Annotated in this window: 54 protein-coding genes (2 of these 54 cut by a window edge); 23 read left to right on the top strand and 31 right to left on the bottom strand. The window is 60.9% G+C overall.

All coding sequences use genetic code 11. The features are described from left to right. Positions 1–3,082, top strand: partial view of a transporter substrate-binding domain-containing protein gene (locus JMN22_RS08035; RefSeq protein ID WP_198797272.1) — the 3' portion only. The gene continues 533 nt to the left of window position 1, outside the view; the window shows 3,082 of its 3,615 coding nt (coding positions 534–3,615); the start codon falls outside the window, past its left edge; the stop codon is at positions 3,080–3,082. Positions 3,083–3,156: 74 nt separating this feature from the next. Then, positions 3,157–6,102: an HD domain-containing phosphohydrolase gene (locus tag JMN22_RS08030; RefSeq protein WP_198797273.1), complete on the top strand. Its 2,946-nt coding sequence runs from the start codon at positions 3,157–3,159 to the stop codon at positions 6,100–6,102. Here JMN22_RS08030 and JMN22_RS08025 read toward each other — a convergent pair whose 3' ends face one another. Continuing rightward, positions 6,103–6,585, bottom strand: coding sequence for a GAF domain-containing protein (locus JMN22_RS08025; protein WP_030141893.1), 483 nt, complete (start codon positions 6,583–6,585; stop codon positions 6,103–6,105). Continuing rightward, positions 6,582–7,472: an ATP-binding protein gene (locus JMN22_RS08020; protein ID WP_198797274.1), complete on the bottom strand. Its 891-nt coding sequence runs from the start codon at positions 7,470–7,472 to the stop codon at positions 6,582–6,584. The genes JMN22_RS08025 and JMN22_RS08020 overlap by 4 nt, the downstream gene beginning before the upstream one ends. A 166-nt stretch (positions 7,473–7,638) precedes the next feature. On the opposite strand from JMN22_RS08020, the gene JMN22_RS08015 reads away from it, so the two are divergent. Then, positions 7,639–9,960, top strand: coding sequence for a hybrid sensor histidine kinase/response regulator (locus JMN22_RS08015; protein ID WP_198797275.1), 2,322 nt, complete (start codon positions 7,639–7,641; stop codon positions 9,958–9,960). On the opposite strand, the gene JMN22_RS08010 is transcribed toward JMN22_RS08015, so the two are convergent. From JMN22_RS08010 to msrB, 3 genes are all read right to left on the bottom strand, one after another. Then, a complete protein-coding gene (locus tag JMN22_RS08010; protein WP_198797276.1) occupies positions 9,944–10,405 on the bottom strand; it encodes a MarR family winged helix-turn-helix transcriptional regulator in 462 nt (153 codons plus the stop codon). The two genes, JMN22_RS08015 and JMN22_RS08010, sit on opposite strands and share 17 nt — an antisense overlap. After that, a complete protein-coding gene (locus tag JMN22_RS08005) occupies positions 10,402–10,887 on the bottom strand; it encodes a glutathione peroxidase (RefSeq protein ID WP_030141888.1) in 486 nt (161 codons plus the stop codon). The genes JMN22_RS08010 and JMN22_RS08005 overlap by 4 nt, the downstream gene beginning before the upstream one ends. Positions 10,888–11,139: 252 nt before the next feature. Next, complete coding sequence (gene msrB, locus JMN22_RS08000; protein ID WP_198797277.1) at positions 11,140–11,535, bottom strand: peptide-methionine (R)-S-oxide reductase MsrB; 396 nt, start codon at positions 11,533–11,535, stop codon at positions 11,140–11,142. A 220-nt stretch (positions 11,536–11,755) separates the two neighbouring features. Here msrB and JMN22_RS07995 point away from each other — a divergent pair, with 220 nt between their 5' ends. Both JMN22_RS07995 and htpX read left to right on the top strand, forming a co-directional pair. Further along, a complete protein-coding gene (locus tag JMN22_RS07995; RefSeq protein ID WP_018603142.1) occupies positions 11,756–12,967 on the top strand; it encodes a pyridoxal phosphate-dependent aminotransferase in 1,212 nt (403 codons plus the stop codon). Between the two features lie 300 nt (positions 12,968–13,267). Beyond that, positions 13,268–14,155, top strand: a complete 888-nt coding sequence (gene htpX / locus JMN22_RS07990) for a protease HtpX (protein WP_003199411.1) — start codon at positions 13,268–13,270, stop codon at positions 14,153–14,155. A gap of 93 nt (positions 14,156–14,248) precedes the next feature. Here htpX and JMN22_RS07985 read toward each other — a convergent pair whose 3' ends face one another. Then, on the bottom strand, positions 14,249–14,902 hold the full coding sequence (locus JMN22_RS07985) for a thiopurine S-methyltransferase (protein WP_198797278.1): 654 nt from the start codon (positions 14,900–14,902) through the stop codon (positions 14,249–14,251). Between the two features lie 104 nt (positions 14,903–15,006). Here JMN22_RS07985 and JMN22_RS07980 point away from each other — a divergent pair, with 104 nt between their 5' ends. Beyond that, on the top strand, positions 15,007–15,774 hold the full coding sequence (locus tag JMN22_RS07980) for a DODA-type extradiol aromatic ring-opening family dioxygenase (RefSeq protein WP_198797279.1): 768 nt from the start codon (positions 15,007–15,009) through the stop codon (positions 15,772–15,774). A 200-nt stretch (positions 15,775–15,974) separates the two neighbouring features. Here the strand turns inward: JMN22_RS07980 and JMN22_RS07975 are convergent, their stop codons facing one another. After that, a complete protein-coding gene (locus JMN22_RS07975) occupies positions 15,975–17,648 on the bottom strand; it encodes a DEAD/DEAH box helicase (protein ID WP_030141884.1) in 1,674 nt (557 codons plus the stop codon). Positions 17,649–18,140: 492 nt separating this feature from the next. Then, positions 18,141–18,896 (bottom strand): spermidine synthase, encoded by a 756-nt coding sequence (locus JMN22_RS07970; RefSeq protein WP_030141883.1) that lies wholly within the window; start codon positions 18,894–18,896, stop codon positions 18,141–18,143. A 141-nt stretch (positions 18,897–19,037) separates the two neighbouring features. Here JMN22_RS07970 and JMN22_RS07965 point away from each other — a divergent pair, with 141 nt between their 5' ends. Then, positions 19,038–20,384 carry a class II 3-deoxy-7-phosphoheptulonate synthase gene (locus JMN22_RS07965; protein WP_030141882.1) on the top strand — a complete coding sequence of 449 codons (1,347 nt, stop codon included), beginning with the start codon at positions 19,038–19,040 and terminating at the stop codon, positions 20,382–20,384. Between the two features lie 132 nt (positions 20,385–20,516). Here JMN22_RS07965 and JMN22_RS07960 read toward each other — a convergent pair whose 3' ends face one another. Together JMN22_RS07960 and JMN22_RS07955 are read right to left on the bottom strand one after the other, a co-directional pair. Continuing rightward, positions 20,517–21,746: a winged helix-turn-helix domain-containing protein gene (locus JMN22_RS07960; protein ID WP_198797280.1), complete on the bottom strand. Its 1,230-nt coding sequence runs from the start codon at positions 21,744–21,746 to the stop codon at positions 20,517–20,519. A gap of 64 nt (positions 21,747–21,810) precedes the next feature. Further along, positions 21,811–22,029: a DUF1127 domain-containing protein gene (locus tag JMN22_RS07955; RefSeq protein ID WP_030141880.1), complete on the bottom strand. Its 219-nt coding sequence runs from the start codon at positions 22,027–22,029 to the stop codon at positions 21,811–21,813. A 97-nt stretch (positions 22,030–22,126) separates the two neighbouring features. On the opposite strand from JMN22_RS07955, the gene JMN22_RS07950 reads away from it, so the two are divergent. After that, positions 22,127–22,981, top strand: a complete 855-nt coding sequence (locus JMN22_RS07950; protein WP_030141879.1) for a LysR substrate-binding domain-containing protein — start codon at positions 22,127–22,129, stop codon at positions 22,979–22,981. On the opposite strand, the gene JMN22_RS07945 is transcribed toward JMN22_RS07950, so the two are convergent. Beyond that, positions 22,971–23,720, bottom strand: a complete 750-nt coding sequence (locus JMN22_RS07945; RefSeq protein WP_030141878.1) for a sulfite exporter TauE/SafE family protein — start codon at positions 23,718–23,720, stop codon at positions 22,971–22,973. The two genes, JMN22_RS07950 and JMN22_RS07945, sit on opposite strands and share 11 nt — an antisense overlap. Positions 23,721–23,866: 146 nt before the next feature. Here JMN22_RS07945 and JMN22_RS07940 point away from each other — a divergent pair, with 146 nt between their 5' ends. The 3 genes from JMN22_RS07940 to JMN22_RS07930 all read left to right on the top strand — a co-directional run bounded on the left by JMN22_RS07940 (position 23,867) and on the right by JMN22_RS07930 (position 26,330). Further along, positions 23,867–24,328, top strand: coding sequence for a MarR family winged helix-turn-helix transcriptional regulator (locus JMN22_RS07940; RefSeq protein ID WP_181288889.1), 462 nt, complete (start codon positions 23,867–23,869; stop codon positions 24,326–24,328). 537 nt (positions 24,329–24,865) lie between these two features. Beyond that, positions 24,866–25,285, top strand: coding sequence for an organic hydroperoxide resistance protein (locus tag JMN22_RS07935; protein WP_198797281.1), 420 nt, complete (start codon positions 24,866–24,868; stop codon positions 25,283–25,285). 34 nt (positions 25,286–25,319) lie between these two features. Beyond that, on the top strand, positions 25,320–26,330 hold the full coding sequence (locus JMN22_RS07930; RefSeq protein ID WP_030141875.1) for an alpha/beta hydrolase: 1,011 nt from the start codon (positions 25,320–25,322) through the stop codon (positions 26,328–26,330). Positions 26,331–26,449: 119 nt separating this feature from the next. On the opposite strand, the gene JMN22_RS07925 is transcribed toward JMN22_RS07930, so the two are convergent. Beyond that, positions 26,450–27,019, bottom strand: a complete 570-nt coding sequence (locus tag JMN22_RS07925) for an elongation factor P (protein WP_003226785.1) — start codon at positions 27,017–27,019, stop codon at positions 26,450–26,452. 48 nt (positions 27,020–27,067) lie between these two features. Next, complete coding sequence (earP, locus tag JMN22_RS07920; protein WP_198797282.1) at positions 27,068–28,201, bottom strand: elongation factor P maturation arginine rhamnosyltransferase EarP; 1,134 nt, start codon at positions 28,199–28,201, stop codon at positions 27,068–27,070. Between the two features lie 121 nt (positions 28,202–28,322). Between earP and JMN22_RS07915 the strand changes: the two genes are divergently transcribed. Together JMN22_RS07915 and JMN22_RS07910 are read left to right on the top strand one after the other, a co-directional pair. Beyond that, positions 28,323–28,709, top strand: coding sequence for a hypothetical protein (locus tag JMN22_RS07915; protein WP_198797283.1), 387 nt, complete (start codon positions 28,323–28,325; stop codon positions 28,707–28,709). Positions 28,710–28,711: 2 nt separating this feature from the next. Then, a complete protein-coding gene (locus JMN22_RS07910; RefSeq protein ID WP_030141872.1) occupies positions 28,712–29,194 on the top strand; it encodes a GreA/GreB family elongation factor in 483 nt (160 codons plus the stop codon). Between the two features lie 7 nt (positions 29,195–29,201). Here JMN22_RS07910 and cysB read toward each other — a convergent pair whose 3' ends face one another. The 4 genes from cysB to JMN22_RS07890 all read right to left on the bottom strand — a co-directional run bounded on the left by cysB (position 29,202) and on the right by JMN22_RS07890 (position 32,762). After that, positions 29,202–30,176 (bottom strand): HTH-type transcriptional regulator CysB, encoded by a 975-nt coding sequence (cysB, locus tag JMN22_RS07905; RefSeq protein ID WP_003199376.1) that lies wholly within the window; start codon positions 30,174–30,176, stop codon positions 29,202–29,204. 111 nt (positions 30,177–30,287) lie between these two features. Next, on the bottom strand, positions 30,288–30,788 hold the full coding sequence (locus JMN22_RS07900) for a universal stress protein (RefSeq protein ID WP_030141871.1): 501 nt from the start codon (positions 30,786–30,788) through the stop codon (positions 30,288–30,290). Between the two features lie 96 nt (positions 30,789–30,884). Then, entirely contained in the window at positions 30,885–31,790 is a 906-nt protein-coding gene (locus tag JMN22_RS07895) for a 5'-nucleotidase (RefSeq protein WP_198797284.1), read from the bottom strand. 18 nt (positions 31,791–31,808) lie between these two features. After that, entirely contained in the window at positions 31,809–32,762 is a 954-nt protein-coding gene (locus tag JMN22_RS07890) for a putative 2-dehydropantoate 2-reductase (RefSeq protein WP_030141869.1), read from the bottom strand. A 443-nt stretch (positions 32,763–33,205) separates the two neighbouring features. Between JMN22_RS07890 and JMN22_RS07885 the strand changes: the two genes are divergently transcribed. After that, positions 33,206–34,282, top strand: a complete 1,077-nt coding sequence (locus tag JMN22_RS07885) for a 3-deoxy-7-phosphoheptulonate synthase (protein WP_030141868.1) — start codon at positions 33,206–33,208, stop codon at positions 34,280–34,282. 164 nt (positions 34,283–34,446) lie between these two features. Here JMN22_RS07885 and JMN22_RS07880 read toward each other — a convergent pair whose 3' ends face one another. Beyond that, positions 34,447–34,728 (bottom strand): GNAT family N-acetyltransferase, encoded by a 282-nt coding sequence (locus JMN22_RS07880; protein WP_030141867.1) that lies wholly within the window; start codon positions 34,726–34,728, stop codon positions 34,447–34,449. A 636-nt stretch (positions 34,729–35,364) separates the two neighbouring features. Here JMN22_RS07880 and oprI point away from each other — a divergent pair. Next, a complete protein-coding gene (oprI, locus tag JMN22_RS07875) occupies positions 35,365–35,616 on the top strand; it encodes an outer membrane lipoprotei OprI (RefSeq protein ID WP_011335311.1) in 252 nt (83 codons plus the stop codon). Between the two features lie 124 nt (positions 35,617–35,740). On the opposite strand, the gene JMN22_RS07870 is transcribed toward oprI, so the two are convergent. The 3 genes from JMN22_RS07870 to JMN22_RS07860 form a co-directional block, all read right to left on the bottom strand. Then, the gene (locus JMN22_RS07870; protein WP_030141866.1) at positions 35,741–36,712 is read right to left on the bottom strand and encodes a L,D-transpeptidase family protein; all 972 of its coding nucleotides are present in this window, start codon (positions 36,710–36,712) and stop codon (positions 35,741–35,743) included. Positions 36,713–36,956: 244 nt separating this feature from the next. Next, entirely contained in the window at positions 36,957–37,250 is a 294-nt protein-coding gene (locus JMN22_RS07865; protein ID WP_003199347.1) for a hypothetical protein, read from the bottom strand. Between the two features lie 56 nt (positions 37,251–37,306). Continuing rightward, on the bottom strand, positions 37,307–37,912 hold the full coding sequence (locus JMN22_RS07860) for an arylesterase (RefSeq protein WP_030141864.1): 606 nt from the start codon (positions 37,910–37,912) through the stop codon (positions 37,307–37,309). Positions 37,913–37,922: 10 nt separating this feature from the next. Here JMN22_RS07860 and JMN22_RS07855 point away from each other — a divergent pair, with 10 nt between their 5' ends. The 4 genes from JMN22_RS07855 to JMN22_RS07840 all read left to right on the top strand — a co-directional run bounded on the left by JMN22_RS07855 (position 37,923) and on the right by JMN22_RS07840 (position 42,641). Continuing rightward, positions 37,923–38,606, top strand: coding sequence for an ABC transporter ATP-binding protein (locus JMN22_RS07855; RefSeq protein ID WP_198797285.1), 684 nt, complete (start codon positions 37,923–37,925; stop codon positions 38,604–38,606). After that, entirely contained in the window at positions 38,606–41,110 is a 2,505-nt protein-coding gene (locus JMN22_RS07850) for an ABC transporter permease (RefSeq protein ID WP_030141862.1), read from the top strand. Before JMN22_RS07855 ends, JMN22_RS07850 begins: the two co-directional genes overlap by 1 nt. 34 nt (positions 41,111–41,144) lie before the next feature. Next, on the top strand, positions 41,145–41,642 hold the full coding sequence (greB, locus tag JMN22_RS07845; RefSeq protein WP_030141861.1) for a transcription elongation factor GreB: 498 nt from the start codon (positions 41,145–41,147) through the stop codon (positions 41,640–41,642). Positions 41,643–41,792: 150 nt separating this feature from the next. Continuing rightward, complete coding sequence (locus JMN22_RS07840; protein ID WP_198797286.1) at positions 41,793–42,641, top strand: hypothetical protein; 849 nt, start codon at positions 41,793–41,795, stop codon at positions 42,639–42,641. Between the two features lie 5 nt (positions 42,642–42,646). Here the strand turns inward: JMN22_RS07840 and JMN22_RS07835 are convergent, their stop codons facing one another. From JMN22_RS07835 to JMN22_RS07825, 3 genes are all read right to left on the bottom strand, one after another. After that, positions 42,647–42,955 carry a hypothetical protein gene (locus JMN22_RS07835; RefSeq protein WP_030141859.1) on the bottom strand — a complete coding sequence of 103 codons (309 nt, stop codon included), beginning with the start codon at positions 42,953–42,955 and terminating at the stop codon, positions 42,647–42,649. A gap of 250 nt (positions 42,956–43,205) precedes the next feature. Further along, positions 43,206–43,640: a DoxX family protein gene (locus JMN22_RS07830; RefSeq protein ID WP_198797287.1), complete on the bottom strand. Its 435-nt coding sequence runs from the start codon at positions 43,638–43,640 to the stop codon at positions 43,206–43,208. A 100-nt stretch (positions 43,641–43,740) separates the two neighbouring features. Next, positions 43,741–45,162, bottom strand: a complete 1,422-nt coding sequence (locus JMN22_RS07825; protein WP_198797288.1) for a transglycosylase SLT domain-containing protein — start codon at positions 45,160–45,162, stop codon at positions 43,741–43,743. 237 nt (positions 45,163–45,399) lie between these two features. Here JMN22_RS07825 and JMN22_RS07820 point away from each other — a divergent pair, with 237 nt between their 5' ends. The 3 genes from JMN22_RS07820 (at position 45,400) to JMN22_RS07810 (ending at position 48,267) form a co-directional block, all read left to right on the top strand. Next, positions 45,400–46,209, top strand: coding sequence for a TatD family hydrolase (locus JMN22_RS07820; RefSeq protein ID WP_198797289.1), 810 nt, complete (start codon positions 45,400–45,402; stop codon positions 46,207–46,209). Positions 46,210–46,414: 205 nt separating this feature from the next. Then, positions 46,415–47,632, top strand: coding sequence for a methyl-accepting chemotaxis protein (locus JMN22_RS07815; RefSeq protein WP_202334963.1), 1,218 nt, complete (start codon positions 46,415–46,417; stop codon positions 47,630–47,632). A gap of 272 nt (positions 47,633–47,904) precedes the next feature. Next, positions 47,905–48,267, top strand: coding sequence for an Mpo1-like protein (locus JMN22_RS07810; protein WP_030141854.1), 363 nt, complete (start codon positions 47,905–47,907; stop codon positions 48,265–48,267). 12 nt (positions 48,268–48,279) lie between these two features. Here the strand turns inward: JMN22_RS07810 and JMN22_RS07805 are convergent, their stop codons facing one another. The 3 genes from JMN22_RS07805 to JMN22_RS07795 form a co-directional block, all read right to left on the bottom strand. After that, the gene (locus tag JMN22_RS07805; RefSeq protein ID WP_198797857.1) at positions 48,280–49,077 is read right to left on the bottom strand and encodes an acyl-CoA thioesterase; all 798 of its coding nucleotides are present in this window, start codon (positions 49,075–49,077) and stop codon (positions 48,280–48,282) included. A 231-nt stretch (positions 49,078–49,308) separates the two neighbouring features. Next, positions 49,309–50,070, bottom strand: coding sequence for a CHAD domain-containing protein (locus JMN22_RS07800; protein ID WP_030141852.1), 762 nt, complete (start codon positions 50,068–50,070; stop codon positions 49,309–49,311). Between the two features lie 104 nt (positions 50,071–50,174). Further along, a complete protein-coding gene (locus JMN22_RS07795; RefSeq protein ID WP_030141851.1) occupies positions 50,175–50,465 on the bottom strand; it encodes a hypothetical protein in 291 nt (96 codons plus the stop codon). A 208-nt stretch (positions 50,466–50,673) separates the two neighbouring features. On the opposite strand from JMN22_RS07795, the gene JMN22_RS07790 reads away from it, so the two are divergent. Then, positions 50,674–51,711, top strand: a complete 1,038-nt coding sequence (locus JMN22_RS07790; protein ID WP_198797858.1) for a patatin-like phospholipase family protein — start codon at positions 50,674–50,676, stop codon at positions 51,709–51,711. Positions 51,712–51,898: 187 nt separating this feature from the next. On the opposite strand, the gene JMN22_RS07785 is transcribed toward JMN22_RS07790, so the two are convergent. The 4 genes from JMN22_RS07785 to kdpB all read right to left on the bottom strand — a co-directional run. Beyond that, a complete protein-coding gene (locus tag JMN22_RS07785) occupies positions 51,899–52,594 on the bottom strand; it encodes a response regulator (RefSeq protein WP_181288862.1) in 696 nt (231 codons plus the stop codon). Between the two features lie 48 nt (positions 52,595–52,642). Then, complete coding sequence (locus JMN22_RS07780; RefSeq protein WP_198797859.1) at positions 52,643–55,294, bottom strand: sensor histidine kinase; 2,652 nt, start codon at positions 55,292–55,294, stop codon at positions 52,643–52,645. Positions 55,295–55,425: 131 nt separating this feature from the next. Next, complete coding sequence (gene kdpC / locus JMN22_RS07775) at positions 55,426–55,971, bottom strand: potassium-transporting ATPase subunit KdpC (RefSeq protein WP_198797579.1); 546 nt, start codon at positions 55,969–55,971, stop codon at positions 55,426–55,428. A 196-nt stretch (positions 55,972–56,167) separates the two neighbouring features. Beyond that, positions 56,168–56,282, bottom strand: partial view of a potassium-transporting ATPase subunit KdpB gene (gene kdpB, locus JMN22_RS07770; protein WP_198797578.1) — the final stretch only. Its footprint extends 1,940 nt past the window's final position; the window shows 115 of its 2,055 coding nt (coding positions 1,941–2,055); its start codon lies off the right edge, out of view — the gene reads right to left on this strand; the stop codon is at positions 56,168–56,170.

Here is a 56,282-nt window from a genome sequence, read left to right as displayed (position 1 = left end):
CGAAATCGAAAAGCTGTACCCCAAAGCGTCTGTCATCGCCTACCCCTCCTACCAGAACGCCATCAACGCAGTCGCCTTCGGGCAGGCCGATGTATTTCTCGGCGACACCATTTCCACCCATTACATGATCAACAAGGGGTACTTGGGCAACATCCGCATGGCCAGCTTCGCCAAACATGAGTCGTCCGGATTCGCCTTCGCGCTGCGACACGACGACACCCGATTGCTGGACATCATCAACGCCACGCTCAACCAGACCCCCATCGCTGAACAAGCGGCAATTTCCAAGCGCTGGAGTGCCGGCAGCGATCTGTACCTCACGGATCACAAGATACAACTGACCGACCGCGAACAGCGCTGGCTGGCCCAGCACCCCACAGTCCGAGTGGCCGTGAACGAAACGTTCGCCCCGTTTACCTTTTTCGATCCGGACGGCGATTTTCGCGGCATCAGCGCCGACTTGCTGGAACGGGTCAGGCTGCGTACCGGCCTGCGCCTGGACATCCAGCGCCACGGGACAGACGACGGCATGATCGCCGCAGTCCTGAACGGCCAGGCGGACGTCATTGCCGCGCTCTCGCCCAGCCGCGAACGGCAACGACTGCTGAGATTCAGCCGTCCCTACATGGACAGTTCCTTCGTCCTGTTGACGCGCAAGCAGTCCGATACCCCGGCGACACTGGACCAGTTCGCGGGCAAGCGCCTGGCGATCGCCAAAGGCAACCCCGTCATCGATTGGCTACGCAGCCAGTACCCGGGCCTGCAAATAATCGAAACCATCGACTCGCTGCACGCCGTCCAGTTAGTCGCCCAAGGGCAAGCCGATGGCAGCGTGAACTCCCTGGTCATGGCCAATTACTTCATGTCCTCCCATACCTTGCGGGACACCTTGCAAATCAGCAGCACCGTGGGCACCCAGCAGGCAATGTTTTCCCTGGCCGTTGGAAAAAATGCCACGGAGCTCAATTCCATCCTCGACAAAGCCTTGACCAGCATCGACCCGGACGAGTTGGGCGTCATCAACAACCGTTGGCGTGGCTACGTCCCGGCGTCGGAAGTGGCCTGGCGCACCTATAACCGCGTGTTCCTGCAGGTCGCCGCAGGCGCTGGCCTGTTACTCCTGCTCTCCCTGGCCTGGAATGCCTACATGCAGCGCCAGATCAGGCAACGTCAGCAGGCAGAGCTGGCGCTCAATGACCAGCTGGAATTCATGCACGCCCTGCTCAACGGCACGCCCCACCCGATCTATGTGCGGGACCGCAACGGTTTCCTGCAAAGCTGCAACGACAGCTACCTTGAAACATTCAATGCAAGACGCGAGGACGTCATCGGCAAGAACGTCATGCCCGGCGCCATGAGCAACGCCTTCGAGGCGCAGGAATACCAGGCGGACTATCAACGGGTGATGACCGAAGGCATTCCCCTGATCGTTGATCGGCCGCTGCACATCGGTGACAGGAAGCTCACGATCTACCACTGGATCCTCCCCTACCGAAATTCGGCCGCTCAAGTACAAGGCATCATCGGCGGCTGGATCGATATCAGCGAACGGCGAGAGTTGTTCGACGAATTGCGTGCCGCCAAGGAGCAGGCCGAGAATGCCAACCGGGCCAAAAGTACCTTCCTGGCGACCATGAGCCATGAGATCCGCACGCCGATGAACGCCGTGATCGGCATACTCGAGCTCGCCCTCAAGCACGCCGACAAAGGCCAGGTGGACCGCTCGGCAATAGAGGTCGCGTACGAGTCGGCCTCCGGCATGCTGGAGCTGATCGGCGATATCCTCGACATCGCCCGTATCGAATCAGGCCATCTGAGCCTGGCGCCCGAACGTGTCGACCTGAGAGCCCTCTTGCAGTCGGTCATTCGCGTGTTCGCGGGATTGGCCCGGCAGAAAAACCTGGCGTTGTCATTGCACTTCGAGCCTGCCGAAGGCAATCCGAACGTGCACATCGACCCATTGCGATTCAAGCAGGTCATCTCGAACCTGATCAGCAACGCCCTGAAATTCACCGAGCAAGGAGAGGTCAAGGTGAGCGTGAAGCTGTCGCCAACCGTCCACGAAGAAACGCTGCACATGCAACTGGAGGTCAGCGACAGCGGCATCGGTATCAGCCCGGCGGACCTGGGGCGGCTGTTCGAGCCGTTTGCCCAGGCCGATAACAGCAGCCGGATGGCGCGCAAGGGCGCAGGCCTGGGCCTGGTGATCAGCCGTCACCTCTGTCGGATGATGGGGGGCGATCTGCGGATGGACAGCCAGCCAGGCGTTGGCACCCAGGTCCGGGTCTCCTTGCAATTGACCGCCTTGCCCGGTGCTCCGGCGCACCCTGAGGCCGAACCCATGGTCGAAACCGCCGCCTGTGCATTGAGCGTCCTGGTCGTGGACGATCATCCGGCGAATCGCCTGCTGATGTCCCAGCAATTGGAATACCTCGGCCATCACCACCACCTCAGCCACGACGGCGAGCAAGGGCTCAAGGCCTGGCTGGACGGGGATTTCGACCTGGTGATCGCTGATTGCAACATGCCCATCATGAGCGGCTACGAACTCGCCAGGGCGATCCGTCTGCGCGAGACGGAACATCAGCTACCGCCCTGCACCATCCTGGGATTCACGGCCAACGCACAACCCGAGGAAAGACAGCGTTGCAAGGATGCCGGCATGAACGATTGCCTGTTCAAGCCGATCAGTCTGAGCGCGCTGAATCAATGGATGAACCAGATCAAACCCGCCAAGCGTCCCCACGCATTCAACGCGCAATGCCTGCACGCCCTGACCGGAGGCAACCCCGTGTCGACGCGACGCTTGCTGGCGGAACTGCTCAGCAGCAACCGTTCGGACCGGCAGGAGTTGCTTGACGCCGCTGAAAACGGAGACAGGCGAGCATTGGCCGAGACAGCCCATAAAATCAAAGGCGTCGCCCGCATCGTACAGGCGACTTCGTTGGTTCAACTCTGCGAGGCATTGGAGCTGGCCTGTCATCAGGCACCAGAACGAATCGAAGGGCATGCCCAGGCCCTCGAACAGGCAATGACAGAACTGGAGCAGGCCCTGCAAACGGAGATCATCAAGGCAGAATAACCCAGTGTTTACTATGCTGTTCGCTCAGCAGTGCGTAGCGGGGGCGATCCCCCCGAACACTTGGAGTGACGGAAATGCCCAGCGCACCGCGTCCGGAAAAACGCCGGTTTCCCCTGCACGTCCATATCAGCCTGATGTTCACGCTGCTCTTGCTCCTGACGGGCGTGGTGCTGGGTATATTCAATTACCAGCAAACCACCCAGATCATCCTGTCCAGCAGCGAAAAACTGTTCAATCGCGTCGAACAGGATGTGCGCGTGGACCTGTACGACACCTACGAACCGATCCGTCATCTGTTGGGCCTGCTGGCTGATTACCCGGCCACCCGCGAGCCCCGGATGGCGGAACGATTGGCCCTGCTCGCGCCTTTCAGCCGGGCACTGAGGGACAACCCGAACCTGGCGTCGTTGTACCTGGGCGATCGCAATGGCGACTTTCTGATGGTTCGGCCATTACGCACCGGGACCTTGAGAACCGCCCTCAAGGCCCCGGCCGACGCGACGTATCAGGTCTGGACCGTGGAACGTACGAGCGATGGCCAGGTTCACTCCCGATCGCTGTTCTATGACCAGGCCCTGACGCTCGTCGGCCAGCAAGACAATCCCGACGAAACCTTTGATCCACGCAGCCGGGGCTGGTTTCGCAGCGCAATGGAAACGGCGGAGCAGATTACAACCGAGCCCTATGTGTTCTTTTCCACCCGGAACATCGGCACGACCCTCGCCCGCCGCAGCGGCGAGCGTGCGGTCATCGGTGCCGACCTGACCCTGGCCGCCCTGTCCCAGACGCTGGCCAAGCACAAGGTCACCCCTGGCACCGAGATCGTCCTGCTCGACCCTCAAGGCAACGCGGTGGGCTATCCAGACAGCGGCCGACTGATCGTTGATACGGAATCATCAAGGCTGATCAAGGCCCGCGACCTGAACCCGGCGATTGCCGCCGCGCTCGATGAAAACAGCGACACGCCGCGCCTGGAGGCGGCGGGTCGCCAATGGATCGTTTCCCGCAGCCACATGCAGGAGGGCGGGCCACAAGGCCTGGAACTGGCGTTGCTGGTGCCGGAAGACGAGTTATTGGCCGATGCCTATCGCATGCGCTGGCAAGGCGCCCTGATTACCCTCGCCACCTTGCTGCTGTGCTTGCCCTTGGGCTGGCTGACCTCAAGGATCCTGGTCAAGCCGTTACGGTCCTTGGTGCAGGAGGCCGATGCGATTCGCAGCTTCGACTTCGATTACCCGGCGTCCCGTCGCTCCCCGGTGCTGGAAGTCGATCAGTTGGGCGTTTCCATGGCCCGCATGAAAGAGACCCTGGCGAGCTTTTTCGAGATCACCGCCAGCCTGCGTGCCGAAACCCGCTTCGCCCCGCTTTTGGAACGGGTGCTGTTCGAGACCGTGAAAATCGGCCAGGCCCAGGCTGGGCTGATCTATCTGCGCGAAAACGATGGCGAGCAAGTCAAGCCGTATGGACTGGTCATCGACGGAACCCCTCGGGACCTGCAAACGCTCGAACTGCAAAGCTATACGCTGAATGCTCCGAGCGGCCCCCATTGGTTTCAACGATTGACTGTCGCGGAAACACTGGTGTGCTCCCTTGGCTTCGAACAGGCCGGCGATCTGCGCGGTGTGCTGCTGGCGATGGACGCACCACGCGTCCACCTGATCGGCATTCATCTGCGCAACCGTCACCAGGAAACCGTCGGCGTGCTGGTGCTGTTGATCAGCGACAGCGGCACCGACGCCGACCTGGAAAAACTCCAGCCAGACCGCATCGCGTTCCTGCAGGCCGTCTCCGGCGCCGCGACGGTGAGCATCGAAAGCCAGCGCTTGCAAGCCAGGCAGAAGCAACTGCTGGACTCGTTCATTCAACTGCTCGCCGGCGCGATCGATGCAAAGAGCCCTTACACCGGCGGCCATTGCCAGCGAGTGCCCGCGCTGACGCTGATGCTCGCCCAAGCGGCAGCCGCCAGCCAGGCGCCTGCGTTCGAAGGGTATCGACCGACGGAAGACGAATGGGAGGCGCTGCACATAGCGGCCTGGCTGCACGACTGTGGCAAGGTCACTACGCCTGAGTACGTGGTGGACAAAGCCACCAAGCTGGAAACCTTGAACGACCGCATCCATGAGGTCCGTACCCGCTTCGAAGTCCTCAAGCGCGATGCCTGGATCGATTACTGGCAGGCGCTGGCAAGCGGTGGCGAAGCGTCATCCCTGGACCGGCACCGCGATGCGGCATTGGCGGCCCTGGATGATGACTTCGCCTTCGTCGCACGTTGCAACCTGGGCTCCGAAGCCATGGCCGACGATGACCTGCAACGCCTGCAACACATCGCCCAGCGCACCTGGACCCGCACCCTGGATGATCGCCTGGGTGTTTCCTGGGAGGAAAACCGCCGCCAGGCACGCGTCCCCAAACCGACGCTGCCCGTCACCGAATCATTGTTGGCGGACAAACCCGAACACCTGTTCGAGCGGCATGAGGCCGAGCTGATTCCGGCGGACAATCCGTGGGGCTTCCAGCTCGACGTGCCCACCTGGAAATACAACCGCGGCGAACTCTACAACCTCTGCGTCACGCGCGGCACGCTGACCCGCGAAGAGCGTTATGTGATCAATCACCACATGGTCCAGACCATCCTGATGCTCAGCCAGTTGCCCTTCCCCAGCCACTTGGAAAACGTCGCGGAGATCGCCGGCGGCCATCACGAGAAAATGGACGGCACCGGTTATCCCAAGCGACTCAAGCGCGAACAGATGAGCCTGCCGGCTCGAATGATGGCAATCGCCGATATCTTCGAAGCCCTGACAGCGGCCGACCGACCATATAAAAAAGCCAAGAAACTGAGCGAGGCCCTGGGCATCATGGCCACCATGTGCCGTGACGCCCATATCGATTGCGAGCTCTTCAAGCTGTTCATCGACGAGCGGATCTACTTGCGTTACGCCGAGGAATATCTTGATCCGCGCCAGATCGATGATATCGATCCGGGCAGCCTGTTGGCCAAGGCAGGATTGAACGCGTGATCAGCACTCGGTCAAACGCAGGAATATCGCCGCCAATTGCTCGATGCCGGCCTGGTCATGCTCGGTAAAACGCGCCAGTTTCGGACTGTCCAGGTCGAGCACGCCGATCAGCCGCCCGTCCTTGACCAGCGGCACGACCAATTCGCTGTTCGAGGCGCTGTCGCAGGCGATGTGCCCGGGGAAGGCGTGGACATCTTCGACGCGCTGGGTCTGGAGCGTCGCGGCGGCGGCACCACACACGCCGCGACCGAAGGGAATCCGTACACAGGCGATCTGCCCCTGGAACGGGCCCAGCACCAGTTCTTCGTTGCGATTAAGGTAAAAACCGGCCCAGTTCAAGTCGTCCAGCTGATTGAACAGGAACGCCGAGAACTGCGCCGCGTTGGCGATGAAATCGCGCTCATCCGCCAGCAACGATTGCAGCTGCGCCGACAGCAGTCCGTAGCCTTCGAGACCTGCGCCGGTGTTCGTCAAATCGATCATGCGTTGTGCTCCAGAAGCTTGAGGCCCACCCAATAACGGGCAAATTGATAGGCGCACCGTCCATTGCGGTTGCCGCGCCCGGTCGCCCAGCGGACCGCCTCTATGTCCAACGCTTCGTCACGTTGCCAGGCCAGCCCGGCCTTGGCGGCGAGTGTGCCGATCCAGTGCTCTACCACGTCGAGGAAATGCTCTTGGGTAAAGGGATAGAACGACAACCACAAGCCGAAACGGTCGGACAAGGCGATCTTGTCTTCGACGGCCTCGCTGGGGTGAAGCTCGCCGTCGACCCGCTTCCAGTTCTCGTTGTCGCTTTCCTTTTCAGGCACCAGGTGACGCCGGTTGGACGTCGCATACAGCAGCACGTTATCCGGCGCCTGTTCGAGGGAACCGTCCAATACGCTCTTGAGGACGCGATAATCGCCTTCACCGGACTCGAACGACAGATCGTCGCAGAACACCACGAAGCGCTGGGGCAACTGGGCGACCTGTTCGACCACCCGGGGCAGATCGGCCAGGTGATCACGCTCGATCTCGATCAGCCGCAGGCCATGCCCGGCGTGTTCAGCCAGCAAGGCTCGTATCAGGGAGGACTTGCCCGTGCCACGCGATCCCCACAGCAGCGCATGGTTGGCTGGCATGCCGTCGATGAACTGCCGGGTATTGCGGCCCAACTGCTCAACCTGGCGATCCACGCCAATCAGGTCCGACAACCGCATATCGAGACTGACTTCAAGCGGCAGCAGGAAACCGCTGCGCCCGTCACGCTGCCAGCGCGCGGCCAGGGTCTGCGTCCAATCGATGGCGGGCCGTGGCGCCGGCAAGAACGGCTCTATGCGAGCCAGCACCGCATCGGCGCGGTCAAGAAAAGCAATTAATCGAGCGTCCACGTCTTCTCCTCGGACAGGTTCACGGTAATGATGACGCTACAGCGACGAAACGACGAAGCCGATGGCGGGTCTGTTTCACACGACACTACTCACCGGTCGCACCGGTATTCAGAGATGATCAGCTATGCTTGACCGGCGAAGGGAAACGTAAGTGGTTCACCATTCCATGGATATCAGGTTCACCCAACGGCTGTCGTACAAGCAGGCCCGACTGACCGTCCTGGTGGGTTTCGTGCTGGGCACGTTGTTAAGCCTGGTGCAGATCGGCATCGATTATGCCAGCGAAGACGCGTCGATCAACCGTGAAATCCTGTCCCTGTTGGAAATCAGCCACAACCCGGCATCGCGCATCGCCTATAACATTGACGCCGAACTCGCCCAGGAACTGGCCTTGGGCCTGTTGCGTTCACCGGCCATCATTGGCGCCGAACTGATCGATAACAACAATACGGTGCTGGCGAGCGTCAAGCGCCCTGAACTGCAAAGCAACTACCGCTTTATCAGCGACTTTCTTTTCGGCGCCCAACGCCAGTTCGAAGACCGACTCTATTTGAACCATCTGCCTGACGAGTCCCTGGGTATCCTGCGACTGGATGTCGATACGTATTCCTTCGGCAGTCGCTTCCTGCGCCGGGCCGAGGTCACCCTGCTCAACGGTTTCGCCCGCAGCCTGATCCTGACCGGCCTGCTGCTCGCCTTGTTCTACGTCATGCTGACCAAGCCACTGGTACGGGTCATCCGCGAGCTGAGCAGCCGCGACCCGAGCAGCAGCGAGCAAAGTCCCCTGGAATGCCCTACCGGCCACCAATACGACGAAATCGGCGTGCTGGTGTCGGTTGCCAACCAGCAGTTTGAAAACATCTCGACCGAAATACAGCAACGGCGCACGGCTGAAAATCGCCTCACCGATTACCTGGCGCAACTGGAAAACATCGTTTCGGCGCGCACCGCCGAGCTCAAGGCCATCAATGCCCGCCTCAGCCAGTCCAACGATGAACTGGAGATTGCCCGGCGTACCGCCCTGGACATGGCCGAAGCCCGCTCCGCGTTCCTGGCCAACATGAGCCATGAAATCCGAACGCCACTCAACGGACTGCTCGGGATGATCGCGTTGTCCCTGGACGGTCCATTGACCGCCGAACAACAGCAACAGCTCTCGATTGCCCATGACTCGGGCAAGGTATTGGTGGAGCTGCTCAACGATATCCTCGACCTGTCCAAGTTCGACGCCGGCCAACTGGAACTCGAACGCATACCGTTCGACCTCGGCTCGCTGATCGAGGACACCGCCAACCTGCTGTCACAAAATGCCGCGCCGAGCGTCGAACTGGCGTGCCTGATCGAACCGCAGTTCCCCGCCCAGGTATTGGGCGATCCGACCCGCGTTCGCCAGATCGTCAGCAACCTGCTGTCCAACGCCTTGAAGTTCACCCGCTTCGGCCGGGTCGACGTGCGCTTGAGCCAACACGAAGGCGGCGTGCGGATCGAGGTCTGCGACACGGGCATCGGCATACCCCAGGAAGCCCAGGCACGGATCCTCCAGCCGTTCACCCAGGCTGGCGCCGGCATCACGCGCCAGTTCGGCGGCACCGGGCTCGGGCTGGCACTGACCTACAACCTCTGTGAAGCCATGCAAGGCCGGTTGACGATCAGCTCCGAGGCAGGCTTCGGCAGCCAATTCTGCGCAGACCTGCCACTGCCTTGTCACACGCCCGCAGCGCCCATCGAGCCCTTGCGTGGCAATGTCGTCGCCATTACCACTGCCAATAGCGGATTGGCCGAATTGTTGGGAATGCTGGTGCCCGGCTGGGGATTGGACTATGTACAACGTTCCGTGGATGACGGGCTGCTGGGGCTCAAGCCCGACATCCTGATCACCGATTGCCCGGAATGCCTGTTCAATCTGCGGCCGACTTTCGCGGCGCCGATCCTGCTGGTGACAGCCTACGGCAGCTTCATGCCCAGCGAAGAGGCGGCCGCCCTCGCCCCCTTGCTGCAACAAGCCCGGCCGCTGGCGCGCCATGCGCTTTATCAGATATTGCGGCGCGCCCTGCAAAGCGAGGCGACCACCATCAACGACGCGCAGATCGAAGCGCTGGCGCCTTCGCGCCGCGGGCGAGTGCTGTTGGTGGAAGACAACCCCGTCAACCAATTGGTGGCCAAGGGCATGCTGGTGAAACTGGGCTGCGAGGTCGTCGTCGCGGCCCACGGCATCGAGGCCCTTGACCAGCTCGAACAGCAGGATTTCGATCTGGTGTTGATGGACTGCAACATGCCGGTCATGGACGGTTATGAAGCCAGCCGGCAGATTCGTCGCAGCGGGCGCTGGCTAAACCTGCCAATTGTCGCGCTGACTGCCAATGCGATGCCCGAGGAACGCGAACGCTGCCGCGCCGCCGGCATGAGCGATTATCTGTCCAAGCCGTTCCGACGCGAAGAGCTCGCGGCATTGTTGGATCAGTGGGTGCCCACTACGTCAGCGCTTTGATCTGGGCCAACAAATGATCCAGGCTGTCTCGCAGGTCCCCTACGCGATCCAGGTCGATGCCGCTGTCGCAGAGCAGACGGGCCTTGAGCGGGCCGACCTGCTCGCGCAAGGCCTTTCCGCTGTCCGACAGGCTCAAATGAACCTCGCGTTCATCACGGGCTGAACGCTGGCGCTGGACCAACTCAAGTTGCTCCAAACGCTTGAGCAACGGCGTCAGCGTGCCGGAATCAAGCAGTAGACGCTCCCCCAGTGCCTTGACCGTGGGTTGTTCCGGAGCGTTTTCCTGCCATTCCCACAGCACCAGCATCGCCAGATACTGCGGGTAGGTCAGGCCGAGCTGATCCAGCATCGGCTTGTAGCCGCGAATCACCGCCCGCGACGCGGCATACAGCTTGAAGCACAGCTGGCTGTCGAGCTTCAGCGAATCGACTGACAGATCGTTCATTTGAGCAGGGCTTCGATCTCGGCGGTGAGGTCCTGGGGCTTGGTGGTCGGGGCGAAGCGCTTGACCACCTGGCCATCCTTGCCGATCAGGAACTTGGTGAAATTCCATTTGATGCCTTTGGACCCCAGCACGCCAGGCGCCCGCTGCTTGAGCTGGACGAACAGCGGATGGGCATTGGCACCGTTGACCTCGATTTTCTTGAACAATGGAAAGCTCACGCCGAAGTTGAGTTCGCAAAACTCGGAAATCGCCCCCTCATTGCCCGGCTCCTGCTTGCCAAATTGGTTGCAGGGAAAGCCCAGCACCACCAGCCCCCGGTCCTTGTAGGACTGCCACAACGCCTCGAGCCCTTTGTATTGCGGGGTGAAGCCGCACTGGCTGGCGGTATTGACCACCAGCACAGCCTTGCCGGCGAAATCGGCGAGAGTCTTTTGCTCGCCCTTGATGGTGGTGCACGGGATGCTCAGCAGATTGTCGGTCATGGGGGGCGGCTCCTGAAGAAGTTAGGACGCCGAAGATAGCGAGCAATTAAATTGTGTGCAATTTAATTATCGGGACACACCGACGTGCCGAGAGGCTTTTGTGGCGAGGGAGCTTGCTCCCGCTCGACGGCGCAGCCGTCGTAACCCCCGGCGGACGCGGTCTGTCTGGGCAAACTCCGGCAAATCGGTTTTGGGGCGGCTGCGCCGCCCAGCGGGAGCAAGCTCCCTCGCCACAAAGGACCGCGCAGAATTTTACTCGCGTGGCACGAGATCCAGGCACACCGAGTTGATGCAGTAACGCAGCCCGGTCGGCGGCGGGCCGTCCGGGAAGACATGCCCCAGGTGCGCATCGCATCTGGCGCAGACCACCTCGGTGCGGATCATGCCATGGCTCACATCCCGCACTTCCACCACCGCGCTGCCTTCGATCGGCGCGTAGAAACTCGGCCAGCCACAGCCCGAATCGAATTTGGTCGTCGAATCGAACAGCGGTTCGTTGCAGCAGATGCAGTGGTACACACCGTCGGTCTTGGTCGCGTTGTATTTCCCGGAGAACGGTCGCTCGGTGCCTTTGAGCCGGCAGACGTTGTATTGCTCCGGGTCGAGCATGTCCCGCCATTCTTCAAGGGTTTTCTGCAACTTTTCCATCGTCCTACCTCGGCAATTGAAAAAGCCCGATCCGACGCTTTTCCGCGGATCGGGCGGCACGTATGATTGCGCCTCGTCAGGCGCCAGTCTGGCAGTCACGTCATGCGCATTCAAATGGATTGTGGCGCATCTACCGCGTCCGGCCCGGGCACAGACGCAGGATCCCCAGTACGGTAGTTCATATGCCGCCTGGATCGTTCATTTTCGGGAACACATCGCCATGCAGGTCAGCAAATCGAACAAGCTCGCCAACGTCTGCTACGACATTCGCGGCCCGGTGCTCAAGCACGCCAAACGCCTGGAAGAGGAAGGCCACCGTATCCTCAAGCTGAACATCGGCAACCCGGCACCCTTTGGTTTCGAAGCGCCCGATGAAATCCTCCAGGACGTCATCCGCAACCTGCCGACCGCCCAAGGCTACAGCGACTCCAAAGGCCTGTTCAGCGCACGCAAGGCCGTGATGCAGTACTACCAGCAAAAGCAGGTAGAAGGCATCGGTATCGAAGACATCTACCTGGGCAACGGCGTGTCCGAGCTGATCGTCATGTCCATGCAGGCCTTGCTCAACAATGGCGACGAAGTGCTGGTGCCGGCACCGGACTATCCGCTGTGGACCGCCGCCGTGAGCCTGTCCGGTGGCAACCCGGTGCATTACCTGTGCGACGAGCAGGCCAACTGGTTCCCTGACCTGGCGGACATCAAGGCCAAGATCACCCCGAACACCAAGGCCCTGGTGATCATCAACCCGAACAACCCGACCGGCGCCGTCTATTCCCGGGAAGTGCTGCTGGGCATGCTGGAATTGGCCCGCCAGCACAACCTGGTGGTGTTTTCCGACGAGATCTACGACAAGATCCTCTACGACGACGCCGTTCACGTCTGCACCGCCTCCCTGGCGCCGGACTTGCTGTGCCTGACCTTCAATGGCTTGTCCAAATCCTACCGGGTGGCGGGCTTCCGCTCCGGCTGGATCGCCATCTCCGGGCCCAAGCATCACGCCCAGAGCTACATCGAAGGCATCGACATGCTGGCCAACATGCGCCTGTGCGCCAACGTGCCGAGCCAGCATGCAATCCAGACCGCACTGGGTGGCTACCAGAGCATCAACGACCTGGTCCTGCCCCAGGGGCGGCTGCTGGAACAACGCAATCGCACCTGGGAACTGCTCAACGACATTCCTGGCGTCAGCTGTGTCAAACCAATGGGCGCCTTGTATGCCTTCCCCCGGATCGACCCGAAAGTCTGCCCTATCCACAACGACGAAAAATTCGTCCTGGACCTGCTGCTCTCGGAAAAACTGCTGGTCGTCCAGGGCACGGCGTTCAACTGGCCATGGCCGGACCATTTCCGTGTCGTGACCTTGCCGCGGGTCGATGACCTGGACCAGGCCATCGGCCGCATCGGCAATTTCCTCAAGTCCTACCGCCAATGATCCAGCCAGCGTGCGAGGCCCCTCACCTCGCACGCTGTCTGATTCAGCAACACATCCGTTCTGTGAGCGCCACCAGGCCTTCTACACTGGGATTCGAGAGCGGATGGTCGACGCAACGCAACGTTCGCGGGGCGCGGATGCCGGATCTCATTTCCAGAGTCACTTTCAGAAAAGTCTTTCAAACATTTAGGACGGCTGTAGGACACAGTTTGAAATAGTAGGCGAGTTGAATAGCCCGCGGCAGCACCTTATATACCCCGCATAACGCTACATCTTTAGCATGAGGAGATTGCTACCACCATGATGCGCATCCTGCTGTTTTTGGCCACTAACCTGGCGGTCGTGCTGATTGCCAGCATCACCCTGAGCCTTTTTGGCTTCAACGGGTTCATGGCGGCCAACGGGGTTGATCTCAACCTCAATCAGCTGCTGATCTTCTGTGCGGTGTTCGGTTTCGCCGGTTCGCTGTTCTCGCTGTTCATCTCCAAGTGGATGGCGAAGATGAGCACCAGCACCCAGATCATCAGCCAGCCGCGCACTCGCCACGAACAATGGCTGCTGCAGACCGTCGAGCAGTTGTCTCGCGAAGCCGGGATCAAAATGCCCGAAGTCGGGATCTTCCCGGCCTACGAGGCGAACGCCTTCGCCACCGGCTGGAACAAGAACGACGCACTGGTCGCCGTCAGCCAGGGCCTGCTCGAACGCTTCTCGCCGGATGAAGTCAAGGCCGTGCTGGCCCACGAGATTGGCCACGTCGCCAACGGCGACATGGTTACGCTGGCGCTGATCCAGGGCGTGGTGAACACCTTCGTGATGTTCTTTGCCCGCATCATCGGCAACTTCGTCGACAAGGTGATCTTCAAGAACGAAGAAGGCCAGGGCATCGCCTACTACGTGGCGACCATTTTCGCCGAACTGGTCCTGGGCATCCTCGCCAGCGCCATCGTCATGTGGTTCTCGCGCAAACGCGAGTTCCGCGCAGACGACGCCGGTGCACGCCTGGCGGGCACCAGCGCGATGATCGGCGCCCTGCAGCGCCTGCGCGCGGAACAAGGCCTGCCGGTGCACATGCCCGACACCTTGAACGCCTTTGGTATCAACGGTGGCATCAAGCAGGGCCTGGCGCGCATGTTCATGAGCCACCCGCCACTGGAAGAGCGAATTGACGCGCTGCGTCGCCGTGGTTGATCGCTAGAGTCGCAAAAGGAAAGCCCGTAGCAATGCGGGCTTTTTTTCGGTTGCCAATTCATCTGCAACCTCGCCTGGCACAAACGCGACACATCAACGCCTGGAAATCAGATACACCCGTTCATCCAACCGCTTCACCCCCGCCTGCAAGAATTTCCAGCTCTCCCCAAGCACATCCTGCTCCTGCAAAATCTCCAGACGCCAAGCGCCACCCAGCAACCGCTGCACTTCTTCATGCCCAACGGAAAACGGCGGCCCAGGCATTTCGTCCTGGTTGTAATCGAGGGTAATCAACAGCCCGACGCAGTCTGGCAATATTTTCAGCAAATGCGCCACGTACCGCTCGCGCATCGGCGCAGGCAATGCGATCAATGCAGCGCGGTCATACAACGTCGCGCAATCGGCCACGTCCAAAGGCGTCAGCGCAAAGAAATCACCGCAGCGGATTTCGATGGCACCGGCACGAAATATCTTGAAGGCGCCCTCCTCGCTCACGTTCGGCTCAAGCTGATGCTCCTGGAAAAAATCAGTGACGGCTTTCTCTGACAGCTCAATTCCGAGCACGGAAAAACCTTGTTGCGCCAACCACATCAGATCCAGCGTCTTGCCGCACAGGGGCACCAACACTCGAGTCTCTTCGGGCAATCCCAATTGGGGCCAGAAACGCTGCAGATAAGGGTTCACCTCCGGCAGATGAAAGCCGATCTGGTTGGTTGACCAACGCTTGTGCCAAAACTCGGGGTCCATGGGGTTCGCTCCATAAATTCGATCAAAACAGGTTAAAACTTATATTAGATTTTGATCATTGACCTGACAGAAGATGGCACATCTTAACGCTCAGGAGCCCGTCCATGCTGCCCAGCCTGTTTATTTCCCATGGCTCACCGATGCTCGCCCTGGAGCCCGGCGAAAGCGGCCCTGCGTTGGTTCGCCTCGCCGCGCAACTGCCCAGGCCAAAGGCGATCGTCATTGTCTCGGCTCATTGGGAGAGCGACGAACTGCTGGTCAGCGCCAACCCGCGACCGCGCACCTGGCATGACTTCGGCGGGTTTCCACCGGCACTGTATGAAGTGCAATACCCGGCGCCTGGCGACCCTCGACTGGCGGAACAGGTGGCAGACATGCTCAACGCCGCGCATCTGCCGGCACGCCTCGACTCTAAGCGGTCATCCGACCATGGCGTCTGGGTGCCGCTGTCGTTGATGTATCCCGAGGCCGATATTCCCGTGGTGCAGGTCTCCTTGCCCAGCCATCAAGGCCCGACGCTGCAAACGCAAGTCGGCCGCGCATTGGCGAGCCTGCGGGAACAAGGGGTGCTGGTGATCGGTTCCGGAAGCATTACGCATAACCTGCGGGACCTGGATTGGAACGCCGGCCCTGAAACCGTCGAACCCTGGGCCAAGGCGTTTCGCGATTGGATAGTCGCCAAACTGGCGTCGAACGATGAGGTGGCGCTGCACGACTATCGCCGCCAGGCGCCCAATGCCGTGCGCAGCCATCCCAGCGATGAGCATTTGTTGCCGCTGTATTTTGCCCGAGGGGCTGGGGGGACATTCAGCGTTGCCCATGCGGGGTTCACGATGGGGACGCTGGGGATGGACATCTATCGGTTCGACTGATCGCAAACCGAGTCGCGCCAATCGCGAGCAAGCTCGCTCCCACATTGGGTCTTCGGCGCTCACAAATCCCCTGTGGGAGCGAGCTTGCTCGCGAGGGGTCTCCCCGCCGCTCGCACTGAAAAAACACCACACGACAGGCAAAAAAAATCCCCGAACCAGTCGGGGATTTTTCATGCTCGGTCAATCAACCCGCAGGTCGATCAATCCTCGCGGTAGCGACGCAGCTTGAGCTGCTTGCCGGCCACGCGGGTGTCCTTGAGCTTGGTCAGCAACTTCTCCAGACCATCTTCCGGCAATTCCACCAGGCTGAAGCTGTCACGCACCTGGATGCGACCGATAGCTTCGCGGGCCAGGCCGCCTTCGTTGAGGATCGCGCCGAGCAGGTTCTTGGCGGCAATGCCGTCACGAGCGCCCAACGCGGTACGGCAACGGGCACGGCCTTCGGCCAACGGGATCGGTGCACGACGCTCGCGATCACCACGGTCCGGACGATCGCCACTGCGCTCAGGACGGTCGCCACGCGGTGCGTTGTTCGGCACCAGCGGACGTTCCTTCTCGATCGCAGCCAGGTTCAGCGCTTGGCCGTTGGTGGCCTTGCGCAGAAGGGCAGCGGCCAGGGCACGCGGGGTGCAACCGATGTCGGCGGTCAGGCGATCGAGCAGATCACCGTGGGTCGATTCGGCGTCAGCCACCAGCGGCGACAGGCTGTTGGTCAGTTTCTTGATGCGCGCATCGAGAACAGCCTGGGCGTCCGGCAGGCGAACTTCAGCCACCTTCTGGCCAGTCACGCGCTCGATCACTTGCAGCATGCGGCGCTCACGCGGGGTAACCAGCAACAGCGCGCGACCTTCGCGACCGGCGCGGCCAGTACGGCCGATACGGTGCACGTAGGATTCCGGATCGTACGGCATGTCCACGTTGAACACGTGGGTGATGCGCGGAACGTCCAGGCCACGGGCAGCAACGTCGGTCGCCACAACGATGTCCAGGCGGCCATCCTTGAGGGAGTCGATGACGCGCTCACGCTGGTTCTGGGCAATGTCACCGTTCAGCGCAGCGGCTTTGTAGCCTTTGGCTTCCAGGGCGCTGGCCAGGTCCAGGGTCGCTTGCTTGGTACGCACGAACATGATCAGGGCGTCGAAGTCTTCGACTTCCAGCAGGCTCAGGACAGCGGAGGTCTTCTGGTCGGCGTGAACCAGCAGGTGAGCCTGCTCGATCGCGGTGACGGTCTGGGTCTTGCTCTGGATCTTCACGTGCTTCGGATCGCGCAGGTGGCGTTCGGCGATGGCACGGATCGATTGTGGCAAGGTGGCCGAGAACAGGACAGTCTGGCGGGTCTCAGGCATGGCCTTGAAGATGACTTCCAGGTCGTCCATGAAGCCCAGCTTGAGCATTTCGTCCGCTTCGTCGAGAACCAGGTGGTTCACGGTGGCGAGGACTTTTTCGTCGCGACGCAGGTGGTCGCACAGACGGCCCGGGGTGGCGACAACGATCTGTGCGCCATTACGGATTGCTTTCAGTTGTGGGCCCATCGGCGCGCCGCCGTAGACAGCCACAACAGTCACGCCTGGCATTTGCTTGGCGTAGGTTTCGAAAGCGGTTGCAACTTGTAGCGCCAACTCACGAGTTGGGGCCAGGATCAGAGCTTGCGGCTCGCGCTTGGACGGATCAATGCGGTGCAGGATCGGCAGTGCGAACGCGGCGGTCTTACCCGTACCGGTTTGCGCCTGACCAATCATATCGTGACCGGCGAGAATGATCGGGATCGACTGCTGCTGAATGGCCGAAGGCTCTTCATAGCCGGTAGCGACTACTGCAGCGACAATATTGGGATGAAGTTCAAGAGCGGCGAAGCCGCCGATTTCCTGGGTCATGGGTCTGCCTCTAAGTGCATCCGCAAAGACCCATGCTCCAAAGCTGCGCATGCCGTGTTGAGACTCAAGAGTCGCCCTGGCAGCTTTGTCGGCGGGGATTTGCGAAAACGAATGAATGAAAAAGAACGTCGCGGAAGCATCCGTTGTGCGGACATGCAACCGAAGCTGGCTTCGGGGAATTGCGCTACCTTGACGCGGCCCGGCTAAAGGCCGGCGCGCACTATACCGGAATTCGCCAAAAAAGGGAGATTTTTTTATCGACGGAAGGTGTGGCGGAGCTCTGTGCAATAGCCGTTGGGGGCGTCAGCTAAAACGATTCATCTTCGGATGGGATGAACTCTATTGTGGCGAGGGGATTTATCCCCGCTGGGCTGCGAAGCGGCCCCAAAATACCTGAGCTACCGATGCGTGAGCGAGCTTTAGGGGTCGCTTCGCGACCCAGCGGGGATAAATCCCCTCGCCACAGGAATTTCGTTGTGCCCTGGGTTCGTGTCACGTCGCCGGGCGGATGGCCTTGATCAACGACTGCAACGAATAACCCAACCGCGGCGCCAATCCTTCGGCCCGGGCAACCAGCCCGTCCATATCCAGCTCCTGGTCGAGGTCCGCCGGCACGATCAGGATCACGTTGCCCTCCTTCACCGGCAGCTCCCAATAATGCCGATGATAAAGACCACGCAACAGCGCGGCGCCCAAGGGCTTGCCGTCATCGGTCGCCCATTGGTTGATCACCAGCCAGCCGCCGGGGTTGAGGCGCTTCTGGCAGTTTTCCAGGAACCCCCAGGCCAGATGGCCTACGCCGGGACCGACGTCGGTATAGAGGTCGACAAAAATCAGGTCCGCCGGCTCTGCCGTTTCAAGCAATTCCAAGGCATCGCCGACGCGAATGTACAAACGCGGATCGTCATCCAGCCCAAGATATTCAATGGCCAGGCGCGGCACGTCGGGGCGCAGCTCGATCGCCTCGACATCTTCCAACGGCAGGAACTTGAGACAGGCCTGGGTCAGCGTCCCAGCGCCCAACCCCAGGAATAACGCGCTTTCCGGCTGCTCATGACACAACGCACCGATGAGCATGGCGCGGGTGTAGTCATATTCGAGCCAGCTCGGGTCGGCGGTGAACACGCAGCTCTGCTCAATGGCATCGCCGAATTCGAGAAACCGGTAATCGGCCACTTCGAACACGCGGATCATGCCGAACTCGTCGTGCACCTCGGCGAGCAAATGCTCGACGCGCTCCTCTGTCATTTCATCTCCTGATGTTGCCGGGCGGGCCTGGGCCTGCGTATACGGGGCAAAGGCGCGATTGTCCGCGAAGCAAGCGGAACAGGTCACGCACTAATTTGCTGATAACATGAGCGCCCGAGCGTAAACCACCTAGAGATCATGATGAGCCAACCCTGGAGCCCTGACAGCTGGCGCGCCCTGCCGATCCAGCAACAACCCCGCTACCCCGACGCCGCGCACCTGTCGCAGGTGGAGCAGACCCTGGCCAGTTATCCGCCATTGGTGTTTGCCGGTGAAGCCCGGGAGTTGCGCCGTCAGTTCGCCGAGGTGACCCAGGGCCGGGCGTTCCTGTTGCAAGGCGGCGACTGTGCCGAGAGCTTTGCCGAGTTCTCGGCCGCCAAGATCCGCGACACCTTCAAGGTGCTCTTGCAGATGGCGATCGTCATGACGTTTGCCGCCGGTTGCCCGGTGGTCAAGGTCGGGCGCATGGCCGGGCAATTCGCCAAGCCACGCTCGGCCAACGATGAAACCATTGACGGGGTAACGTTGCCGGCCTATCGCGGCGACATCGTCAACGGCATCGGTTTCGACGAAAAAAGCCGCGTGCCGGACCCGGAGCGGTTGTTGCAGTCCTATCACCAGTCCACCGCCACCTTGAACCTGCTGCGCGCCTTCGCCCAGGGCGGCTTTGCCGATCTGCACCAGGTGCACAAGTGGAACCTGGATTTCATCGCCAACTCGGCCCTGGCGGAAAAATACAGCCACCTGGCCGACCGCATCGACGAAACCCTGGCGTTCATGCGCGCCTGCGGCATGGACAGCTCGCCGCAACTGCGCGAAACCAGCTTCTTCACCGCCCACGAGGCGCTGCTGCTCAATTACGAAGAAGCCTTCGTGCGTCGCGACAGCCTGACCAATGATTATTACGACTGTTCGGCCCACATGCTGTGGATCGGCGACCGCACCCGTCAGTTGGACGGCGCGCATGTCGAGTTCCTGCGCGGGGTGAACAACCCGATCGGGGTCAAGGTCGGCCCGAGCATGAACCCTGACGACCTGATCCGCCTGATCGACGTGCTCAACCCGGACAACGACCCGGGCCGGCTGAACCTGATCGCCCGGATGGGCGCCAACAAGGTCGGCGATCACCTGCCGCAACTGCTGCGCGCGGTGCAGCGCGAGGGCAAGCAGGTGCTGTGGAGCTCCGATCCGATGCACGGCAACACCATCAAGGCCAGCAGCGGCTACAAGACCCGGGATTTTGCGCAGATCCTGGGCGAAGTGAAGCAGTTCTTCCAGGTCCATGAAGCCGAAGGCACCTATGCCGGCGGTATCCACATCGAGATGACCGGACAGAACGTCACCGAATGCATCGGTGGCGCGAGACCGATCACCGAAGACGGCCTATCGGATCGCTACCACACCCACTGCGACCCGCGGATGAATGCCGATCAGTCGCTGGAGCTGGCGTTCTTGATTGCCGAGACGTTGAAGCAGGTGAGGCGATGAGCCAGACAGTTTTGTAGTGCCTGGCCTATCGCTTTCGCGAGCAAGCTCGCTCCCACATTGGATCTGCTGTGGACACAAAATCTGTGGTCACGAGGCCCCTGTGGGAGCGAGCTTGCTCGCGATGAGGCCAGCTCAATCACCCTCGATCTGGGCCAATGCCACCGCCAACCGCCCCCCACTCACTCGCTGGCAATTGAGCTGAACCCGCTCCAACCCCAACCAGTTGGCCATGCGCCGCAGATTCGTCGCCAACGCCAGCATCCCCTCCTCGTCCAGCCCCGCCTCTTCCTCGTGCACTGCATGCACCGCCAATTGCCCCACCGCCCGCTCAGCCCGCAAGTCCACCCGCGCCGCAATCCGCTCGTTGTGCAGAAACGGCAAGACGTAATAGCCATACACCCGCTTGTGCACCGGCGTGTAGATCTCCAGCCGATAGCGAAAATCGAACAGCCGCTCGGTACGACTGCGCTCCCAGACCAACGAATCGAACGGCGACAGCAGCGCACTGGCGGCGACCTTGCGGGGAATTTTCACGGTGGGTCGGCACCAGGCTGGCTGCTTCCAGTCCTCAACCTGGCAACGTAGCAGTTCGCCCGCCTCCTCCAGTTCGGCAAGCCGTTCACGGCTGTCCGCCGGACTCAAGCGAAAGTAGTCGCGCAGGTCCTTTTCGGTAGCGACACCCAAGGCTTCGGCAGCATGGATGAGTAAAGCGCGCTGGGCCTGGGCTTCGTCCGGCAGAGGTTGTCGCAGCACGGAATCCGGCAGGACCCGTTCCGGCAAATCGTAAAGCCGCTCGAAGCCCCGCCGTCCCGCCACCGTAACTTCACCCGCCGCGAACAGCCATTCCAGCGCATGTTTTTCCGCGCTCCAGTCCCACCACGGGCCGGCCTTTTCCTGACGCGTGGACAAACTGCCCGCGCCAATTGCTCCCTGGTCCCAGACCGCTTGCAGGACGCGGTGAATCACGTCTTGCTGCTCCTGGCCGAAACGCGCCAGTTGCTGATAGATACCTTCGCCGCGCGCAGCACGGGCCATGCGCCAGCGCATCAACGGGTACATCGCCACCGGCAGCAGCGAGGCTTCATGCCCCCAATATTCAAATAGCGTGCGACGGCGGCCCTGGCTCCAGGCGGCTTGATCGAGCAAATCGCGATTGTAATGACCGAGGCGGGAAAACAGCGGGAGGTAATGCGAGCGCACCAGTGCGTTGACGGAGTCGATCTGCAGGACGCCGAGGCGTTCGATCAAGCGGTTGAGACGCGAGGGTTGCACCGAAGCTGGCGAAAGCCGCCCATCGAATCCTTGGGCGGCCAACGCCAGGCGCCGGGCCTGTTTGAGGGTAAAGGATACAGTCGCGGGCATGGAGATCTCCTTGTCTGCTCGCAACCTACCTCACCATTGAACGGTTTGTGTAGGGAAGGATGGCTCATTTGTGCATTGGGTCGTCCCAGAATGGCCGAACCACTTCCTGCTCCACGTCGGCCCGACTTACGCCGATGTCCTTGAGCGCCTCGTCGCTCATGCCGGCCAGCAATTCACGCTCGTGGTGCAATTCGTACCATCGACTAACCTTATGCAGCAGAGCGCTGACCGAGAAGCCATGGGAGAGTTTTTCTATCAGTAGATATCCTTTTTGACCTTTCATCGTGATGTCCTCCGTTTGGGATGGCTCAAGTCTCGCGCTAACGCTAAGATCAATCCAACGAATGTTTCTTATGCAATACATCTCGGAGATTGATCCATTGTCGAGTTACCCGAGCATCGATACGGAAGTGCTGCGTACCTTCGTTGCCATCGCCGACCAAGGGGGGTTCACCCGCGCCGGGGAACTGGTCAACCGCACGCAATCCGCCGTCAGCATGCAGATGAAGCGCCTGGAAGAGGACGTATTGCAGCGGCGGCTGTTCGAGCGCGACGGGCGCCAGGTCAAGCTCACCGCCGAGGGCCAGGTGTTGCTGGGTTATGCCCGGCGGATCCTCAAGCTGCACAGCGAAGTGTTCAATACGCTGCGTGAACCGCACATGGTCGGCACGGTACGCATCGGCACGCCGGATGATTACGTGATGCGGTTCCTGCCGGGGATCCTGCAACGCTTCGCCCAGTTCTATCCCCTGATCGAAATCGAAGTGCACTGCGAATCGTCCAAGCAGTTGCTGCTGCGCCAGGACCTGGACTTGTCCATCGTCACCCGCAAGCCGGGGGATGAGATCGGCCAGTTGCTGCGCAAGGAGCGCTTTGTCTGGGCCGAAGCCGCCTGCTTCAACGTCCATGAACAAACACCGCTGCCGCTGGCGATGTTCAACAGTGATTGTTTCTGTCGGCAATGGGCGTGCAACGCATTGGATGCAATGGGCCGCGATTATCGCGTGGCGTACAACAGCTCGAGCCTGTCGGCGCTGATGGCCGTGGTGGGCGCGGGCCTGGCGATCACCGCGCAATTGGAAAGCCTGCTGACCCCGGACATGCGGGTGCTCGGTGAGGCGGAGAACCTGCCGGAGCTGCCCGAGGCCAGCATCATGTTGATCCGCAACTTGCACAACCCGTCGCCGATCACCGAGTGCCTGGCCGAGCACATTGTCGAAGGCTTCAAGCTTTAAAGATAAGCAACACCGCACACAACACCAGGAAACCGCAGAACAGCCCGCGCAGCAGTCGCTCCGGCAAGGCGTGGGCGACTTTCACGCCCCAGCTGATGCTCATCAGCCCACCGATGGCCAGCGGCAGGCCGATCCACCAATCCACCTCATGGTGAAACGCATAGGTGGCGAGGGTCACCCCGGTGCTGGGCAAGGCCAGCGACAGCGACAATCCCTGGGCCACGACCTGAGTGGTGCCAAACACACTGGTGAGGATCGGCGTGGCGACAACCGCCCCGCCGACGCCAAACAGACCGCCCATCGTCCCTGACGCCGCCCCCAACACGCCAAGCCATGGCCAGCCGTGGCGCATCTGCGCCGAAGCGGGTGCCGTCGCGGCGAACATTCGGATGAGGTTGTAGGCCGCCAGCACGACCAGGAACACCACGAAACCGATTCGCATGCTTTGCGCGTCAATGCCCACGGCCCAGATGGAGCCGAGCCACGCGAAGCAGAATCCCATGGAGGCCAACGGCAGGACATGACGCATCTCGATGCGATTGCGTTGATGATAACGCCACAGCGCCAACATCACGTTGGGCACCACCATCACCAGCGCCGTGCCTTGGGCGATCTGCTGGTCCAGACCGAACCATACGCCCAACACCGGTATCGCGATCAATCCGCCGCCAATGCCAAACAATCCCCCCAAGGTGCCCAATGCGGCGCCCAACAGCAAATACAGCACGACCTCGACCACAGACGATTCTCCCTTTATAAGGGCGCCTATCCTACGCAGTTGGCGATAACCAGGAAATGCATAGCTGATCAGGTCGTCAGAATTATCTGGTGCATTAAAGGTTCGTCCGCTAGATTCACCTGGACTACTGATTGAAAGGTTTCGCCATGAGCACTCAACACGACAGCCCCGACCCTTGCGACGCCCTGTTATTGGATAACCAGGTCTGCTTCGCCCTCCATTCCACGTCGCTGCTGATGACCAAGGTCTACAAGCCGCTGCTCCAGGCATTGGGCCTGACCTATCCGCAGTACTTGGCGATGATGGTGCTGTGGGAAAAAGACGGTTTAACCGTCGGTGAAATCAGCAACCGTCTGCTAACCGACCCAGGTTCGCTGACGCCACTGCTCAAGCGCCTGGAGGCCGAAGGTTTGCTGAGCCGCACCCGCAGTCGGGAAGACGAACGCGTGGTGATCGTCGAGCTCACTGAGCAGGGCCGCGCCCTGCAGAAAAAAGCCCTCGACATCCCGCAATGCATCCTTGCCGCCAGCGGCCAGACCCTGGAGCAATTGAAGAAGCTGCAACTTGACCTGCAAGAGCTGCGCGGGCATTTGCAAGACAGCCTCTAAATCACCGAAACACCGCTAATCCCTGTGTGCGAGCTTGCTCGCGAAAGCGGTGGATCAGCTTGCAGTGATGTTGGATATGCCGACGTCTTCGCGAGCAAGCTCGCTCCCACAATAGTCCTGCGCTGAATGCAAAGCTCATGGAAACCCAAGATCCCTGTGGGAGCGAGCTTGCTCCGGGCGGCGTTCCGACGAAAGCGGCGGCAAATCCGACATCCTCTGTTCAGATCCACCGCTATCGCGAGCAAGCTCGCTCCCACATTGGATTTCTGATGTGAGCAAGGTCTCGTCATCCAGCAACCTCTGTGGAACGAGCCTGCTCGCGATAGCGGCAGCCCTGTCTACCCTCCCCCCTCGAAAAATTTCTACTCTCAAAAACCGCTCTAGCTAAAGGCTTTCAGGCCTTTTCGGTTTGCCGACTTCAACTTGCCCCGAAAATTTATCTTGCGCACAAACTATTAGCGCATTACATTCTCTTCACACCTACTTAGCGCGCAAATATTTAGCGCGTAACACTCAACCAGAAACGAGGCTTCCATCATGAAAACTCTCTACACCGCAATCGCAACCTCCACCGGTGGCCGTGACGGTCGTGCCATCTCCAGCGACAACATCCTCGACGTCAAGCTCGCCACGCCCAAGGAACTCGGCGGTGCAGGCGGTGCGGCGACCAACCCAGAACAACTGTTTGCCGCTGGCTACTCGGCCTGCTTTATCGGCGCGCTGAAATTCGTCGCCAGCCAGACCAAACGCAAAATCCCGGATGACGCCTCGATCACCGCCCATGTCGGCATCGGCCAGATTCCTGGTGGTTTCGGCCTCGACATCGACTTGCACATCAGCTTGCCGGGCCTGGATCAAGCCGAAGCCCAGAGCCTCGTTGATGCAGCGCACCAGGTTTGCCCGTACTCCAACGCCACCCGCGGCAACGTTGATGTGCGCCTGCACGTAACCGTTTAACCCTCGCCCCCGACCGAATTTCAAGGAGATAGACATGAACATCAGCAAAACCCTGACCGGCGCCCTTCTCGCCCTGAGCATCAGCAATGCCTTTGCCGGCGATATTGTCGAACACAACACCCAGGCATTTCTCGACGCACTGAATGCCGGCACCGGCAAGCCGCTGGAGCAGTTGTCACCCAAGGATGCCCGCGCGGTACTGGTCGGCGCCCAGGCAGGTGTGAAATTGACACTGCCCAAGGCCGATGTCAGCGAGAAGACCATCAAGGTCGACGGCCAATCGATCAGCCTGACCATCGTTCGTCCGGCCGGGGTCAAGGGTGAGCTGCCAGTGTTCATGTTCTTCCACGGCGGCGGTTGGGTGCTGGGGGATTTCCCGACCCACGAACGACTGGTTCGGGATCTGGTAGCGGGTTCGGGCGCCGTCGCGGTGTTCGTCAACTACACGCCGTCACCCGAAGCGCATTACCCGGTGGCGATCAACCAGGCTTACGCCGCGACGAAATGGGTGGCCGAGCACGGCAAGGAAATCAATGTCGATGGCAAGCGCTTGGCCGTGGCGGGTAACAGCGTGGGTGGCAACATGGCGGCGGTCGTGGCGCTGATGGCCAAGGACAAGGGTACCCCGGCAATCCGCTTCCAGGCCTTGTTGTGGCCGGTGACCGATGCCAGTTTCGAGACGGCGTCCTACAACCAGTTTGCCGAAGGACATTTCCTCAGCAAGAACATGATGAAGTGGTTCTGGGACAACTACACCACCGATGCCGGGCAACGTAACGAGATCTATGCCTCGCCACTGCGGGCAACCACCGCGCAACTCAAGGGCCTGCCGCCCGCGCTGGTGCAGACTGCCGAGGCCGACGTGCTGCGCGACGAGGGCGAAGCGTACGCTCGCAAGCTGGACGCGGCCGGCGTCCCCGTCACGGCGGTGCGTTACAACGGCATGATCCACGACTATGGTTTGCTCAACGTCGTGAGCCAGGTGCCCGCGGTGCGTTCGGCGATGTTGCAAGCGTCGCAAGAGCTCAAGGAACACCTGAAGTGAATGCACGCCGAGCCTTTTGTGGCGAGGGAGCTTGCTCCCTCGCCACAGGGGCCGGGTCGAAATATAGATATAAAAAAGCCCGACTCAATGGTCGGGCTTTTTCATACAGAAGACTTCGCTTATTTAGCGCGGCCTTTGTAGGAACCGCCTTCGCGGGTATCGATCTCGATCATGTCGCCGATTTCGATGAAGTCAGCAACCGACAGCTCGGTACCGTTCTTCAGTTTGGCAGGCTTCATCACCTTGCCGGAAGTATCACCGCGAGCGGAGCCTTCGGTGTAGTCGACCTGACGCACGATAGTGGTCGGCAGTTCTACGGAAACCAGGCGCTCTTCAAAGAATACGGCTTCGCAAACGTCGGTCATGCCTTCTTCAACGAATGGCAGAACGCTTTCGATGTCTTCGGCGTTCAGCTCGTACATGGTGTAGTCAGTGGTGTCCATGAACGTGTAGGTGTCGCCGCTGATGAACGACAGGGTCGCTTCTTTGCGGTCCAGGATCACGTCATCCAGTTTGTCGTCCGCACCGTAGACGGTTTCGGTCTTGTAGCCGGTCAGCAGGTTTTTCAGCTTGGTCTTCATGATCGCGCTGTTGCGACCCGACTTGGTGAATTCAGCTTTCTGAACCAGCCAAGGATCGTTGTCGATACGAATCACGGTACCGGGTTTGAGTTCTTTACCAGTTTTCATTGCGAATATCCGAATTTGGATGGGATTTACAAAAATCTAGGCCGCGTATCATATCCAATTTCGGTAAAACTTCACCAGCGCCGTGGCAAGATCGGCTCGTGACGCCTGTTCCAGGCACCACGACCGGGCATGTTCGGCCAACTCCCGATCCTTCTCGCAGGCGGCTTTCCAGTGTTCGGCCATGTCTTGACCGGCATTCCAGGTGCGCCAAAGACCGCTGATCGCTTTTTCCGCTGGCTCGGAAAGTCCTTCGGTGTACAGCTTGAGAAATGCCTCGAGTTTCTCCAGGTGGACATCTTCTTCCTGTTGATAAATGTGCCAGAGCAGCGGCCGACCCGCCCATTGTGCCCGCACGAAGGAGTCCTCGCCGCGTACGGCGTTGAAATCACAGCACCATAACAAGTGGTCGTATTCATCCTGACGGACGAAAGGCAATACCTGCACCGTCAGGGCGCCACGGCGATACGAGGCTCCCGCCCCAAGGCCGTCAATGCCCGCCCAACGCTCGACATCCCCCAGGATGCGTCCTTCCGGAACCAGGACATGCCACGGACGGGTATCCGTCGCCATCGTGTCAAACCAGCTCGCCAACCCGGCATTTTCGTAGGCGAACAACGAAATCAGACGTGCCCCAGGCTCCCGCTCGACGCCCAGCCCCCGCAGGAAAACCTGTTGTGCAGCGCCATCCTGCTGGAATTGTCGACGACGCTCCAACAGCCCCGCTTCGCGCAGCAAGCCACCGGTGCCTTCCTGGAAGCCTGGAAAGAAGAAATACTTCTGCACGTGCTTGTATTTCACCGACGGCAGACCGTGACAACCGATCACCCAGTCCTCGGCGCTCAGGTAATCGAGGTTCATCCACAACGGCGTTACCTGGCGCTCGGCCATCGCATCCATGTAGGCGCTGGGCAACTGGCAGGCAAACGCGGCGATCACCACATCGGCCGCCTCGACAGGCAGCCAATCCTTGGGCCAGTGACGCACTTGAACGCCCTGCTGCCACTGTTCGGACAGCGCGGGGTCTATTTCCGGACACAGCCGTTCAAACGCACGCAGGTCATCGACCCAAAGCCGAACCGCGACCCCATGCTCGGCCACCAATTGCCGCGCCAGGCGCCAAGTGACGCCGATGTCGCCGAAGTTATCCACGACGGTGCAAAAAATATCCCAACGCACGGTCATTCCCGACTCCCTGTGGCAAAGCCTGATTGTCCCGTATTAAACCCATGATGCAGAAGGGCCGACGGCGATTAATCTTCATGCGACAATCAGCGCCTAACCGTGCCCCTGCCAGGAAGCAGTCATGCCTGATTACCCATCGCCGCCGCGCCTTTCAGCCTTGAAATTGACCGTCAGTATCGCCTTGGGCCTGTGGCTGGGATTCGTCGCCATCGTCCTGACAGGTTGGTTGCTGTCCAGGTTCCTCTTCGCTGAACAACTGGCCCCGGTGGCCGCTGCGGTTCATCAACTGGCGCAACCGCCAGCGGTGCAACCGGCGCCCGAGCCGCCCACGCCGATGTTCGAGCAATTCCAGCAGAACCTACAGAAGAACGAGCAGCGCCAGGCGCTGGAACAGGTGCGCAGCAACCCGCGCAACCTGTCGAACCCCAAATGCCAGTTCTGGCTGCAACAGGACCAGAACGCGCCGAGCGAGAAAAGCCGCGCCAACGTCCTGCAATTCTGCGAGTGATCATGAACAAACAGACTGTCCACCAGTTGATCCTCGACAAACTCAAGATTGACCTCGACATTGCCGAACGCGCCGCGCAGACCGCCTACGAAACCGCGACCCACGAAGAAAATATCGCGGAGAACAAATACGACACCCTCGGCCTGGAAGCTTCATACCTTGCCGCCGGACAAGCCCGGCGCGTCGAGGAGATCCGCCAGGCGCTCGCTCTGTGCCAGAACCTGACACTGAGGCCTTACGACGAAGAGCGCGGTATCCAGGTCGGCACATTGATCGGGCTGGAAGATGAGGATGGCCGCCAACAGTGGCTATTCCTTGGGCCGGACGCAGCGGGGCTGAAGGTCTCGCTGGTGGGGCAGCCGATCACCGTCATCACCCCTCGCTCGCCGCTGGGCAGGAGCCTGCTGGGCAAGTTCGAAGGGGATGAAGTGGAAATCGTCGTGGCGGGCGCCCGGCAACAGTTCGCAGTCACCGAGGCTATCTGACTTTCGGTCAGTGCACCGGCAATTCGACGCCGTCGAACAGCTCTTCGAGTTCCTGCTTGTTGTGGCACTGGATGGCCTTGGCCATGACTTCGCGCGTCAGGTGCGGTGCGAACTTCTCGATGAAATCGCACATGAAGCCACGCAGGAAGGTGCCACGACGGAAGCCGATCTTGGTCACGCTGGACTCGAACAACTCGCTGGCGTCCAACACCACCAGATCACTGTCGAGCTTGGTATCGACGGCCATTTTCGCCACGATGCCCACGCCCAGGCCCAGGCGAACGTAGGTCTTGATCACGTCGGCGTCGGCGGCAGTGAACACCACTTTCGGGGTCAAGCCACGATGGCTGAAGGCTTCGTCGAGTTTCGAACGACCGGTGAAACCGAACACGTAGGTCACGATCGGGTACTCGGCCAACGCTTCGAGGGTCAGCTTCGGCAACTTGGTCAACGGGTGGCCCTGGGGCACCACCACGCAGCGGTTCCAGCGATAGCACGGCATCATCACCAGATCGCCGAACAGCTCCAGGGCTTCGGTGGCAATGGCGAAGTCCACGGTGCCGTCGGCGGCCATCTCGGCGATCTGCATCGGCGAGCCCTGGTGCATGTGCAGCGCGACATCCGGGTATTGCTTGATGAAATTGCTGATCACCGGCGGCAGCGCATAACGGGCCTGGGTGTGAGTGGTCGCGATGGACAGCGTGCCTTTTTTCTCGTTGGAAAATTCCTGGGCAATCTGCTTGATGCTCTCGACCTTGCGCAGGATCTCGCCAGCCGTGGTGATGATGCGTTCACCGGCCGGGGTCACGCGGGTCAGGTGCTTGCCGCTGCGGGCGAAGACTTCGACGCCCAGTTCGTCTTCCAACAGGCGGATCTGCTTGCTGATGCCAGGTTGCGACGTGTAGAGGCTTTGTGCGGTAGCGGAAACGTTGAGGTCGTGGTGCGCCACTTCCCAGATGTAGCGCAATTGTTGAAGCTTCATATGTATCCCTCAAAGCAGTTGGATGCGACGGGCATCAGCGACGGCATATAACTATATGAATGGTTGTATTAATAAATCTAGAACTTTTTATAAAAAAGCCATCATTTAGCCTTAGGCCTCTCCCTGCCGCCGGCGCTGGACCAGCGGCACCAGGTAGACCGGCACCCGGGATAACTGCAATACCCGTGCGGCGGTCCTGCCCAAAGGAGTTTCTCCATTCGCCCCCTGGCAGTGACTGCCTACGATCAACAAATCGACGGAGAGTTTCGCAGCCTGCTCGAGAATGACCTGGGACGGGTCACCCTGGAACACCCTCACCGACTTGATCAGTTGCAAGTCCTGCTGCCCCTCCCCCAACTCCTCGCGAAAGCTGTCCAGTACTCGCTGCTCGATGTTGGCCATCACCGTATTCAGACCCTGGCGATGAAATTCGTTCAGCGCCTGCTCGTCCAGATAGCTTTGCAACACCGACTCGGCGAACAGCCCCATCGGTTCCACCGCATGCACCACATACAACTCGGCTTCAAACGTCCGTGCCAACGCCAAGGCATGCTGCATCACATAAGGGGCATAAAGCCCCAGGTCTGTGGCGTACAGCATCGAACGAATCATGTGACCTCCTCGAATGCCAGAATGGCGGAGATTGATTCAGCTTAGCAGCGCGCCAACGAGCGTGACGTGTGGCGTAACGCCTCAAAGTACGGGCGGTCAGAGCTTCACTTCGTTGCTGATGCCATGGGGCACATGCCCGGTGGCAACCACCTCGCGGGCAAGCTCGCAGTGGCCGGTCTGGTCATCGAAAAACACGTCGGCGGCAAAGGCTTCGAGGAATGCCGACTTGGTCAGGCCGCCCAGGAACAGCGACTCGTCCAGACGAATATCCCATTCTCGCAGCGTACGGATGACCCGTTCATGGGCCGGCGCCGACCGAGCCGTGACCAACGCCGTGCGGATCGGACAGGCATCCTCCGGGAATTCGCGCTGCAGGGCATTGAGCGCCGCCAGGAACCCCTTGAACGGCCCGCCTCGCAGTGGCTCGCGCGCGGCTTGGCGTTCACTGGCCTGGAAGGCTTCGAGGCCACCGCTCTGATAGATGCGTTCAGACTCATCGGAAAACAGCACCGCATCACCGTCAAACGCGATGCGCAGCTCCTCGCTGGCGGCACGGCTGGCCCCGCCTGACAGGATCGTTGCCGCCGCAAATCCGGCGTCCAATGCGCTGCGCACATCTTCGGCATGGGTGGAGAGGAACAGGTCGCAGCCGAACGCCTTGAGGTATGGATAAGGACTTCGACCGCCAACGAACGCGGCGCGGGAGATCGCCAGGCCGTAATGATGAATCGAGTTGAACACCCGCAGGCCAGTGTCGGCGCTGTTGCGCGACACCAGGATCACCTCGACACGGGCTCGCCCCAGGTGCTCGTTGAGATTGAGCAATTTCTGTACGAGGGCGAAGGCGTCCCCAGGCTCAAGGACCTCGTCTTCATGCTCGATCTGGTATTGCCGATAGGCCTCGACACCACCGGAAAGATAGACCTTGTGGCTTTCCCTCAGGTCGAACAAGGCTCGCGATGAAATCGCCAGCACCAGTTTGTCGTCGATGTTATTCGCCATGCTGTCCCCCTTCATCCATCAACGATTGCGGCGGTCCAGGAACGCCAGCGCCTGATACAAGGCTTCGATCTTCGGCAAATCGCAGCCCGCCGCCTTCGCCGCTGCCAGTGGCCGGCCGTAGATCGCATCCAGCTCCAACGGCCGTTCATGGGAATAATCGTGATACATGCTCGGCCAATAGTCGGGCATCTTTTCGGTCATCGTAAAGAGATAGTCGGCATACCCTGGTGCGATTTGATGCCCGCAGGCTTGCGCACCGCGTACCACCTCCGCCATCAAGGCCTGGACCAGACCGCGACTGTGGTCATTGGCCATCAACGGCGTGGTGCTGGCGCCCAGCAGCACCGAGAGGCCGTTGTACGGTACGTTCCATACCAGCTTCTGCCAGCGAGCCTGTTGCAGGTCGGGCATGGACTGGGAGTCGATACCCGCGGCACGAAACAACCCAGCCCCCTCCTCGACAATCGCCATGCGTTCGTCCTGGCCCTGGCAAGGACCGCTGTGATAACCGATATTCACCGCGCCAAGGGCCTGATGGGCAACGATGCCCGGCCCGACGCGGTGAACGCAGACCAGGCACAGGCCGCCCAATAAATGCAGTGAGTCGGGCAGTAGCGGCCGCAGATCATCCTCGACATCGAGCCCGTTCTGCAGCAACAGGACTTTAGCGCCGTCAGCGGCAGCCTGGATGATGACCGGGGCCAGGTCGGCATTGCTGGTGGTCTTGGCGCCCACCAGCAGCCAGTCGCAAGGCGGCATTTCGTTTGCCGAACGGTAAGCCTGGACCGGGTTGAGGGCCAGCGTGCCATGGACTGCGCTGTCGACTCGCAGGCCGCTTTCGGCCACGGCGGCAAATTCACTGCGCAACAAGAAATGCACATCGAAGCCGGCACGTGCCAGCATCACGCCGTAGAAGCCGCCAATCGCCCCGGTGCCGATCATTCCTATCCGCGCTTTTACGCCTGCCTGCATTACCGTAGTCCTCTTTGAAAACAATCCGTGCACACTATCAACGGGGGCCAGACGGCATGCAATCCAGATTGTAAGCAGCCGTGAAATTAATCCCCGGCCTGCCTTCGTAATTAAGGTCATCCAAACACCTGTGGCGAGGGAGCTTGCTCCCGCTGGGACGGTCCGACGCCTCGGGCGGAGCGGCCCCAAGACTTTGCGGTCGCTGCGCAACCGAGCGGGAGCAAGCTCCCTCGCCACGGGTCCATCGCTTTTCTCATGAGAACCTCATTACAGCCAGCCTTCGGGCTCGATGGCCAGACAAATAGGGATTAAACCCGTGCCTGCCCATTGTCGAGCCACCTCCTAACGCGCTAAGGTTCGGCTCCCCGACGCGCTTAAATCCGCTGTGCACCGCCGCGCGGGGATCGCTGGCGGCCGGCACCCGTGACCTGACGAGTAACACGATGGCTGATTTACCGATCAACGACCTTAACGTCGCCTCCAACGAAACCCTCATCACGCCTGACCAGCTCAAGCGCGACATTCCCTTGAGCGACGCTGCCCTGCGCACCGTGACCAAGGGTCGGGAAGTCATCCGCAACATCCTCGACGGCACCGACCATCGCCTGTTCGTGGTCATCGGGCCTTGCTCGATCCATGACATCAAGGCTGCCCACGAATATGCCGAGCGCTTGAAGGTGCTTGCGGCGGAAGTCTCCGACACCTTGTACCTGGTGATGCGGGTGTATTTCGAGAAACCTCGGACGACCGTTGGTTGGAAGGGCCTGATCAACGACCCGTACCTGGACGACTCCTTCAAGATCCAGGACGGCCTGCACATCGGCCGCCAGTTGCTGCTGGACCTGGCCGAAATGGGCCTGCCCACCGCCACCGAAGCCCTGGACCCGATCTCCCCGCAATATTTGCAGGACCTGATCAGCTGGTCGGCCATCGGCGCGCGCACCACCGAATCCCAGACGCACCGCGAAATGGCCTCCGGCCTGTCGTCGGCCGTCGGCTTCAAGAATGGCACTGACGGCGGCCTCACCGTCGCCATCAACGCCTTGCAGTCGGTTTCCAGCCCCCACCGTTTCCTGGGCATCAACCAGGAAGGCGGCGTGTCGATCGTGACCACCAAGGGCAACGCCTACGGCCACGTCGTGCTGCGCGGTGGCAACGGCAAGCCGAACTATGACTCGGTCAGCGTCGCGCTGTGCGAACAGGCGCTGAACAAAGCGAAGATCAAGCCGAACATCATGGTCGATTGCAGCCACGCCAACTCCAACAAGGACCCGGCACTGCAACCGCTGGTGATGGAAAACGTCGCCAACCAGATCCTGGAAGGCAACCAGTCGATCATCGGCCTGATGGTGGAAAGTCATCTGAATTGGGGCTGCCAGGCGATTCCGAAAGACCTCGCCGATTTGCAGTACGGCGTCTCCATCACCGATGCCTGCATCGACTGGAGCGCGACCGAGAAGACCTTGCGCGGCATGCATGCCAAGCTCAAGGATGTGCTGCCTAAGCGTCAGCGCGGCTAAAAGATCGCAGCCTCGTTGCACTCGGCAACTCCTACCCTACATAGCTCCTACACTTTGGAGCGGGGATGTAGGAGCTGGCGAAGCCTGCGACCTTTGCTTCCTTCAGACATAAAAAAACGCCGGGCTTTGCAGCCCGGCGTTTTTTATGGTGAATTCTTGGTCTATCAAAGCTTCGCCGCGTGGCGCTGGTGGCGCTCCATGTAGCGCTCTACATAGGAGCAGGACGGGATCACCGTGTAGCCCATTTCTTCAGCGAACCGCAGCGCCTCTTCGGTCAACTTCGCGGCGATCCCCCTGCCACGCAATGCGTTGGGCACGAAGGTGCGATAGATGTCCAAGGTCTGCTTGCCCAGGTCCATATAGGTCAGATAGGCACGATGACCGTCCACAATGGTCTCGAACTGATGACCAGCCTGGTCATGGTGGATGGAAACCGCCTCGCTCATCACTACTCCTCGCGGGTCTGAATGCCGACCCCTACCTTACCGATGTTTTTCCGGCGAAGGAACCTCTACGCCACCCCGTGCCAATCCGGTCACCGAGGGCAAAAAACCAGCCGCCCAAACCTGAGCACGTCGTGAATAGTAGGCACCAATGACGCAAATGCTCAAGACACGCCTGTCACTGAAGTGGTGAACCTCGACGGGTTTATCGGTTGAGCCTCACTTTCAAGCGCTAGTCGGTCCAGACGCTATAGCTGAACATCGCCAGTTGTTGAGTCTTGAGACGAGCGCCCGCTGTTAAAGTCACCGCCATTAGCAATAAAAGATCCCTGGCGGACTGCACAAAAAATGAACAAAAGTCCAGGAGAATCAATAAACAACGACTTTTAGCGCCTTCGGTTGAGTTGACCGGTCTGCGGAACTTTTTTTCAGCGGCACGCTCCATTCCCACGGTTGAGGCTGTGTATTTTTTAAACAACCAACAGAAAAGTTGCCTGAAAAAGAATCACCGCCTACAATTTTTTTGCTTCTTGCGCTACGTCAGTTTACTTACTACAAGTAATGAGTAGTATGTACGCCGGCTAACTCCTCACTCTGGGGAGACAGTCACTAAATAGAAAGTCCTTGAAGGGGAACACGATGAACAACGTTCTGAAATTCTCTGCTCTGGCCCTGGCCGCAGTTCTGGCTACCGGTTGCAGCAGCGCATCGAAAGAAACCGAAGCACGTCTGACTGCCACCGAAGACGCAGCAGCTCGCGCCCAAGCTCGTGCAGACGAAGCCTACCGTAAAGCTGATGAAGCTCTGGCTGCTGCTCAAAAAGCACAACAGACTGCTGACGAAGCTAACGAGCGTGCTCTGCGCATGCTGGAAAAAGCTAGCCGCAAGTAATAGTCCTTCGGGATTGTTATCGAGCCGACCCACTAGTGGGTCGGCTTTTTTATTGCCCGGTATTCTCCTGGCGATAAAAAACCCGCCGACATCCTGGAATGTGGGCGGGTTGTCGTAGAGTCGCTTATTGGGTCAGATCGACCGGCGCGCTCGATACCATCGGTGCCGAAGTATTCGGAACGGCAACCTCTACCGGCAGGCCGTCTTCGGCAGCCACCACGTCACGCACCACGTCCCAGTTCATGCGCAAGTTGCTGGTGATGTCTTCCCGCTTGAGCATCGCGTTGATGACCGCGGTGTGCTTGTCCACCACGGACGGGTTGCCCTTGTCGTCCAGCGGCGTATGGGCTTCCAGGTAAACCTTGCCGCCGCTTACGCCCAACTTGTACGGGTCGTTGATGATTCGCACCGAAGTCCCCACCGGCACCATGCTCGCCATTTCCAATACGTTGTTGTTGAACATCCGGAAGCAACCGTGGCTGGTACGCATGCCAATACCGAACTTCTTGTTCGAACCATGGATCAGGTAGCCCGGGGTGCCCAGGGTGAACTTGAACGGACCCAGCGGGTTGTCAGGGCCTGCCGGTACGACGTTCGGCAGCGGATCGCCATCGGCGGCGTGTTCAGCCTTGATCGAAGCTGGAGGCGTCCAGGTCGGGTTCGGTGTCTTGGCGATGATGCTGGTGTGGGCGATAGGCGAGCCCCAGCCTTCACGGCCGATCCCCAGCGGGAAGGTGTAGACCACGTTCCGCCCCTTGGGAAAATAGTAGAGACGGTATTCGGCGAGGTTGATCACGATCCCTTCGCGCGGGCCTGGCGGCAGGATGAAGCGGGTCGGCAGGACGATTTCGGTGCCCGCGCCCGGCAGCCACGGATCGACCCCAGGGTTGGCCGCGACCATCTCGCTGTAGCCCAGGTCATAGGTGGTGCCCAGGTCGGCGAAGGTGTCTTCGTATTTGGCCTTGATGACCTGCACCTGGCCGACGATGTCTTCACCCGGCGGTGGCAGAGGCAGCTCCAGGGCAGCAACGGGACCAGCCATACACAGGGCGGCAAGAGACAGGCAGCGGGCGACGGCAGGCAAGCGCGGCAACATCCGGGAAATCCTTCGCAGATCGAACAGAGGGTGTGGAAGCGGCGATTGTACACTGCCACCCGTTATTTCGGGGAGAGCGGCGCTGAAGCGCCCGATGCGCAGCATGCCGGGGGATTGAACTGAAACCCTGTGGGAGCGAGCTTGCTCGCGATTGGCAGTGAGCCTGCCTGCACTGTATGGGCTGTGCCTGCCTATCGCGAGCAAGCTCGCTCCCACAAAAAAGCGATACTTTGAGCCAGGAGGATCACAGCTCGAAGCGCAACTCCGGCCAGATCGGCGAAGTCCCGCGCTTCTGGGACTCCAGGATTGCCCGGCATAGCGAGCACAGGCGATGATCCTGGAAAATCTTGCGATCGACGCTCGACCAGCGCGGCTGGGCCGGCAGCAGGCTGCCACACAGGGTCCGGTCGGCCGAACCGCCAAGCTCCAACTGCCGGGTCACCAAGTGCACCCGTACTTCCTGACAGGCGAACAGATCCAACTGCTCGTCGGGCTCGATCAGTTGGTAGGCAAACAGGGACCAGGCTGGACGCGGCATCGGGGGCTCCAAATCGGGGGCGCCACATTAGCCGAAACACCGCCTGTAGAAAAGCGTCAAAGCAGCGGTTTCAGCGTCGGCCAGACATTTTCCAGCAACTTGCCCTGGGCCGCGACGGACGGGTGCAATCCGTCGCCTTGCATCATCCCGGGCACGCCCCCGATCTCCTTGAGGAAAAACGGCACCAGCGGCACGTTTTTCTCCTCTGCCAACGTGCTGTAGACCCGCGCGAAAGCATCGGTATAGCGGCGTCCATAGTTGGGGGGCAGTTGCATCCCCAGCAAAAGCACTTTCGCCCCACTGGCGCGGGAGCTGTCGATCATCGCTGCAAGGTTTTGTTGCAATTGTGTTGGCGGTTGTCCACGCAAGCCATCGTTGCCTCCCAGTTCCAGGATGACGAGCTCCGGCTTATGGGCTGAAAGCAGCGCCGGCAGCCGTGCCAGCCCACCTGCGCTGGTATCGCCACTGATCGATGCATTCACCACTTTATCGTCGAAACCCTCGGTCTTGAGCCGTTGTTCGAGCAACGACACCCAGCCTTGCCGGGTATCCAGGCCGAAAGCCGCGCTGATACTATCGCCAACGATCAGGACTGTACCCGCCGCTGCGTTCTGGGCCATGCACATCAAGGCCAGGCCGGCACTCAAAAACCACACTCGCATCGGATTCTCCATGGGCTCAAGCATTCTCACCGCGACGGACCTTAGCAAAGTGGTTCCCAGCGCGGAAGGTGAACTGACCATCCTGCACGAACTCAGCCTGGAACTGAACAAAGGCGACAGCCTCGCCATTGTCGGCGCATCCGGTTCCGGCAAATCCACGCTCCTGGGCCTGCTCGCCGGCCTCGATCTGCCCAGCGGCGGTGAAGTCACCCTTGCCGGCCAGGCCCTCAGTAAATTGGATGAAGATCAACGGGCCCGCGTGCGCGCCGAACACGTCGGCTTCGTCTTCCAGTCGTTCCAGTTGCTCGACAGCCTCAACGCACTGGAAAACGTCATGCTGCCGCTGGAGCTGGACGGCCGCAAGGACGCCCGCGAGCGCGCCACCCAACTGCTGCAACGTGTGGGGCTTGGCCAGCGGCTGACCCATTCGCCACGCCAGCTCTCCGGTGGTGAACAGCAGCGCGTCGCGATTGCCCGTGCGTTTGCCGCCGAACCCGACGTGCTGTTTGCCGACGAACCCACCGGCAACCTCGACAGCCACACCGGCGAACGCATCAGCGGTCTCCTGTTCGAGCTGAACAAGGAACGCGGCACGACCCTGGTGCTGGTCACCCACGACGAACGCCTGGCCCATCGCTGCCGGCGCCTGATCCGACTTGAAGCCGGCCAGATGGTCGCGCCCCTGGAGCCTTGATGGCACGCTTGCCCCTGTTGCGCCTGTTCAGTCTTGCCGTCCGCCAGTTGCTGCGCGATGCCCGCGCCGGTGAACTGCGCGTGCTGTTCTTCGCCCTGCTGGTGGCCGTGGCGGCGAGCACCGCCATCGGTTATTTCGGTGCCCGGCTCAATGGCGCGATGATGATGCGCGCCACCGAATTCCTCGGCGCCGACCTTTTGCTCGAAGGCAGTTCCCCTGCCCGCCCGGAACAGATCCGCAGCGGCACCGAGCTGGGCCTGGAACATGCTCGTGTGGTCGAGTTCTCCAGCGTGGTCGCCACCGACAACGGCATCCAGCTGTCCAGCGTCAAGGCAGCCGATGACATCTACCCTTTGCGTGGCGAGTTGAAAAGCGCCCCGGCCCCTTTCGCCCCGGAAGAAACCGGTGGACGACCGGCCCCAGGGGAAGCCTGGGTGGAAGCACGCCTGTTGACGGCACTGGACCTGAAGATTGGCGACAGCATCGATGTCGGCAACAAGACCCTGCGCCTGAGCCGGGTGCTGACCTACGAACCGGATCGCGCCGGTAATTTCTACAGCCTGACGCCTCGGGTCATGATCAATCTCCAGGACCTGGATGCCACGGGCGTGGTGCAACCGGGCAGCCGGGTCAGCTATCGCGACCTGTGGCGCGGTCCGGCGCCGGCATTGCAGACCTATCGCGACCTGGTCAAGCCAGGCCTGGAACCCAACCAGCGCTTGCAAGACGCCCGGGATGGCAATCGACAGATCGGCGGTGCCCTGGGCAAGGCCGAGCGCTACCTGAACATGGCCAGCCTGGTGGCGGTGTTGCTGTCCGGCGTCGCCGTCGCCCTCTCGGCCAACCGCTTCGCCACCCGCCGCTTCGATGCGAGTGCGCTGTTGCGCTGCCTGGGCCTGTCCCGCCGCGAAACCATGGTGCTGTTCAGCCTGCAACTGGCAATGCTGGGCCTGTTGGCGAGCATCAGCGGCGCGCTGCTTGGCTGGATCGCCCAGTTGGGGTTGTTTGCCTTGCTGCATGACCTGCTGCCCACCACCGTGCCGCCAGGCGGGATGCTGCCGGCCATTGCCGGGATCGGCACCGGGCTGGTGGCCCTGGCGGGGTTCGCCTTGCCCCCGCTCGCCGCCCTGGGTCGGGTACCACCGCTGCGCGTGTTGCGACGGGACATGCTGCCGATCCCTTCCAGCAGTTGGGTCGTCTACGGCGCCGCATTGGGCGCGCTTGGGCTGATCATGTGGCGCCTGAGCCTGGACCTGGTGCTGACCTTCGCCTTGCTCGGTGGTGGTGTGATTGCTGCGCTGGTGCTTGGCGGCTTGCTGTTACTGGCGTTGCAAAGCCTGCGCAGGATGCTGGCGCGTGCCTCGCTGCCCTGGCGGCTGGGGCTCGGCCAACTGCTGCGTCATCCCCTGGCGGCTGCCGGCCAGGCGTTGGCGTTCGGCCTGATCCTGCTGTCCATGGCCCTGATTGCGCTGCTGCGCGGCGAGTTGCTGGACACCTGGCAAAACCAGCTGCCGAAAAACGCGCCGAACTATTTTGCCCTGAACATCCTGCCCAACGACAAGCAGGCGTTTACCGACAAACTGGTCGCTCTGTCGGCGCAATCGGCCCCTCTCTATCCTGTGGTACCCGGGCGACTGATCAGCATCAATGGCGAGCCGGCCACGGAGTTCGTCACCAAGGACTCGGCAGGTGACCGGGCACTGCAGCGAGACCTGAGCCTGACCTGGGCTGAGGATTTGCCGGCGGGCAACGTCGTGACTGCCGGGTCCTGGTGGTCGCAGCAGCCGTCGGACGATATCCCGGGAGTTTCGGTCGAAGGCAAGGTCGCCGATAACCTCAAGATCAAGTTGGGCGACCGCCTGGTTTTCAGCGTTGGCGGCGTCAATCGGGAAGCGAAGGTCACCAGCTTGCGGGAGATCAACTGGGACAATTTCCAGCCGAACTTCTTCATGATCTTCCAGCCCGGTACCCTGAAGGATCTGCCGGCCACCTACCTCACCAGTTTTTATCTGGCGCCCGGCCACGATCAACAGATCGTCGACCTGTCCCGGGCCTTTCCAGCGGTCACGATCCTGCAAGTCGAAGCCTTGCTGGAACAGCTGCGCAGTATCCTCGCCCAAGTGACGCTGGCCGTGGAGTATGTCTTGCTGTTCGTACTGGCGGCGGGCATGGCCGTGCTGTTCTCGGGCTTGCAGGCCACCCTCGACGAAAGGATCCGGCAAGGCGCATTGCTACGCGCCCTGGGTGCCGAGCGGCCGCTGCTGACCAAGGCCCGGCGCATCGAGTTCGGCTTGCTGGGTGCGGTCAGCGGCTTGCTGGCAGCCCTGGGTTCGGAACTGGTGAGCCTGGTCCTCTACCGCTATGCCCTCGACTTGCCTTGGCATCCACACCCATGGCTGCTGGTGCTGCCGTTGGTGGGAGCATTGCTGATCGGTGGCGCAGGTGTATTCGGTACCCGTCGAGCGCTCAACGCCAGCCCGCTGACAGTGTTGCGCGAGGGTTGATAGACTTCGGGCCTCGTCATCAAAAGAAGTCGCCATGAGTCGCTATCGCCCTCCCCGCACCGCCGGCACCGCGCTGATCACCCCCGAGGGTGAAGCGCGGATGCGTGCCGAACTTCATGAACTCTGGCACGTGCGCCGTCCCCAGGTGACCCAGTCGGTCAGCGAGGCGGCGGCCCAGGGCGATCGCTCGGAGAACGCCGAGTACACCTACGGCAAGAAGATGCTCCGGGAAATCGACAGTCGCGTGCGTTTCCTCACCAAACGCCTCGAAGCACTCAAAGTCGTCAGCGAAAAGCCCAGTGACCCGAACAAGGTTTATTTCGGCGCCTGGGTCACTGTGGAGGACGAGGATGGCAACGAATCGCGCTATCGCATCGTCGGGCCCGATGAACTGGATTTAAAACAACATCTGATCAGTATCGATTCGCCGCTCGCCCGGGCATTGATTGGCAAAGCCCTGGATGCCGAAGTCCGAGTCCAGACACCTGCCGGAGAACAACTGATCTATATCACCCGCATCGAATACCTATAACCAACCTGATTACAACTTCTACAGCAACGAAACATTGAAGTACAAGACAGAGACATTCTTGGTTTGACTTCAACTTGCCCATGCAGGAAATTAAATGTGCGCCAGACGCGCACTTGTAATTAATCACCTGATTATTCAAGGATGAATAACATGAACGCAAACTTCAGCGACCGCTGGATGGATAACACACCGGGCATTTATAAACTTCGTATCGATGAATTGATCCTGCCCGGCACGCATGACTCGGGGTCTGACAAGCAAGCTTCGAAAATGATGCTGCCCAACGAAATCACCCAGGACGTGCCTGTCCGCGATCAGATCATGCGGGGATTTCGGGTGCTCGACTTGCGTGTAGAGCTTTTCCCTGGCCAACCCATCGGCCATCCACGTCGTTTTCAGCTGTATCACCTCACCGCTTCTGGCCGCACCGTGGCCGACGATGTGCTTGGCGCGCTCAATGCCTTCTATGCGGATCCCGGACGCCAGAATGAAATAATCATTTTGAACTTCCATCAGTTCAAGAACTTCACCGAAGCTTCACATGAAGAACTCCATGCTTTGATCGATCAAACGATTGGGAACCGATTAATACCGTACTCCCAAAGTTATCTTACGCTGGAGCAACTACGACAACAGATGCCGGGAAAGAGCGTGGTCATTTCCTATAACCGGCGCTCCGGAGACGGTTACTGGCCCGGTGTCGAACAACAATGGATTGGAGAAAACTACATAAGCACTTCGACACTGAAAGTCTTCATGGACGAAGCCAGTTCCAAGCCCAAAAGACCCTACGCTCTGCGTGCTATCCAATGCGCCAAATATACCGGCCTTTACGTCCCGGACGATTTCAGCGACAAAGTGGACCTCTGGTTCGCGTCCAAGGACAGCGAGAGCTATATCCAGCGCTTCCATATCATCAACACTGACTGGTCGACACGAAGCAACATCGTGCTCAACTGCATGCACGCCAACCAATTCAGGGCCCAGGCCAAAGGCTGACGCCTTTAACGGCGTGTAATCAGCCCTTGCCTGGCTACACGGGTCAGTTGCTTGATCATTTCGGGAGCTTCCGCCCCCGTAGGGGACTGGATGACGGCCAAGTCGAAACTGTCATTGGCGAAACGCGCCAATGACTCGCCGTCTTCGACAAACTGGATGAGGAAAGCCGCCGGGCCATGGCTACGCCGCGGCCAGCCGTCGAGATAACGCAACAGCGTCGGCTGGTGAGTACCGCCGAGGAGAATTTTGGGGTTGCGTCGGACAAGGTTCGCCGTGATTGGCGCAAGACGTACAAGGGGGCTGGGTGTGTTCATCGTGTCGTGTCTCTGCCTCAAAAGTCTGCATGGCAGGTGAGAGGCAACACCGAACCAGCGCTTTAGCGGTATTTCGAAGCCGTGTTTCCTGGCTTCTATCGGCAACTGGATGAGTCACCTGGCGCCCCGCAAGTAGCTGTTTAAATCGGCGCATGAGCGGCATCCTAGAGAAGCCAACCGGGCAGTGTCAAGAATCGCCGCCCACAAAAAAGGCCCGTACTGGACGGGCCTCGATGATTCAAGCGAGCGATCAGCCAGCGATGGCACGATCCACGGACAGCTTGCCTGCGCCTTCGATCAGCACCGCGACACTGCCCGCCAGCAAGGCCAAGGCAAACTCGTAACCGTTGTTGGCCATGAACAGACCATTGCCGATGTGCACGGAGAAAATCGCAACCAGCGACAAGATCGCCAGCCCCAGCGCCGCCGGGCGCACCAACAGACCGATGATCAAAGCCAGCCCGGCGAAGAACTCGGTGCCGCCAGCCAAGGTTGCCATCAGGTAACCCGGAGCCAGGCCAATGCTTTCCATCCATTGCGCCGTCCCTGCCAGGCCATAACCGCCAAACAGACCAAACAGCTTCTGCGAACCGTGGGCGGCGAAGATGATCCCTACGACGATGCGCAAAACAGTCAGGCCGTAGCCAGCACGGGAGGACAATACTTTGTTGATGAGAGTGCTCATGGGGTGCATTCCTTGGTGTATGTGTGGTTGGACGCCATATTAATCGAATAATCTTATCTGAATAGCGCAAAATATCCGCCATAACAATCAAATTACTCGATCACTTCCGCAAAACCACCTCTCGTTCCTGGGACTCCAGCGACTCTCGCTCCCGGTCAAACGCCAGATAGTATTTATTCACACTATTAACGTAGCTGACGGCGCCCATTCCCACCTGCTCCATGGCGATTCGCTCGACCTGGAAAAACCACTGGTCAGGATTCAGGCCTCGCCGCCGGGCCTCGGCACGCATGCCTTGCACGCGCTCGGGGCCCATGTTGTAGGCAGCGAGGACAAACGCCATCCGCTCGCGCTCGTTGAGCTTGGAGCTGGCGAAGAACTTGCGGCGGATCATGGCCAGGTATTTGGCACCGGCCTGCACATTGGCATCCAGGTCCTGGATGTTATCGACTCCAACCCGCTGGGCCGCAGACGGCGTAATCTGCATCAGGCCCGTCGGGGCGCCACCGCTGCGCGCCTTGGGTTGCAGGGCTGATTCCTTGAACGCCAGGGCCGCCAGGTTCAGCCAGTCCATGCCTTGGGCCTGGGCATGCTTCTGCAGGACCGGGCGCAGTTTTTCCAGGCGCTGGCGATCGGCCCGGGCCAGCGGATAGTGGACCTGATACAAGCGGCGGTAGATGCGCAGGAATGCAGCGTCCTCATTGGCGGGCACTTTATAGGTCGCCAGGAACCGGTCGATGCTCGCTCGCAACATCGCGGCGTCGCGACGAACGAACCAATGTTCGTCACTTGGCTCGCCGATGAGCACCTGGCGGTCAAAGCGCAGCTTAGGGAGGATCTTGCCCCAGCGTTCGGCGATTGGTTGCTCGACGATGGTCAGGTGGAAGATTCCGCCCTGGACCATTTCCAGCACGTCCTCCACTGCCAGCGTGGGATCGACCCATTCGATCTTCACCGCAGGCAACTTCAGCAACGCCAGCTTCTGGTTGATCTGGCTGACCGCGTCGCCCGCCGCGCTGCCGTTGGGCAAGGCCAGGGTCTTGCCAGACAATTGTTCGACGCGGGTATAACGCTTCTCGCCCTTGATGCCCACCAACAGCAGGGGCACATCGGTACGAATCGGATCACTGGCGCTGACCGCATGGCCCGCTTGTGGCTCAAGCAATTCGCCAGGAGCCACCAGGTCGCCCTCCCCACGCTGCAAGGCACCGAGCAACTGGTCCTTGGCTTTGGGAATGATCTTGAGGGTAATTTCCTGGCCATCCCGGGCATGGCCATTGAGGTACTGCTCGAAAGCACGCAACCGATGATATTCGACGCCGATGGGTTGGCCCTGGACTTCGCCGGAACTGTTGCGGCTCTGATTGACCAATACTCTCAACACCCGGCTGCTGCGTATTTGCGCCAGGTCGCGCGTGGTTCCCGGCGCAACGGCCTGCACCGGCCCAGGCAGCCGGGCGTCGGCCGGCATCGGCAACAGCAGCGAACAACACAACAGTAGCAACACCTGGGGACGTGTCATCCACTCTCCGGAACGATACTGGCGAGCCAATCGCCTCGCAAAAGCGAGACCGGGTCGACAGAAACAGAGCACCTTGGGGCGCTGAAAAGTGCGAAAGACTGGCACAGCGATGGCATTTGCACCACCCCGACCTGTCTCGTGGCCTCAACAGACAGCTCCAACTCGTTGTAGTTCTTGGCTTTTCTTGTATTTCTACAGCTCTGATATGCTTTCCGCCCTTTGGGCCGAGGTAGCACCATGCAACTCATCGATATCGGCGTCAACCTGACCAACCCCAGTTTCGCCGACAAACACCAGGCCGTGCTTGAGCGCGCCTATGAAGCCGGGGTCTGCCAATTGGTGTTGACCGGTACCAGCATCGAGGGCAGCGAACAGGCGCTCGAACTCTGCCAGCACCTCGACGAAGACGGGCAACGACTGTTTTCCACCGCCGGTATCCACCCCCACAGCGCCAGCGACTGGACCGCCGACAGTGCCCGGCACCTGAAGGATCTGCTCAAGCAGGACCGCGCCCGCGCGGTGGGTGAATGCGGATTGGACTTCAACCGTGATTTTTCTCCGCGCCCCCAGCAGGAAAAAGTCCTGGAGGAGCACCTTGCCCTCGCCGTCGAGTTGCAATTGCCAGTCTTCCTTCATGAGCGCGACGCCGACCAGCGCCTGCTGGAAATCCTCCGGGATTTCCGTGACCGATTGCCCGCCGCGGTGGTGCATTGCTTTACCGGCGAGAAGAAGGCGCTGTTCAGCTACCTCGACCTGGATCTGCACATCGGTATCACCGGGTGGATCTGCGATGAGCGCCGGGGCACGCATTTGCATCCCTTGGTGCGCGAGATTCCCCGCGGCCGGCTGATGCTCGAAAGCGATGCGCCGTACCTGCTGCCACGCACCCTGCGGCCCAAACCGAAGAACGGTCGCAACGAACCGGCCTACCTGACGGAGGTGTTGCGCGAAGTGGCCTTGCACCGGGGCGAAACCCAGGAAGACCTGGCGGCCCACAGCACGGCCTGCGCCCGGGCGTTTTTTGGGTTGCCCGATATCTCAGATTGAACGCATCCCATGTGGGAGCGGGCTTGCTCGCGAAGGCGGTGGTTCAGCCAGCACAGCAGTAACTGACCCAACGCCTTCGCGAGCAAGCCCGCTCCCACAACGACTCGCCGATATCCGTTGACCCACATCAAAACCCAGTCTTCCGAATAGCAGCAAAATAATGGCACCTTGCCAAAACTGTTTCCGCTATCAGAGAAGACCTTCCATGGGTGCCTGGCTTAGCAATATTTCGCTGAAATACAAATTCTGGGCGGTCAACGCCGTCGCCTTCGCCACCACATTGCTCCTGGTGCTCTATGCCATGCACCTTGAACAGCAGGTCCGAGGGGTGAGCCTGGGCCAGGTCTTCGGCGAGCGGTTCGGTCAATACGCCATGGCGGTGTTCGTGCTGATGCTGGCGATGCTTGGCGCGTCGCAATTGCTGATCCGCTTTCTGCTCAGTCAGCTCAACACCTTGAAAGACGTGATGCTGCACGTGGAGAAAACCGGTGACCTGTCTGCCCGCGTGCCGTTGGCCTGCAAGGACGAAGTGGGCCAGATGGCCGCTGCGTTCAATGCCATGCAGGCCGGCTATCAACGCGTGGTCGATACCGTTGCCAGCACCGCGCGGCAACTGGACAGTGGCGCGGCGCGACTGGCGTCGAGCATGAACGAAGTACGCCACGGCATGCTCGGCCAGCAGAGCGAAACCGATCAGGCCGCCACGGCGATCAACGAAATGTCGGCCACGGTTTATCACATCGCCCAGCACGCCGGCGCCACCCGCGACCTGTCGAAAACCACCGACACCCTGGCCGGAAATGGTCGCGAAGTGGTCAGCCGCGTGCAGCATTCGATCACCGGACTGTCGACCGGCGTCCAGCAGACCGCCGAAATGATCCAGCGCCTGGCCGAAGACAGCCAGAAGATCAACGGCGTGGTCAGTGTGATCCACAGCATCGCCGAGCAAACCAACCTGCTGGCGCTCAATGCGGCCATCGAAGCGGCCCGTGCCGGCGAGATGGGACGGGGCTTTGCCGTGGTGGCCGACGAGGTGCGCAACCTGGCCAAGCGGGTCCAGACCTCGACGGATGAAATCACTACCATGGTCTCGGCCCTGCAGGCGGGAACCCGCGATGCGGTGGATTTCATGCAGGAAAGTTCGCACAAGGCCGACGACTGCGTGCAACAGGCTTGCGAGGCCGGTGAGGCACTGGCGCAGATCACCGACGCGGTGGCGCAGATGCGCGAGAGCAACACCCAGATCGCCGTCGCGGCTGAACAGCAGAGCCATGTCGCCGAAGAAATGAACCGGGCGGTGGTGAGTATTCGCGACGTGACCGAAAACACCGTGCGCCAGACCGTGGAGTCGGCGACCACCAGTCATGAACTGGCCACGTTGGCGGGAGAATTGAACAAAGCGATCGGGCAGTTGAAACTCTAAATATTGAATTTCCGGGTGTGCCTTTGTGGCGAGGGGATTCATCCCCGCTGGGCTGCGAAGCAGCCCCCGAATCCGGTGCTTTGTTAGATCAGGTTGATCGCATCCAGGTATTTGGGGGGCGCTCCGCACCCCAACGGGGATGAATCCCCTCGCCACAAAAAGTCTTTTCGCTATCAGCGCCTATCGCGATGATAGCCAACCGCGATTCGCCGCCCTGCCCGGCCCGACCTATCCTTGGGTTATTCGGTTTCACGAACTCAAGGAACAGCATCATGGGCAAACGTCACCCCAACCTTCCGGCCTGGCAATGGCGCGCCTACCCTGAAAATCATCGCCACCCGACCAACCTGGTCTTGCACCTGATCGCGGTGCCGCTGTTCATCGTTGCGTTTTTGCTGATTGTGTCGGGTGTGTTCAGCCTGAGCCTGGGCGATGTCGCCATCGGGGTGATCGGCGTACTCGCCGCGCTGGGCTTGCAACGCCACGGCCATAGCCTGGAAACACAGGCTTCCGAACCATTCAGTGATCGCAAAGACGCCGCGTCGCGCCTGCTGGTGGAGCAATTCCTGACCTTTCCCCGGTTCTTCCTCAGCGGCGGATGGTGGCGCGCCTGGCGCGATCGCCACCACCATTGAAGGACCGCCTGATCAGCCGAAAATCGTCACCGTCTGCCGGCTCATGGCGATCAGCCGGCCATCGGCGCTCCAGAATTTCGCCGCGACATGACCGTAACCGTCCTGGGCATGTTCGATCTCGGCGAGATACTGGCACCAATCCAATGTCGAGAGCTCCAGGAATGGCTGGACGAATTCGATGGTCCAGGTAAGCGTGCTGCCCGGCGCCATCTGGGTGAGGTGCGGCAGCAGCGCTGGCGGCCAGGCGTCCACCAACGCCAGGATGTGACCTTCGTCCAACGGCTCTTCCTTGACGTCCCCGCGCAAGCGCACCCAGCCTCCCATGCTGCGGGATTTGTTGCCGGTAAATGGCAATCCTCCAACGCTCCAACGCATTGCCAAATGACGCATGAACTCCGGGGTTCCGCCCTTGATGTAAGGCAACTCCTGGCACAGCTCGACATCCTTGAATTCAGGCGCGGGGTCGGCCTGCACCGCCACGACGGAAGATCGCGACGCGCCAAAGCTGCCTTGCACCACCGTCACGACCTGGCCGTTCTGCACGGCCCGGCCCAATACCTGGCTGACGGCCTTGCCTTCGCGCAACACATCGACTTGAAAACTGACCGGCACGTCGGGCTCGACCGGACCGACAAACGTGATCGCCAGCGAACGCACCGGGCGATCCGCCGGGACGCATGCACGCATCGCCTCGTATTGCAGCGCCGCGACCAAGCCACCAAAGCTGGCACGCCCCTGGCCCCATTCAGGCGGGATCACCACGGCGTCTGGCTGATTGCGCACGGCATCGATCAAATCGGAAAAGCGCATGTCGACCTCAGAAGCAGGAAAAAAGATGAAGGGATCTTAACCAGCCCGCACGAGCAGTACAGCGCTCATTCCGGCCAAAGAGACTGACAGAAAAGCCGCGGGCCAAGAATCCACCGCGAATATCCTGTGGGAGCGGGCTTGCTCGCGAACGCGGTAGGTCAACGCATACGCTGTGACTGCACGATCGCAATTCGCGAGCAAGCCCGCTCCCACAAGGAGAACATGCAAGATTCAGGATTTATCGAAGCAACTGGCAATCAATTTATCCAGCACCCGATCGGACTTGGCCTCGGCCTTTTCCATGGTGATTTGCCAGACCGGTACACAGGGCTGCAGGTCGGCTTCTTGCTCGGCCCGCGCCAGCCACTGCCAGCAATCGTGCCAATCGCCCAATGCGCCCTGGGCGGACTTGAGCCGTGGCATGGCCGCCTCCGGCAAGCGATCGAGTTCAGGGTAGGCTTCGATGGCGTAGCGCACGCGCTTGATCAACAGGCGCAGGCGATGACGGTCATGAGCCGGATCACGCAAGGCCTCGCCGAGTTTTTTCCATTGTTTGTCGAGGCGTTTTTCGATGCGTTTGCGCAGCCCGTCGAGCAAGCCCTGGCGCTGGGCTGCACGGATGAAGCGTGGGAACGCGTCGAGAATCATCAACAGCTGCGCCAGCTCGGGGCTGCCGGCCACGGCGGGATACGCCTCGGCCATTTGCACCTGGCGCCGCTGCGCCGCCTCGGTCTTGCCGTGCTTCTCGAGATAGGCCGCCAGCACTTCACGGTCGCGCAAAGGCGTGGTCAGGCTACCGACTGCCGACGCGGCCGTTTCCAGCTGCTCGACACCGGGCAGTCCACGCAACGGACGAAGCAGGCTGCGCAACCGACGGACCGTGGTCCGCAGGTCATGCAATGCTTCGCTGTCGGTTTGGGCGTTCAAGCGGGCCTGACAGGCCAGCAGGCGGACTTCCAGGCCCAGTATCCGGGCCACCAGCCGATCGATCATGAGACGTACTCCGTACGCAGCCTCAAGCGATAAGCTTCAAGCGGCAAGTGGAGCGGCGCGTCGCCCTCTTGAAGCTCAAAGCTTAAAGCTTGCAGCTGCCTTTATCATCTTCCTGCGCGGGATTCGCGGATGTAGAAGCGGGCCTTCTCGGCTTTTTTGGTGCAGCCTTCATACGCTTCGAATTGCTGCTGGGTCTTGGCACCGGTCAGCAACGACAGGGCCTTGGAGTAGCTGACGGTACCGGCGAATCCTTCGGCCTTGGCCAGGTCAAGTTCACGCCATGCGCTGTCGAGCTGGCTGCCGCAACTGTCGCGGTAGGCGGTCTTGCCGGCGCAACCGGCCAGGGCCAGAACCATCAAGGATGCCATCAGGGGCAGGCAGATCCGGGCTTTCATCGATAACACCTCAAGTCAGGTAAACAGTCGTGCTGGTATGACGGCTTTGCCGATAAAAAGTGCCTCGGCTCGACCGGTATATTCAAGTGTGGACGAGAATACGCAAATGCCGTCGTGGCGTGTCAAAAAACGACGTCTGCGCCACAACGATTTGAGCCGGGCCGTCGATCAGTGCATTGTTGACGTCTGTTCGACGAGAGGCCACCTCATGACAAAACGTGTCGCATTGGTATTGGGCTCGGGCGGCGCCCGGGGCTACGCCCATATCGGAGTGATCGAGGAGATCGAACGGCGCGGCTACGACATTGCCTGTATCGCCGGCTGTTCCATGGGCGCCGTCGTCGGTGGAATCTATGCCGCCGGCAAGCTCGAGGATTACCGCAACTGGATCGAAAGCCTCGATTACCTGGACGTGTTGCGGTTGGTGGACGTCAGTTTTCGTCTGGGGGCGATTCGTGGTGAGAAGGTGTTCGGACAGATCCGCAAGATCGTCGGTGAACTCAATATCGAAGACCTGCGCATTCCCTATACGGCGGTCGCCACCGACCTGACCAACCAGCAGGAAATCTGGTTCCAGGAAGGTTGCCTGCACCAGGCGATGCGAGCCTCGGCGGCCATTCCCAGCCTCTTCACCCCGGTCATGCAAGGCAACCGCATGCTGGTGGACGGCGGCCTATTAAACCCATTGCCGATCGTGCCGGTGGTGTCGAGCCATTGCGACCTGATCATCGCGGTCAACCTCAACGCCACCAACCAGAAACAATACAGCCTGCCAGTGATCCAGCGCCCCGCTGCGTTCCGGCGTCGCTTCGACACCTTGGTCAGCTCCCTGGGTTCACGGCTGCCGTTTCGCCGCAAACAGGCCGAGCAGTTGCTGCTGTTGGAACAGGAAGCGCTGAAGGCCGAAGCAGCCGATATCAACCCGTGGATCGAGTCCGCCGAGCCCGAAGGCCAGCAGCCTGCCGCCGCGCCGGAAACCGAAGGCGCACCGAGATCCGCCACCGGCTCGTTCATCATCGACAACGTCGGGCCGGCGTCCTTGCTGGACTTGATCAACCAGAGTTTCGAGGTAATGCAGACGTCGTTGGCCCAGTACAAGATCGCCGGTTATCCACCAGATGTGCTGATCAACGTGCCGAAGCGAGTATGCCGGTTTTTCGAGTTCTACAAGGCGCCGGAGCTGATTGCGCTAGGGCGGGAGATTGCCAGGGATACGCTGGATCGGTATGAGCGTGAGCAGAATTGAAAGTGTTTGTAGACTTTTTGTGGCGAGGGGATTTATCCCCGCTGGGCTGCGAAGCGGCCCCAAAAAAGTATCAGAAATGGATTTTTCTCCTGACACTCCGAGTGATGAAATTTTAGGGCCGCTTCGCAGCCCAGCGGGGATAAATCCCCTCGCCACAACAGCGCTTGGCTTTAGATCTCAAAGGTGATCAAGCACCCTCCTCCAACAACCGATACCCCACCCCCGCTTCAGTCACGATAAACCGAGGCCGGGTCGGGTCGTCAGCGAGTTTCTGGCGCAGGTGACCGACGACGATGCGCAGGTAGTGGCTGTCTTCAACGTGGGTCGGGCCCCAGATGTCCTTGAGCAATTGCTGCTGGGTGATGACCCGCCCCGGATGCCGCGCCAGCTGCGCCAGCACCGCATATTCCTTGCGGGTCAGGGCCACTTCGGCTCCGTCCAGCAGGACCCGGCGATAAGCCAGGTCCACCGTCAGCGGGCCCAACGTCAATGCCGCTGGCGGTGCTTCGCCTGCTGGCGCCTGTCGCAGTAGCGCACGCACCCGGGCGAGGAACTCCTGGATGCCGAATGGCTTGGTCACGTAATCATTGGCGCCATTGTCCAGCGCCTCGACTTTCTGCGCTTCGCTGGCGCGTACCGACAGGACCAGCACGGGCACCGCCGACCATTGGCGAAACTCGCGCAACACTTGCTGGCCGTCCATGTCCGGCAAGCCCAGGTCGAGCACCAGCAGATCCGGCTTGTTCAACGCCGCCTGGGCCAGGCCCTCGGCGCCCGTTTCGGCTTCGAGCACCTTGTAGCCTTGGGAGGCCAGGCTGATGCGCAAGAACTTGCGAATCTGCGGCTCGTCGTCGATGACCAAAAGGGTCGCGCTCTGGCTCATGGGTTCCATTCATCACAATCAAGTCGCGAGAGCATAACGCAGCGCCGGTCAGGCTTCATCGTCCATGCCCGGTTGTGCCTGCAAGGGCAAGTGCAAGGTGATGCAGGTGCCGCGCCCGTCGAGGCCGTCGCCGACGCTGATCCGCCCGCCATGGGCACCGATCATGCCCTGGCAAATCGCCAATCCGAGCCCGGTGCCTTGCCCACCGCGATCACCGCGGGCAGCGGTGTAGAACATGTCGAAAATCTTCTCGCGCTCTTGCTCGGGGATGCCTGGCCCTTCATCCGCCACGGCGAACAAAACTTCGTCTACCGTCGCCTCGGCACTGAGCAACAATCGGCCGTGGACCGGGGAGAACCGCGCGGCGTTCTCCAGCACATTGACCAGGGCCTGCTCGATCAGCGCAGCGTGGACATACAACAACGGCAAGCCGGCCGGCACTTCGACGCTGACGGCCAGCGGCGCCAGCACCGCACGCAAGCGGTTCAGGGCACTGCCGACGATGTCGGCCGGCGACACCCAGTCCCGGGCCAACTTCAGGGCGCCGTGACCCAGGCGCGTCATGTCGAGCAGGTTCTGGATATAGCGATCCAGCCGCTCGGCCTCATCGCGGGTGCCTTCGAGCAGTTCGCGACGGTCCTCGATCGGAATCGCTTCGCCCAACGCCAATAGGCTGTCGATGCTGCCGCGCATGGAGGTCAACGGCGTGCGCAGATCATGGGAGACAGAGGCGAGCAAGGCGCTGCGCAATTGTTCGGTTTCGCCGTGCAGGCGTGCCGCCTCCAGGTCCTGGGCCAGTTGTGCCCGGGCCAGCGCCTGGGCCAACGGCTGGCTGAGGGCCGCCAGCCATCGCCGTCGCTGGTCGCTGAGCGGCTTGCCGTCCTTCGTGCAAACGCCGAGCAACCCCAGCGGCCCGCCCTCCGCCGACAAAGGCCACCACCACCAACGCCCGGACGGCAGCGTCGCGGTACCGGCGCCGGCCGGTTGATCGTGTTGCCACGACCAGTCGGCGGCGGCGCGCTCGGCCTCGTTGAACGTCAGCGGTTCGGGGGTCTCGACTTTCCAGCCAGCCGGGCCGTCGCGATTGAGCAAGCACAGTTGCAAGTCGTACTCGCTGTTGAGATGGAGCACGGCGGCGCTGATCACCGCCTGGCGATCGGTCGCGGCGGTCAGTTTGCGTGACAGGTCGAGCAGCTCGCCGGTTTCCTGCTGGGTGTCGCGCAGCGCCTGCAACTGGCGCCGCTGGCGGGCCGCGAGGTTGCCGGTCAAGGCCGCCATCAGCAGGAAGAACACCAGCGTCAGCACGTCCTCTTCGCGTTGAATCGTCAGGGAAAAATTCGGCGGAATGAACAGGAAGTCATAGGCCAGGAACGACAGCGCCGCACAGGCCAGCGCCGGGCCGAGGCTGCTGCGCACCGCCACCAGCAACACCGCCATCAGAAATACCAAGGATATGTTGGGCAACGCCAGCAGCCCGGAGATCCCCCAGGCCAAGGCGCTGGCCACCACCGTCGCCACCAGCACCAGCGCATAGTCGAAACCGGTCTGGACGGAACCTGCACGCTGGCGGGCGGGTGGCGGCGACTCATCGCTGTCCAGCACGTTGATTTCCAGGCCACGGGCGTTGCGCAACAGGCGCGACGCGAGGCCACCGCCAAACAGGTTCCGGCGCAGCCGCGGTCGGGACTGCCCTACCAACAGCAATGTCGCGCGACGTTGCCTGGCGTGTTGGATCAAGGTCTTGGCGACTTCGCCAGCCCGCAGCAACACCACCTCCCCGCCGAGCCTTTCAGCCAATTGCTGGGCGTTTTGCAGGCGTTGGCGCGATGCCTCGTCCCGAGCCGCGCCGTTATCCACGTGCACCACGCTCCACGGCAGATGCCGACGCTGGGCGACCCGACTGGCGTGGCGCACCAGCCGTTCAGCCTGCACGTCGCCGTCCACGCCCACCAACAGCCGTCCCTGTACCGCCGGAGCCGACTGGCCCAGTTGTCGATAGCCCTGGGCCAGATCGTTATCTACCTGCGCGGCGGCGGTCTGCATGGCCAGTTCGCGCAGGGCGGTCAGGTTGGTCTGGGAGAAAAACGCATCGATCGCGGCCCGCGCCTGTTCCGGCACGTAGACCTTGCCGTCGCGCAAGCGCTCCAGCAGCTCGCGCGGTGGCAGGTCGATCAACAACAGCTCATCGGCTTCCTGCAATACCCAATCCGGCAACGTCTCGCGCACCTGCACGCCGGTGATGCCGCGCACCTGATCATTGAGACTTTCCAAGTGCTGGACGTTGACCGTGGTGTAGACGTCGATGCCAGCGGCGAGCAGTTCCTGGATGTCTTGCCAGCGCTTGGCGTGGCGACTGCCGGGCGCGTTGCTGTGGGCCAGTTCGTCCACCAGCACCAGGCTCGGGCGCGCCGACAGGAGCCCGTCGAGGTCCATTTCCTCGAGCATCACGCCGCGATATTCCGAACGTACCAATGGCTGCTGCGCCAGGCCATTCAACAGCGCTTCGGTCTCGGCGCGCCCGTGGGTTTCGACGACCCCGGCGATGACGTCCGTGCCTTGACGCAACCGGGTGTGGGCCGCTTGCAGCATGGCGTAGGTCTTGCCGACGCCCGGAGCGGCGCCCAGGAAGACCTTGAGACGGCCACGGTCGTGGCGCGGCAGGTTGGCTAACAGTGCATCGGCGCGGCTGGCGTCGCTCATGCGGGATCTCTTGTTTCAGGAATGGAATTAAGCCTCTGTGGGAGCGAGCTTGCTCGCGATGGCGGTCGTTCAGCCGCCACTGTCATTGACTGACCCACCGCTATCGCGAGCAAGCTCGCTCCCACAGGTTTTTACAGTTTTTCCAGGGCCATGTTCAGCGCCAGCACGTTCACCACCGGCGGGCCTACCAAGGGCCGCTCGGTGTTGTCATCGAGCAACTGCTGCAATGTCGACACCGGCACATTCCTGGCGGCGGCGACACGCGCCAGTTGATAGGCAATCGCCGCCGGAGGCAAGTGCGGATCCAGCCCACTGCCGGAGGTGGTCAGCAGCGCCAGGGGCACCGGGCCCTGATTGGGAACTTGCAGCTTATGGGCGTCATCGATCACGCGGGTGGCCAGCGCCGGGTTGCTGGGCGAAAGATTGCTCGCGCCGCTGGCCACCGTGGCAAAGGCACCTGCCGAGGGGCGCGGATGGAACCAGCCATCGCCGGTGAAATCCTGGGCGATCAACCGGGAGCCACGGACCTTGCCGTCGGCATCATGAATCAGGCTGCCGTTGGCCTGGTCCGGGAAGGCGACTTGCGCCACGCCGGTGACGAGCAATGGATAGGCGACGCCGGTGAGCAGCGTCATCAGGAATAACAGGCTCAAGGCCGGGCGAATCAAAGTGAACATTTCAAATCCTCAGTTGAAACACAGCTTGGTGAGTGAACACACATTTGTGGCGAGGGGATTCATCCCCGCTGGGTTGCGCAGCAGCCCCAAAAGAACCGCCACATTCATGTCTGACTACCGCAATCACAATCTTGGGTCTGCTTCGCAGACCAGCGGGGATAAATCCCCTCGCCACAAAAAAACTCACACCCAAGGCTCAAACCAAGTGCAACCCCGTCAACAACAAATCAATCGCCTTGATTCCCACGAACGGCACCGCGATCCCGCCCAGGCCGTAGATCAGCAGGTTGCGCCGCAGCAAGGCCGCCGCG

The organism is Pseudomonas sp. HB05 (genome assembly GCF_016756915.1).
In the GTDB taxonomy this organism is placed as follows: Bacteria; Pseudomonadota; Gammaproteobacteria; order Pseudomonadales; family Pseudomonadaceae; genus Aquipseudomonas; species Aquipseudomonas alvandae.
Note: the sequence above shows the minus strand (reverse complement) of the source record. Positions and strands in the feature narration are given on the sequence as shown.

What these genes read in the sequence shown, in the direction of transcription:
- JMN22_RS08010 (WP_198797276.1), bottom strand. Translation starts at nt 10,405, where the DNA reads ATGAACGATCTGTCAGTCGATTCGCTGAAGCTCGACAGCCAGCTGTGC.
- JMN22_RS07840 (WP_198797286.1), top strand. Translation starts at nt 41,793, where the DNA reads ATGAACGCAAACTTCAGCGACCGCTGGATGGATAACACACCGGGCATT.
- JMN22_RS07965 (WP_030141882.1), top strand. Translation starts at nt 19,038, where the DNA reads ATGAGCCAACCCTGGAGCCCTGACAGCTGGCGCGCCCTGCCGATCCAG.
- JMN22_RS07865 (WP_003199347.1), bottom strand. Translation starts at nt 37,250, where the DNA reads ATGCCGCGTCCAGCCTGGTCCCTGTTTGCCTACCAACTGATCGAGCCC.
- JMN22_RS07870 (WP_030141866.1), bottom strand. Translation starts at nt 36,712, where the DNA reads ATGTTGCCGCGCTTGCCTGCCGTCGCCCGCTGCCTGTCTCTTGCCGCC.
- JMN22_RS07925 (WP_003226785.1), bottom strand. Translation starts at nt 27,019, where the DNA reads ATGAAAACTGGTAAAGAACTCAAACCCGGTACCGTGATTCGTATCGAC.
- JMN22_RS08025 (WP_030141893.1), bottom strand. Translation starts at nt 6,585, where the DNA reads ATGATCGATTTGACGAACACCGGCGCAGGTCTCGAAGGCTACGGACTG.
- JMN22_RS07850 (WP_030141862.1), top strand. Translation starts at nt 38,606, where the DNA reads ATGGCACGCTTGCCCCTGTTGCGCCTGTTCAGTCTTGCCGTCCGCCAG.
- JMN22_RS07890 (WP_030141869.1), bottom strand. Translation starts at nt 32,762, where the DNA reads ATGCAGGCAGGCGTAAAAGCGCGGATAGGAATGATCGGCACCGGGGCG.
- JMN22_RS07780 (WP_198797859.1), bottom strand. Translation starts at nt 55,294, where the DNA reads ATGAGCGACGCCAGCCGCGCCGATGCACTGTTAGCCAACCTGCCGCGC.
- oprI (WP_011335311.1), top strand. Translation starts at nt 35,365, where the DNA reads ATGAACAACGTTCTGAAATTCTCTGCTCTGGCCCTGGCCGCAGTTCTG.
- JMN22_RS07790 (WP_198797858.1), top strand. Translation starts at nt 50,674, where the DNA reads ATGACAAAACGTGTCGCATTGGTATTGGGCTCGGGCGGCGCCCGGGGC.
- JMN22_RS08005 (WP_030141888.1), bottom strand. Translation starts at nt 10,887, where the DNA reads ATGACCGACAATCTGCTGAGCATCCCGTGCACCACCATCAAGGGCGAG.
- JMN22_RS07815 (WP_202334963.1), top strand. Translation starts at nt 46,415, where the DNA reads ATGGGTGCCTGGCTTAGCAATATTTCGCTGAAATACAAATTCTGGGCG.
- JMN22_RS07795 (WP_030141851.1), bottom strand. Translation starts at nt 50,465, where the DNA reads ATGAAAGCCCGGATCTGCCTGCCCCTGATGGCATCCTTGATGGTTCTG.
- JMN22_RS07880 (WP_030141867.1), bottom strand. Translation starts at nt 34,728, where the DNA reads ATGAGCGAGGCGGTTTCCATCCACCATGACCAGGCTGGTCATCAGTTC.
- JMN22_RS07970 (WP_030141883.1), bottom strand. Translation starts at nt 18,896, where the DNA reads ATGACAGAGGAGCGCGTCGAGCATTTGCTCGCCGAGGTGCACGACGAG.
- JMN22_RS07810 (WP_030141854.1), top strand. Translation starts at nt 47,905, where the DNA reads ATGGGCAAACGTCACCCCAACCTTCCGGCCTGGCAATGGCGCGCCTAC.
- kdpC (WP_198797579.1), bottom strand. Translation starts at nt 55,971, where the DNA reads ATGTTCACTTTGATTCGCCCGGCCTTGAGCCTGTTATTCCTGATGACG.
- JMN22_RS07910 (WP_030141872.1), top strand. Translation starts at nt 28,712, where the DNA reads ATGAACAAACAGACTGTCCACCAGTTGATCCTCGACAAACTCAAGATT.
- JMN22_RS07955 (WP_030141880.1), bottom strand. Translation starts at nt 22,029, where the DNA reads ATGAAAGGTCAAAAAGGATATCTACTGATAGAAAAACTCTCCCATGGC.
- JMN22_RS07895 (WP_198797284.1), bottom strand. Translation starts at nt 31,790, where the DNA reads ATGGCGAATAACATCGACGACAAACTGGTGCTGGCGATTTCATCGCGA.
- JMN22_RS07900 (WP_030141871.1), bottom strand. Translation starts at nt 30,788, where the DNA reads ATGATTCGTTCGATGCTGTACGCCACAGACCTGGGGCTTTATGCCCCT.
- JMN22_RS07960 (WP_198797280.1), bottom strand. Translation starts at nt 21,746, where the DNA reads ATGCCCGCGACTGTATCCTTTACCCTCAAACAGGCCCGGCGCCTGGCG.
- JMN22_RS07935 (WP_198797281.1), top strand. Translation starts at nt 24,866, where the DNA reads ATGAAAACTCTCTACACCGCAATCGCAACCTCCACCGGTGGCCGTGAC.
- JMN22_RS07855 (WP_198797285.1), top strand. Translation starts at nt 37,923, where the DNA reads ATGGGCTCAAGCATTCTCACCGCGACGGACCTTAGCAAAGTGGTTCCC.
- greB (WP_030141861.1), top strand. Translation starts at nt 41,145, where the DNA reads ATGAGTCGCTATCGCCCTCCCCGCACCGCCGGCACCGCGCTGATCACC.
- JMN22_RS07835 (WP_030141859.1), bottom strand. Translation starts at nt 42,955, where the DNA reads ATGAACACACCCAGCCCCCTTGTACGTCTTGCGCCAATCACGGCGAAC.
- JMN22_RS07860 (WP_030141864.1), bottom strand. Translation starts at nt 37,912, where the DNA reads ATGCGAGTGTGGTTTTTGAGTGCCGGCCTGGCCTTGATGTGCATGGCC.
- JMN22_RS07915 (WP_198797283.1), top strand. Translation starts at nt 28,323, where the DNA reads ATGCCTGATTACCCATCGCCGCCGCGCCTTTCAGCCTTGAAATTGACC.
- JMN22_RS07785 (WP_181288862.1), bottom strand. Translation starts at nt 52,594, where the DNA reads ATGAGCCAGAGCGCGACCCTTTTGGTCATCGACGACGAGCCGCAGATT.
- JMN22_RS07975 (WP_030141884.1), bottom strand. Translation starts at nt 17,648, where the DNA reads ATGACCCAGGAAATCGGCGGCTTCGCCGCTCTTGAACTTCATCCCAAT.
- JMN22_RS07985 (WP_198797278.1), bottom strand. Translation starts at nt 14,902, where the DNA reads ATGGACCCCGAGTTTTGGCACAAGCGTTGGTCAACCAACCAGATCGGC.
- JMN22_RS07825 (WP_198797288.1), bottom strand. Translation starts at nt 45,162, where the DNA reads ATGACACGTCCCCAGGTGTTGCTACTGTTGTGTTGTTCGCTGCTGTTG.
- JMN22_RS07885 (WP_030141868.1), top strand. Translation starts at nt 33,206, where the DNA reads ATGGCTGATTTACCGATCAACGACCTTAACGTCGCCTCCAACGAAACC.
- JMN22_RS07830 (WP_198797287.1), bottom strand. Translation starts at nt 43,640, where the DNA reads ATGAGCACTCTCATCAACAAAGTATTGTCCTCCCGTGCTGGCTACGGC.
- JMN22_RS07940 (WP_181288889.1), top strand. Translation starts at nt 23,867, where the DNA reads ATGAGCACTCAACACGACAGCCCCGACCCTTGCGACGCCCTGTTATTG.
- JMN22_RS07930 (WP_030141875.1), top strand. Translation starts at nt 25,320, where the DNA reads ATGAACATCAGCAAAACCCTGACCGGCGCCCTTCTCGCCCTGAGCATC.
- JMN22_RS07820 (WP_198797289.1), top strand. Translation starts at nt 45,400, where the DNA reads ATGCAACTCATCGATATCGGCGTCAACCTGACCAACCCCAGTTTCGCC.
- htpX (WP_003199411.1), top strand. Translation starts at nt 13,268, where the DNA reads ATGATGCGCATCCTGCTGTTTTTGGCCACTAACCTGGCGGTCGTGCTG.
- msrB (WP_198797277.1), bottom strand. Translation starts at nt 11,535, where the DNA reads ATGGAAAAGTTGCAGAAAACCCTTGAAGAATGGCGGGACATGCTCGAC.
- JMN22_RS07980 (WP_198797279.1), top strand. Translation starts at nt 15,007, where the DNA reads ATGCTGCCCAGCCTGTTTATTTCCCATGGCTCACCGATGCTCGCCCTG.
- JMN22_RS07805 (WP_198797857.1), bottom strand. Translation starts at nt 49,077, where the DNA reads ATGCGCTTTTCCGATTTGATCGATGCCGTGCGCAATCAGCCAGACGCC.
- JMN22_RS08015 (WP_198797275.1), top strand. Translation starts at nt 7,639, where the DNA reads ATGGATATCAGGTTCACCCAACGGCTGTCGTACAAGCAGGCCCGACTG.
- JMN22_RS07800 (WP_030141852.1), bottom strand. Translation starts at nt 50,070, where the DNA reads ATGATCGATCGGCTGGTGGCCCGGATACTGGGCCTGGAAGTCCGCCTG.
- cysB (WP_003199376.1), bottom strand. Translation starts at nt 30,176, where the DNA reads ATGAAGCTTCAACAATTGCGCTACATCTGGGAAGTGGCGCACCACGAC.
- JMN22_RS08030 (WP_198797273.1), top strand. Translation starts at nt 3,157, where the DNA reads ATGCCCAGCGCACCGCGTCCGGAAAAACGCCGGTTTCCCCTGCACGTC.
- earP (WP_198797282.1), bottom strand. Translation starts at nt 28,201, where the DNA reads ATGACCGTGCGTTGGGATATTTTTTGCACCGTCGTGGATAACTTCGGC.
- JMN22_RS07995 (WP_018603142.1), top strand. Translation starts at nt 11,756, where the DNA reads ATGCAGGTCAGCAAATCGAACAAGCTCGCCAACGTCTGCTACGACATT.